Origin of the sequence: Kitasatospora sp. NPDC087271, from assembly GCF_044744605.1 — a bacterium.
Classification (GTDB): Bacteria; Actinomycetota; Actinomycetes; order Streptomycetales; family Streptomycetaceae; genus Kitasatospora.
In genome coordinates, this window is record NZ_JBIUYQ010000025.1 from 56,149 (window position 1) to 103,288 (window position 47,140).

At 72.7% G+C, this 47,140-nt stretch carries 43 protein-coding genes and 1 pseudogene (1 of these 44 cut by a window edge); 25 read left to right on the forward strand and 19 right to left on the reverse strand.

From position 1 onward, the window contains the following. Positions 1-330, reverse strand: the start of a protein-coding gene (locus ACIO9K_RS31220; RefSeq protein WP_400334930.1) for an FtsX-like permease family protein. 2,064 nt of this gene lie to the left of the window's left edge; the window shows 330 of its 2,394 coding nt (coding positions 1-330); it begins with the start codon at positions 328-330; its stop codon lies off the left edge, out of view. A 118-nt stretch (positions 331-448) separates the two neighbouring features. After that, a complete protein-coding gene (locus tag ACIO9K_RS31225) occupies positions 449-1,162 on the reverse strand; it encodes an ABC transporter ATP-binding protein (RefSeq protein WP_363625272.1) in 714 nt (237 codons plus the stop codon). A gap of 233 nt (positions 1,163-1,395) precedes the next feature. On the opposite strand from ACIO9K_RS31225, the gene ACIO9K_RS31230 reads away from it, so the two are divergent. From ACIO9K_RS31230 to ACIO9K_RS31245, 4 genes are all read left to right on the forward strand, one after another. Further along, on the forward strand, positions 1,396-2,847 hold the full coding sequence (locus tag ACIO9K_RS31230; protein ID WP_363625270.1) for a sensor domain-containing protein: 1,452 nt from the start codon (positions 1,396-1,398) through the stop codon (positions 2,845-2,847). After that, positions 2,799-3,446, forward strand: coding sequence for a response regulator transcription factor (locus ACIO9K_RS31235; RefSeq protein ID WP_363625268.1), 648 nt, complete (start codon positions 2,799-2,801; stop codon positions 3,444-3,446). Before ACIO9K_RS31230 ends, ACIO9K_RS31235 begins: the two co-directional genes overlap by 49 nt. A 334-nt stretch (positions 3,447-3,780) precedes the next feature. Then, on the forward strand, positions 3,781-4,812 hold the full coding sequence (locus ACIO9K_RS31240; RefSeq protein ID WP_400334933.1) for an isopenicillin N synthase family dioxygenase: 1,032 nt from the start codon (positions 3,781-3,783) through the stop codon (positions 4,810-4,812). Positions 4,813-5,078: 266 nt separating this feature from the next. Further along, a complete protein-coding gene (locus ACIO9K_RS31245; RefSeq protein ID WP_363625264.1) occupies positions 5,079-5,834 on the forward strand; it encodes a MerR family transcriptional regulator in 756 nt (251 codons plus the stop codon). Between the two features lie 116 nt (positions 5,835-5,950). Here ACIO9K_RS31245 and ACIO9K_RS31250 read toward each other — a convergent pair whose 3' ends face one another. The 4 genes from ACIO9K_RS31250 to ACIO9K_RS31265 are packed head-to-tail and all read right to left on the reverse strand — an operon-like array spanning position 5,951 to position 11,754. After that, entirely contained in the window at positions 5,951-8,143 is a 2,193-nt protein-coding gene (locus ACIO9K_RS31250; RefSeq protein WP_400334935.1) for a 3-hydroxyacyl-CoA dehydrogenase NAD-binding domain-containing protein, read from the reverse strand. Positions 8,144-8,181: 38 nt separating this feature from the next. After that, positions 8,182-9,396: an acetyl-CoA C-acetyltransferase gene (locus ACIO9K_RS31255; RefSeq protein WP_400334937.1), complete on the reverse strand. Its 1,215-nt coding sequence runs from the start codon at positions 9,394-9,396 to the stop codon at positions 8,182-8,184. A 40-nt stretch (positions 9,397-9,436) separates the two neighbouring features. Continuing rightward, positions 9,437-10,579 (reverse strand): acyl-CoA dehydrogenase family protein, encoded by a 1,143-nt coding sequence (locus ACIO9K_RS31260; protein WP_363585678.1) that lies wholly within the window; start codon positions 10,577-10,579, stop codon positions 9,437-9,439. A 2-nt stretch (positions 10,580-10,581) separates the two neighbouring features. After that, positions 10,582-11,754, reverse strand: a complete 1,173-nt coding sequence (locus tag ACIO9K_RS31265) for a CaiB/BaiF CoA transferase family protein (protein WP_400334939.1) — start codon at positions 11,752-11,754, stop codon at positions 10,582-10,584. Between the two features lie 212 nt (positions 11,755-11,966). On the opposite strand from ACIO9K_RS31265, the gene ACIO9K_RS31270 reads away from it, so the two are divergent. The 4 genes from ACIO9K_RS31270 (at position 11,967) to ACIO9K_RS31285 (ending at position 16,377) form a co-directional block, all read left to right on the forward strand. After that, entirely contained in the window at positions 11,967-12,428 is a 462-nt protein-coding gene (locus ACIO9K_RS31270) for a hypothetical protein (protein ID WP_363625258.1), read from the forward strand. Between the two features lie 67 nt (positions 12,429-12,495). After that, positions 12,496-14,646, forward strand: coding sequence for a hypothetical protein (locus tag ACIO9K_RS31275; protein WP_400334941.1), 2,151 nt, complete (start codon positions 12,496-12,498; stop codon positions 14,644-14,646). A gap of 5 nt (positions 14,647-14,651) precedes the next feature. Beyond that, complete coding sequence (locus tag ACIO9K_RS31280) at positions 14,652-15,728, forward strand: hypothetical protein (RefSeq protein ID WP_400334943.1); 1,077 nt, start codon at positions 14,652-14,654, stop codon at positions 15,726-15,728. Between the two features lie 91 nt (positions 15,729-15,819). After that, complete coding sequence (locus ACIO9K_RS31285; protein WP_400334945.1) at positions 15,820-16,377, forward strand: GNAT family N-acetyltransferase; 558 nt, start codon at positions 15,820-15,822, stop codon at positions 16,375-16,377. 87 nt (positions 16,378-16,464) lie between these two features. On the opposite strand, the gene ACIO9K_RS31290 is transcribed toward ACIO9K_RS31285, so the two are convergent. Beyond that, positions 16,465-16,848: a DUF5955 family protein gene (locus tag ACIO9K_RS31290; protein WP_400334947.1), complete on the reverse strand. Its 384-nt coding sequence runs from the start codon at positions 16,846-16,848 to the stop codon at positions 16,465-16,467. A 25-nt stretch (positions 16,849-16,873) separates the two neighbouring features. After that, positions 16,874-18,673: a hypothetical protein gene (locus tag ACIO9K_RS31295; protein WP_400334949.1), complete on the reverse strand. Its 1,800-nt coding sequence runs from the start codon at positions 18,671-18,673 to the stop codon at positions 16,874-16,876. A 291-nt stretch (positions 18,674-18,964) separates the two neighbouring features. Between ACIO9K_RS31295 and ACIO9K_RS31300 the strand changes: the two genes are divergently transcribed. The 3 genes from ACIO9K_RS31300 (at position 18,965) to ACIO9K_RS31310 (ending at position 21,185) form a co-directional block, all read left to right on the forward strand. Next, the gene (locus tag ACIO9K_RS31300) at positions 18,965-20,233 is read left to right on the forward strand and encodes a sensor histidine kinase (RefSeq protein WP_400334951.1); all 1,269 of its coding nucleotides are present in this window, start codon (positions 18,965-18,967) and stop codon (positions 20,231-20,233) included. Beyond that, complete coding sequence (locus tag ACIO9K_RS31305) at positions 20,230-20,358, forward strand: hypothetical protein (protein WP_400334953.1); 129 nt, start codon at positions 20,230-20,232, stop codon at positions 20,356-20,358. Before ACIO9K_RS31300 ends, ACIO9K_RS31305 begins: the two co-directional genes overlap by 4 nt. Positions 20,359-20,537: 179 nt before the next feature. Then, positions 20,538-21,185 carry a Pr6Pr family membrane protein gene (locus ACIO9K_RS31310; protein ID WP_400334955.1) on the forward strand — a complete coding sequence of 216 codons (648 nt, stop codon included), beginning with the start codon at positions 20,538-20,540 and terminating at the stop codon, positions 21,183-21,185. An 86-nt stretch (positions 21,186-21,271) separates the two neighbouring features. Here ACIO9K_RS31310 and ACIO9K_RS31315 read toward each other — a convergent pair whose 3' ends face one another. Beyond that, positions 21,272-21,643: a toxin Doc gene (locus tag ACIO9K_RS31315; RefSeq protein ID WP_400334957.1), complete on the reverse strand. Its 372-nt coding sequence runs from the start codon at positions 21,641-21,643 to the stop codon at positions 21,272-21,274. Between the two features lie 25 nt (positions 21,644-21,668). Beyond that, positions 21,669-21,881: a hypothetical protein gene (locus ACIO9K_RS31320; RefSeq protein WP_063351004.1), complete on the reverse strand. Its 213-nt coding sequence runs from the start codon at positions 21,879-21,881 to the stop codon at positions 21,669-21,671. A gap of 335 nt (positions 21,882-22,216) precedes the next feature. On the opposite strand from ACIO9K_RS31320, the gene ACIO9K_RS31325 reads away from it, so the two are divergent. Next, complete coding sequence (locus ACIO9K_RS31325; protein ID WP_400334959.1) at positions 22,217-23,650, forward strand: S41 family peptidase; 1,434 nt, start codon at positions 22,217-22,219, stop codon at positions 23,648-23,650. 43 nt (positions 23,651-23,693) lie between these two features. Here the strand turns inward: ACIO9K_RS31325 and ACIO9K_RS31330 are convergent, their stop codons facing one another. After that, the gene (locus ACIO9K_RS31330; protein ID WP_363585689.1) at positions 23,694-25,301 is read right to left on the reverse strand and encodes an ABC-F family ATP-binding cassette domain-containing protein; all 1,608 of its coding nucleotides are present in this window, start codon (positions 25,299-25,301) and stop codon (positions 23,694-23,696) included. Positions 25,302-25,829: 528 nt separating this feature from the next. Here ACIO9K_RS31330 and ACIO9K_RS31335 point away from each other — a divergent pair. The 4 genes from ACIO9K_RS31335 to ACIO9K_RS31350 all read left to right on the forward strand — a co-directional run bounded on the left by ACIO9K_RS31335 (position 25,830) and on the right by ACIO9K_RS31350 (position 30,413). After that, positions 25,830-27,062: a trypsin-like serine peptidase gene (locus tag ACIO9K_RS31335; RefSeq protein WP_400334961.1), complete on the forward strand. Its 1,233-nt coding sequence runs from the start codon at positions 25,830-25,832 to the stop codon at positions 27,060-27,062. A 104-nt stretch (positions 27,063-27,166) separates the two neighbouring features. After that, positions 27,167-28,804, forward strand: a complete 1,638-nt coding sequence (locus tag ACIO9K_RS31340) for an ABC-F family ATP-binding cassette domain-containing protein (RefSeq protein ID WP_400334963.1) — start codon at positions 27,167-27,169, stop codon at positions 28,802-28,804. A 173-nt stretch (positions 28,805-28,977) separates the two neighbouring features. Then, positions 28,978-29,652 carry a nitroreductase family protein gene (locus ACIO9K_RS31345; RefSeq protein WP_400334965.1) on the forward strand — a complete coding sequence of 225 codons (675 nt, stop codon included), beginning with the start codon at positions 28,978-28,980 and terminating at the stop codon, positions 29,650-29,652. Positions 29,653-29,792: 140 nt separating this feature from the next. After that, complete coding sequence (locus tag ACIO9K_RS31350; protein WP_400334967.1) at positions 29,793-30,413, forward strand: GNAT family N-acetyltransferase; 621 nt, start codon at positions 29,793-29,795, stop codon at positions 30,411-30,413. Positions 30,414-30,518: 105 nt separating this feature from the next. Here the strand turns inward: ACIO9K_RS31350 and ACIO9K_RS31355 are convergent, their stop codons facing one another. Then, positions 30,519-31,472: an aldo/keto reductase gene (locus ACIO9K_RS31355; RefSeq protein ID WP_363625232.1), complete on the reverse strand. Its 954-nt coding sequence runs from the start codon at positions 31,470-31,472 to the stop codon at positions 30,519-30,521. 507 nt (positions 31,473-31,979) lie between these two features. Between ACIO9K_RS31355 and ACIO9K_RS31360 the strand changes: the two genes are divergently transcribed. After that, entirely contained in the window at positions 31,980-32,576 is a 597-nt protein-coding gene (locus ACIO9K_RS31360; RefSeq protein WP_363625230.1) for a choice-of-anchor C family protein, read from the forward strand. Positions 32,577-33,188: 612 nt separating this feature from the next. Continuing rightward, positions 33,189-34,706: a carbohydrate binding domain-containing protein gene (locus tag ACIO9K_RS31365; RefSeq protein ID WP_363625228.1), complete on the forward strand. Its 1,518-nt coding sequence runs from the start codon at positions 33,189-33,191 to the stop codon at positions 34,704-34,706. Between the two features lie 102 nt (positions 34,707-34,808). Here ACIO9K_RS31365 and ACIO9K_RS31370 read toward each other — a convergent pair whose 3' ends face one another. Together ACIO9K_RS31370 and ACIO9K_RS31375 are read right to left on the reverse strand one after the other, a co-directional pair. Then, positions 34,809-35,315, reverse strand: coding sequence for a hypothetical protein (locus ACIO9K_RS31370; RefSeq protein WP_400334970.1), 507 nt, complete (start codon positions 35,313-35,315; stop codon positions 34,809-34,811). Positions 35,316-35,429: 114 nt separating this feature from the next. Further along, positions 35,430-36,173, reverse strand: a complete 744-nt coding sequence (locus ACIO9K_RS31375; RefSeq protein ID WP_363625224.1) for an SDR family oxidoreductase — start codon at positions 36,171-36,173, stop codon at positions 35,430-35,432. Between the two features lie 98 nt (positions 36,174-36,271). On the opposite strand from ACIO9K_RS31375, the gene ACIO9K_RS31380 reads away from it, so the two are divergent. Together ACIO9K_RS31380 and ACIO9K_RS31385 are read left to right on the forward strand one after the other, a co-directional pair. After that, complete coding sequence (locus ACIO9K_RS31380) at positions 36,272-36,853, forward strand: TetR/AcrR family transcriptional regulator (protein ID WP_363625222.1); 582 nt, start codon at positions 36,272-36,274, stop codon at positions 36,851-36,853. Between the two features lie 77 nt (positions 36,854-36,930). Beyond that, on the forward strand, positions 36,931-37,128 hold the full coding sequence (locus ACIO9K_RS31385) for a hypothetical protein (protein ID WP_400334972.1): 198 nt from the start codon (positions 36,931-36,933) through the stop codon (positions 37,126-37,128). 94 nt (positions 37,129-37,222) lie between these two features. Here the strand turns inward: ACIO9K_RS31385 and ACIO9K_RS31390 are convergent, their stop codons facing one another. Then, positions 37,223-37,816 carry a TetR/AcrR family transcriptional regulator gene (locus ACIO9K_RS31390; protein WP_363625220.1) on the reverse strand — a complete coding sequence of 198 codons (594 nt, stop codon included), beginning with the start codon at positions 37,814-37,816 and terminating at the stop codon, positions 37,223-37,225. A 164-nt stretch (positions 37,817-37,980) separates the two neighbouring features. Between ACIO9K_RS31390 and ACIO9K_RS31395 the strand changes: the two genes are divergently transcribed. Further along, positions 37,981-39,000: a hypothetical protein gene (locus ACIO9K_RS31395; protein WP_400334975.1), complete on the forward strand. Its 1,020-nt coding sequence runs from the start codon at positions 37,981-37,983 to the stop codon at positions 38,998-39,000. 343 nt (positions 39,001-39,343) lie between these two features. Then, complete coding sequence (locus ACIO9K_RS31400) at positions 39,344-39,733, forward strand: hypothetical protein (protein WP_363619068.1); 390 nt, start codon at positions 39,344-39,346, stop codon at positions 39,731-39,733. On the opposite strand, the pseudogene ACIO9K_RS31405 reads toward ACIO9K_RS31400, so the two are convergent. From ACIO9K_RS31405 to ACIO9K_RS31415, 3 genes and pseudogenes are all read right to left on the reverse strand, one after another. After that, positions 39,693-40,027: pseudogene (locus tag ACIO9K_RS31405) on the reverse strand (IS5/IS1182 family transposase); the annotation flags it as partial. The gene ACIO9K_RS31400 and the pseudogene ACIO9K_RS31405 overlap by 41 nt on opposite strands. A 170-nt stretch (positions 40,028-40,197) precedes the next feature. After that, the gene (locus ACIO9K_RS31410) at positions 40,198-40,692 is read right to left on the reverse strand and encodes a DUF4240 domain-containing protein (RefSeq protein WP_400334977.1); all 495 of its coding nucleotides are present in this window, start codon (positions 40,690-40,692) and stop codon (positions 40,198-40,200) included. Between the two features lie 49 nt (positions 40,693-40,741). Continuing rightward, positions 40,742-41,416 (reverse strand): flavin reductase family protein, encoded by a 675-nt coding sequence (locus ACIO9K_RS31415; protein WP_400334979.1) that lies wholly within the window; start codon positions 41,414-41,416, stop codon positions 40,742-40,744. Positions 41,417-41,664: 248 nt separating this feature from the next. On the opposite strand from ACIO9K_RS31415, the gene ACIO9K_RS31420 reads away from it, so the two are divergent. Next, on the forward strand, positions 41,665-44,625 hold the full coding sequence (locus ACIO9K_RS31420) for a hypothetical protein (RefSeq protein WP_400334981.1): 2,961 nt from the start codon (positions 41,665-41,667) through the stop codon (positions 44,623-44,625). A gap of 125 nt (positions 44,626-44,750) precedes the next feature. Here the strand turns inward: ACIO9K_RS31420 and ACIO9K_RS31425 are convergent, their stop codons facing one another. Then, a complete protein-coding gene (locus ACIO9K_RS31425; RefSeq protein ID WP_400334983.1) occupies positions 44,751-45,305 on the reverse strand; it encodes a TetR/AcrR family transcriptional regulator in 555 nt (184 codons plus the stop codon). 138 nt (positions 45,306-45,443) lie between these two features. Here ACIO9K_RS31425 and ACIO9K_RS31430 point away from each other — a divergent pair, with 138 nt between their 5' ends. Together ACIO9K_RS31430 and ACIO9K_RS31435 are read left to right on the forward strand one after the other, a co-directional pair. Continuing rightward, positions 45,444-46,247: an alpha/beta hydrolase gene (locus ACIO9K_RS31430; protein ID WP_400334985.1), complete on the forward strand. Its 804-nt coding sequence runs from the start codon at positions 45,444-45,446 to the stop codon at positions 46,245-46,247. Positions 46,248-46,558: 311 nt separating this feature from the next. After that, entirely contained in the window at positions 46,559-47,053 is a 495-nt protein-coding gene (locus ACIO9K_RS31435; protein WP_400334987.1) for a hypothetical protein, read from the forward strand. The last annotated feature ends 87 nt before the right edge of the window (positions 47,054-47,140 follow it).

Genomic DNA, 47,140 nt, shown 5'->3' on the forward strand with positions numbered 1-47,140 from the left:
CAGGCTGCCGGCCGGCGGGATCCGCAGCTCGTCACCGGCGCGCGGCTGGACGGTGAGCGCCGGGTAGGGGCCGGCCGAGGCCGTCACGCCGGGGGCGTGCGCGGTCGCGGCGAGTTGGGCGGGGCTCGCCCTGGCCGGGTCGTACAGCGCGTTGAGGTGCGCGCCGCGCTGGTCGGCGAAGGTGCGCTGGTACGGGCCCTGGGAGGCGACCAGCAGGCCCGTGGCGAGGATGCACGCCGTCACGGCCGCCATCGTGGTGAGCACCATGACCAGGGTCTGCACCCGCTTGCGGCCGACCCCGGCGCGAACCACCTTGCCCAGTACGCTCATGCGCCCGCCTCCCTTCGCCCGGCGGGGGCGTTCGCCCGCACGCGCCCTCCCGTGATCCGCTCTCCCCCAGCCTCCGGCCGGGGGCACCCCCGCCACTCGCTCATCGCGCACCGCTCGCTCATCGCGCACCGCCGGGGGCCGGCACGGCCGCGGTGTCCCGGACCAGCCGGCCGTCGAGCAGTTCGATGGTCCGGTCGGCGCAGGCCTCGGCGAGCGCGGTGTCGTGGGTGACCAGCAGGATCGTCTGGCCCTCCGCGTTGAGCCCCCGGAGCAGGTCGCGGACGTCCGCGGCCGAGGCGGTGTCCAGCGCCCCGGTCGGCTCGTCGGCGAGCAGCAGCGGCGGGCGGTTCATCAAGGCCCGCGCCACCGCGACGCGTTGGCGCTCGCCGCCGGAGAGCCGCCCGGGGAAGGCCTTGGCGTGCCGGGCCACCCCGAGCCGCTCCAGCAGCTCGCCGGCCCGGACCCGGGCCCGCTCCCGCCGCATCCCGGCGAGCTGGGCCGGGAGCAGCACGTTGTCCTCGACGTTCAGGTCGTCCAGCAGGTTGAAGAACTGGAACACCATGCCGATCCGCTTCCGCCGGTACTCGGCCAGGGCGGCCTCGCCGAGCTCGTGGACGGCCACGCCGTCCACCTCGACGGCGCCCTCGCTCGGGCGGTCGAGGCCGGCGACCAGGTTCAGCAGGGTGGACTTGCCGCTGCCCGAGCGGCCGAGCACGGCCAGCGCCTCGCCGGCCCGGACCTCCAGGTCGAGCCCGGCCAGCGCGGGGTGGGCGGCGTCGGATCGGTCGTACGTCTTGCTGACGCCGCGGATCCGGATGATCGGCGCGTTCACGAGCCCTCCACGATTCGAGGTCCGGCACCGGAAGTCCGTTCCGGCTGACGGGACATGACGCTACGAATCCGGGGCGGGGCGCGGACAGCCGTCTGGACGGCCTCTCGGGGGTGTATCCAGGTACACCCCGGATTGGGGGCGCAGACCTAGAGCGCCGCACGTCACGGCGCGGCAGACTGACGCCGGATGATCAACCGGGGCCGCGGGGCCACCGACCGGAGGGGAGGCGCGGGATGAGGACGAGCGCAGTGTCCAGGGCCGTCGCGCAGCTGGAGGGTGCCGTCGTGGCCGGCGTGCGGGCGCTCTACATGGTCACGTTGGCCGTCACGGGGCTGATGGCGCTGCTGGCCGGGCCGGTCCTGCTGGCCGCCGCCCTGCTCGGCCCCGACGACACCGAGCCGTTCACCCACGGTCCGGGCGGGCCGCTGATCCTGCTGGTGCCGCTGGCGCCGGTCGCCCTCTGGGCGCTCTGCTGGGCCACCGGGGGCGGCGGCCGGGCGGCCGGGGCCGTCCTGTTCGCGCCGGGCTCGCTCGCGCTGATGGCCACCGACCTCTACGGCGGCGCCCCGCCCGGCGGCCGGTCCGGATCGCTCTGCCTGGGGCCGGCGATGCTGGTGCTCGGCCTGCTCGGCACGCGCTGGATCGCGACGGAGAACCGGCGGATCGTCGGCCGGTGGAGCGGCCGGCCGATCCCGGTGCCGTACCACCGCGTCGACGCCGGGCCGTGGCAGCGGCTGCGCGCCGGCGGCTGGCTGGCCGATCCGGCGACGTGGCGGGACCTCCTCTGGGTGCTCGTCTCCGGCTGCGCCATCCCGATCACCGCCGTGATCGTCGTGCTGACCCCGACCGCCCTCCAGGTGCTCGGCCGGAACGGGCCGTTCCTCCCGCTGGGGCCCGTCTACCTGATGGGGCTCTACATCTCCCCGCTGGCCGCCCTGTGGGCCGCGCCGGTGGTCCTGCGGGTGCACGAGCGGGCCGCCCGCGCCCTGCTCGGCCCGTCCCGACGGAGCGAACTCGCCCGCCAGGTCAGTCATCTGGCCCGGACCAGGGCGGACACCATCGACGCCGGGGCGGCCGAGCTGCGCCGGATCGAGCGGGACCTGCACGACGGGGCGCAGGCCCGGCTGGTCGCCCTGGGCATGCTGCTGACCGTGGCCGAGCAGGTGAAGGACGACCCGAAGGCCCTGCAACCCCTGCTGGTCGAGGCCCGGATGTCCTCGGTCAAGGCCCTGAGCGAGCTGCGCGACCTGGTACGGGGCATCCATCCGCCGGTGCTCGCCGACCGAGGCCTGGCCGACGCGGTCGAGGCGACCGCGCTGGACCTCCCGCTACCGGTCACCTTCACCGGCGGGCTGCCCGGCCGGGCGCCCGCTCCGGTGGAGTCCGCCGTCTACTTCGCGGTGAGCGAGCTGCTGGCCAACGTGGTGAAACACGCCGACGCCTCGCACGTGTGGATCGAGATAGGGCACAGTGACGGGCTGCTGCGGATATCGGTCACCGATGACGGGCGCGGTGGCGCCAACCCGTCGCGGGGGACCGGCCTCAGCGGAACCGAACGCCGACTGGCCGCCTTCGACGGGGTGCTCGCGATCAGCAGCCCATCCGGTGGCCCGACCATTGTGAACCTGGAGATCCCGTGCGCGTTGTCATCGCCGAAGACCTCTTCCTCCTCCGGGACGGCCTGACTCGGCTGCTGGAGGCCAGCGGCATGGAGGTCACCGCGGCGGTCGAGACCGGCGACGAACTGCTCACCGCGGTGGCCGCCGACCGGCCGGACATCGCCGTGGTCGACGTCCGGCTGCCGCCCGGCTTCACCGACGAGGGGCTGCGGGCGGCGCTGGCCGCCCGCCAGGCGCACCCCGGTCTGCCCGTCCTGGTGCTGTCGCAGTTCGTGGAGCAGTTGTACGCGCGCGAGCTGCTGGCCGGCAGCACCGGCGGGATCGGCTACCTGCTGAAGGACCGGGTGCTGGACGGCGCCCAGTTCATCGACGCGGTGCAGCGGGTCTCCCGGGGCGGCACCGTGATGGACCCGGAGGTGATCACCCGGCTGCTCGCCCACAACTCCTCGGCCGGCCCGGTCTCCACCCTCTCCCCGCGCGAGCGGCAGGTGCTGGCGCTGATGGCCGAGGGGCGCTCCAACGCGGCGATCGCCCAGCAGTTGGTGATCACCGAGCGGGCCGTCGCCAAGCACACCGCGTCGATCTTCGTCCGGCTCGACCTCCAGCCCTCCGACGACGACAACCGCCGTGTCCTGGCCGTGCTGGCCTACCTCAACAACGGCTGAGAGGGGCGACACACGAAGGCTTTCCACCCTTGAAGGGCCACTGCCAAGTGAGAGGCAGCCCTCCGCCGCAGGGGGCTCGCCCGCTCCGGTCAAGGTCATCTACGCTGGTGACGTGCTCATCCTTGTTCGCCGTCGCCACGTGGACCTGCTCCGCGTGACAAGCATGTCCTGTCGACGCTCCAGCTGAACCTCGCGCCACCACCCTCAAGGGCAGCCTCCACCCGGCCGCCTCCACCTCCCGGCTCCCGGAGCACCCGCCGCACCAGGCGGCCACTCCGGTCTTCCCCCGGTCGATCACCGGGACCGGCCGGGACGAGACCAGCGGATGTCACACATGTCGCAGCAGTACACCCCCATATCCGACTCCCTCCCGGTGATCGACCTCTCGCTCGCCGACGGCGGCCCGGACGACCGCCGCCGGCTGCACGACGAACTCCGTGCCGCGGCCACCGACGTCGGGTTCTTCCAGCTCGTCGGCCACGGCATCACCCCGGAGGAGACGGCCGCGCTCACCGACGCGATGCGCGCCTTCTTCGCCCTCCCCGAGGCCGACCGGCTCGCCGTGAGCAACCTCAACTCCCCCCACTACCGCGGCTACACCCGCACCGGCGACGAGCGCACCGGCGGCAGCCGGGACTGGCGCGACCAGCTGGACATCGGCGCCGAGCTGCCCCCGCACGTCCCCGGCACCGACGAGCCCCCGTACTGGTGGCTGGAGGGCCCCAACCAGTGGCCCGCTGCGCTCCCCGAGCTGCGCACCGCCGCGCTCGGCTGGATCGACCACCTCAGCGACACCGCCCGCCGACTGCTGCACGAGCTCCTCACCGCGATCGGCGCCCGCCCCGACTTCTACGACGAGGCCTTCGCCGGCCACCCCCACCTGCGGCTCAAGCTGGTCCGCTACCCCGGCACCGCTCCGGACGGCGCCGGCCAGGGCGTCGGCGCCCACAAGGACTACGGCTTCATCACGCTGCTGCTCCAGGACACCGTCGGCGGCCTCCAGGTCGAGCGCCCGGACGGCACCTTCCTGGAGGTCCCGCCGATGCCGGGCGCCTTCGTCGTCAACCTCGGCGAGCTGCTGGAGGTGGCCACCGACGGCTACCTCAAGGCCACCAACCACCGCGTGGTCAGCCCGGTCGGCGCCCGCGAGCGCTTCTCCGTCCCGTTCTTCTACAACCCCCGTCTCGACGCCCACATCGAGCCGCTGGACTTCCCGTTCGCCCGGCACGCCCCCGGCGCCACCGAGGATCCGGACAACCCGCTGTTCGCCGAGTTCGGCCTCAACGAGTGGAAGGGCTACACGAGGGCCCATCCCGAGGTCACCCGCCGCCACCACGCCGACCTGGCCGACACCGCCTCCCGGTAGCCCCACGCCGCGGAGACCGGGACCAGCCGCGCCACAGCGCGGGAGCAGCGCCGGTCAGAGCAGGCTCCGGCCAGAAGCAGCGCCGCCAGAGGCACCAGTACCCCGAGTCCGCCCCCGCCGCTCCCCAGCGGCGGGGGCGGACTCACGTGCGCGGCGGGCCGCCGTCGCCGGTGGAGCAGCCGGTGGAGCAGCCGGTGGACCAGGGGGACGGGCACTGTCACACTGCTGCTGTCACAGTGGAAGTGTGCCAGTGCAGGAGGCGGCAGATGGGGGAGCGCGGGGCCGTGGGAGACGGGGGCGGTGTGCGGCTGACGGTCGACGAACTGGCGGCGCGGGCCGGGGTGACGGTCCGGACGGTGCGGTTCTACGGGACGAAGGGCCTGCTGCCACCACCGGAGTTGGGGCCGCGCCGGGTCGGGCTGTACGGGGCGGCGCACCTGGACCGGCTGGAGCTGATCGAGGAGTTGCAGCGCCAGGGGCTGACGTTGGCCGCGATCGAGCGGTACCTGTCCCGGCTGCCGGAGGACAGCACGCCGCTGGACCTGGCGATCCACCGGGCGCTGGTGGCCTCCTGGACGCCCGAGGCGGCGGAGGAACTGGGCCGGGCGCAGTTGGAGCGGCGGGCCGGGCGGGGGCTGTCGGAGGAACAGGTGCAACGCCTGGTCGCGATGGGGGCGTTGGAGCGGACGGCCGATCCGGAGCTGTTCCGGGTGGATCCGGGCCTGCTGCCGCTGGGGGTGCGGATCCTGGACGTGCCGATCCCGCTGGAGACGCTGCTGGCCGCGCGGGCGGTGGTGCTGGAGCACAGCCGGGCGACGGCCCGGGAGTTGCAGCGGCTGTTCCGGGAGACGGTGTGGCGGCCCTACCGGGAGAGCGAGCCGGCGCCGGACGAGCTGGCCCGGATGAGGGCGCTGACGGACCACATCCAGCCGATGGTGGCGCAGGCACTGGTCACGGCGTTCCAGCGCTCGCTGCGGGAGGAACTCGGCGAGGAACTGCGGGAGGACTCGGCGGGGAGCTGAGCGGGGAGCTGAGCAAGGAACTCGGCGGGGAGCTGGGCAAGGACCTGGGCGGGCAACCGCAGGAGGAGCCGGGTGGGGCCGTCCGGCACCCGGCCCCACCCGCTCAGGCCTGACGGTCAGTCGGTGAAGGTGCGCCCCTCCGCCGCGATCCGCTCCAGCAGCGCCGGCGGCGCGAACCGTTCGCCGTAGGCGGCGGCGAGTTCGCGGGCCCGGGCCGCGAAGCCGGCCGGGCCGCCCTCGTACCCGTTGATGTACTGGAACACGCCGCCCGTCCAGGCCGGGAAGCCGATGCCCAGGATGGAGCCCACGTTGGCGTCGGCGACCGAGGTCAGCACGCCCTCCTCCAGGCAGCGCACCGAGTCCAGCGCCTCGCTGAACAGCATCCGCTCCTTGAGGTCCTCGAAGGGGACGTCCTCGAAGGGGACGTCCGCGGCCGGCTCGCCGAAGTGCTCGCGCAGCCCCGGCCAGAGCCGCCCGCGCTTGCCGTCCTCGCCGTACTCGTAGAAGCCGGCGCCGCCGCTGCGCCCGGGGCGGCCGAACTCGTCGACCATCCGGTCGACCACCGCGTCGGCCGGGTGGGGCGTCCAGCCGCCGCCGGCGGCCTCGACCGCGCGCCGGTACTCGTCGCGGATCTTGCGCGGCAGGGTGAGGGTGAGCTCGTCCATCAGCGAGAGCACCTTGGCCGGGTAGCCGGCCTGGGCGGCGGCCTGCTCGATGCTGGCCGGGGGGACGCCCTCGCCGACCATGGCGACGCCCTCGTTGAGGAACTGGCCGATGACCCGCGAGGTGAAGAAGCCGCGCGAGTCGTTGACCACGATCGGGGTCCGATCGATCTGCCGGACCAGGTCGAAGGCACGGGCGAGGGCCTCGTCGCCGGTCTGCGGGCCGCGGATGATCTCGACCAGGCGCATCTTGTCGACCGGGGAGAAGAAGTGCAGCCCGATGAAGTCCGCGGTGCGCTCGACGCCTTCGGCGAGCAGCCCGATCGGCAGGGTGGAGGTGTTGGAGCAGAGCAGCGCGTCGGGGGCGAGGACACCCTCGACCTCCTGGAACACCTTGTGCTTGAGCTCGGTGTTCTCGAAGACGGCCTCGATCACCGCGTCGCAGCCGGCCAGGTCCGCGGCCTCGGCGGTGGGGGTGATCCGGGCCAGCAGCGCGTCCCGCTTGGCCTCGGTGGATCGGCCGCGGGCGATCGCCTTGTCCAGCAGCCCGGCGGAGTAGGCCTTGCCGCGTTCGGCGGCGGCCATGCTCACGTCCTTGAGCACGACCTCGATGCCGGCCTTGGCGCAGGTGTAGGCGATGCCCGCGCCCATCATCCCGGCGCCGAGCACGGCGACCTTGCGGACGAGTCGCTTCTCGACGCCCTGGGGGCGGCCGGCGCCGGAGTTGACCGCCTGGAGGTCGAAGAACAGCGCCTGGATCATGTTCTTGCTGGTCTGTCCGCAGGCGAGCTCGGTGAAGTAGCGGGCCTCGATCGCCATCGCGGTGTCGATGTCGACCTGGGCGCTCTCCACGGCGGCGGCCAGGATGTTGCGCGGGGCCGGGTAGGGCGCGCCGTTCAGCTGCTTGCGCAGGTTGGCCGGGAAGGCGGGCAGGTTGGCGGCGAACGCCGGGTTCGCCGGGGTGCCGCCGGGGATCTTGTGGCCCTTGACGTCCCAGGGCTGGACGGCGGTCGGGTTGGCCTCGATCCAGGCCCGCGCCCGGGCGGTCAACTCCTCCGGAGTGGCGACGAGTTCGTGGACCAGCCCGTGTTCCAGGGCCTGCGCCGGGCGGTACTGGCGGCCCTCCAGGAGGAACTTCAGCAGGGCGTCGGTGATGCCGAACAGCCGTACCGTGCGGACCACTCCGCCGCCGCCCGGCAGCAGGCCGAGGGTGACCTCGGGCAGGCCGAGCCGGCTGGCGGGGTCGTCCAGGGCGATCCGGTGGTGGCAGGCGAGGGCGATCTCCAGGCCGCCGCCGAGCGCGCTGCCGTTGACGGCGGCGACGACCGGCTTGCCGAGGGTCTCCAGCCTGCGCAGCGCGCGCTTGATCCGCTGGGACTTCTCGAAGACGGCGGCGGCGTCCTCGGGGCGGGCGGCGGAGAGCAGCCGGAGGTCTCCCCCGGCGAAGAAGGTCTTCTTCCCGGAGGTGACGACGACGCCGCGCAGCCCGTCGGCGGCGGCGAGGCCGGCCAGCCGGTCGACGACGGCGTCGAGGTCGGCGGTGAAGGCCTCGTTCATGGTGTTGACGGACTGGGTCGGGTCGTCGAGGACGAGGGTGACCACGCCGTCCTGGTCCTGCTCCCAGCGGATGGTGGTGGTGTCGCTCATGAGTTCAGGGTCTCCGAGGGGATCCGAGGGACAGTGGGTCAGATGCGCTCGACGATGGTGGCGACGCCCATGCCGCCGCCCACGCAGAGGGTGATCAGGCCGTAGCGCAGGTCGCGCCGCTCCAACTCGTCGATCACGGTGCCGAGCAGCATCGCGCCGGTGGCGCCGAGCGGGTGGCCGAGGGCGATCGCGCCGCCGTTGACGTTGACCTGCTCGGGCCGGAAGCCCAGTTCGCGGATGAAGCGCAGGGCGACCGCCGCGAAGGCCTCGTTGATCTCGACCAGGTCGATGTCGGCGGCGGTGAGCCCGGCCTTGGCGAGCGCCTTGCGGGTGGCCGGGGCGGGGCCGGTGAGCATGATGGTGGGCTCGGAGCCGGAGACGGCGGCGGAGACGATCCGGGCGCGCGGGCGCAGCCCGTACCGCTCGCCGATCTCCCGGCTGCCGATGGCGACGAGCGCGGCGCCGTCGACGATGCCGGAGGAGTTGCCGGCGTGGTGGACGTGGTCGATGGCCTCGACCCAGTGGTACTTCTGCAGGGCGACGGCGTCGAAGCCGCCGGCCTCGCCGAGGCCGGCGAAGGAGGGCTTGAGGCCGGCCAGGGTCTCGACGGTGGTGCCGGGGCGGATGAACTCGTCGCGCTCCAGCACGACCAGGCCGTTGCGGTCGCGGACCGGGACCACCGAGCGGTCGAACAGGCCGTCCGCCTGCGCCTTGGCGGCGCGGGCCTGGGATTCGGCGGCGAAGGCGTCCACGTCGGCGCGGGAGAATCCCTCGATGGTGGCGATCAGGTCGGCGCCGATGCCCTGCGGGACGAAGTTGGTCTCGTACGCGGTCATCGGGTCCGCGAACCAGGCGCCACCGTCGGAGGCCATCTTGACCCGGGACATCGACTCGACGCCGCCGGCCAGGATGAGGTCCTCCCAGCCCGAACGGACCTTGGCGGCAGCCAGGTTGACGGCCTCCAAGCCGGAGGCGCAGAAGCGGTTCTCCTGGACGCCGGCCACCGTGTCGGGCAGGCCGGCCGCGATGGCCGCGATCCGGGCGATGTCGGAGCCCTGGTCACCGACCGGGCTGACCACGCCGAGCACGATGTCGTCGATCGCCGCCGGGTCCAACTCCGGGTGCCGGTTGCGCAGTTCGTGGATCAGGCCGACGACGAGGTCGATCGGCTTGGTGCCGTGCAGCGAGCCGGTGGCCTTGCCCCGGCCGCGCGGGGTGCGGATCGCGTCGTAGACGTACGCTTCGGTGGTCACGGTCAAACGCCTTTCGGGGCAGGGGGTTTCGCGGGAGGTCTCAGCCGAGGACGGACCGGCCGACGATCTCCTTCATGATCTCGGTGGTGCCGCCGTAGATGGTCTGGATCCGGCCGTCGGTGAACGCCCGGGCGACCGGGAACTCGCTCATGTACCCGTAACCGCCGTGCAGTTGGAGGCAGCGGTCGGCGGTGCGCTTCTGCAGTTCGGTGGCCCACCACTTGGCCATCGAGGCGTCCACCGGGGTGAGCGCGTAGCGGTTGTGCTCGGTGATGCAGCGGTCGACGAAGGCCCGGGTGACGGCGCACTCGGTGGCGAGTTCGGCGATCTCGAAGCGCACGTGCTGGAGCTTGGCCAGCGGGCGGCCGAAGGCCTCGCGCTGCTTGACGTAGTCGGTGGTGATCTCGACCAGGTACTCGGCGCCGGCGATCGCCGCGGCCGCGATGGTCAGCCGCTCCTGGGCGAGGTTCTGCATCAGGTGCACGAAGCCGCCGTTGAGCTCGCCGAGCAGGTTCGCCTTCGGCACCCGGACGTCCTCGAAGAACAACTCGGCGGTGTCCTGGGCCTTCTGGCCGATCTTGTCCAGGTTGCGGCCGCGCTCGAAGCCGGGCGTGCCGCGCTCGACCACCAGCAGGCTCAGCCCGTGCGCGCCGCCCTCGGGGGTGGTGCGGGCGACCACGACCACCAGGTCGGCGAGGATGCCGTTGGAGATGAAGGTCTTGGCGCCGTTGAGCAGGTAGTGGTCGCCCCGGTCGACGGCCTGGGTGCGGATGCCCTGGAGGTCGGAGCCGGTGCCGGGCTCGGTCATCGCGATCGCGGTGATCAGCTCGCCGCTGCAGAAGCCGGGCAGCCAGCGGCGCTTCTGCTCCTCGGTGGCGAGCGAGGTGAGGTAGGGGCCGATGATGTCGTTGTGCAGGCCGACGGCCAGCCCGGAGGCGCCGGCCCGGGCGAACTCCTCGGCCAGCACGGCGGCGTAGCGGAAGTCCGGGGCGCCCCCGCCGCCGTACTCCTCGGGGACGGCCATCCCGAGCAGGCCCTGGCGGCCGGCCGCCAGCCAGGCGGAGCGGTCGACGATGCCGGCCTTCTCCCAGCGGTCGTAGTGCGGCAGCACCTCCTTGGCGAGGAAGGCCCGCACGGCGGCCCGGAAGTCCTCGTGCTGCTCGGTGAAGATCTCGCGCTGCAACGCTACGCTCCTTGTCCTGCATCGAAGTTGAGGGACGGGACGGCCCAGTCACGGGCCACTTCGGCGGTGTCCGCGCCCGGCCGGGCCGGCGGGCGGCGCAGCGTGCCGGGGGTGGCGGAGAAGCGCGGGGCCGGGGCGGGCTGGGTGACGCCGCCCGCCTCGACATAGGTGCCGCGCGCCAACAGGTGTTCCTCTCTGGCCGCCTGACGCATCGTCAGCACCGGCTCCACGCAGGCGTCGGACCCGGCGAAGACGGCCTCCCACTCGGCCCTGGTCCGGGTGGCGAAGCGGTCGGCGATCAGGGCCCGCAGTTCGGGCCAGCGGGCCAGGTCGTACTGCCCGGGCGCCTGCGGGCCGAGGTCCAGCAGGCGGGCGAACTCGGCGTAGAACTGCGGCTCCAGCGCCCCCACGGCCAGGTGTCCGCCGTCGGCCGCCCGGTAGACCGCGTAGAACGGCGCGCCGCCGTCCAGCAGGTTGGCGCCCCGGCGGTCCTGCCAGTGGCCGGCCGCGAGCAGCCCCCACAGCATGCTGGACAGGTGCGCCGCGCCGTCCACGATCGCGGCGTCGACGACCTGGCCGGCACCGGTGCTCCTGGCGTGGTGCAGCCCGGCGAGCAGGCCGACGACCAGGTAGAGCGAGCCGCCCGCGTAGTCGCCCAGCAGGTTGGCCGGGATGCCGGGCGCCTCCTCGGGCCCGCCCGGCCCCGCGACCAGGCCGAGCACTCCGGCCACCGCCGCGTACCCGAGGTCGTGCCCGGCGCTGGCGGCGCGCGGCCCCTGCTGCCCCCACCCGGTCATCCGCCCGTACACCAGCGCCGGGTTGCGGGCCAGGCAGTCCTGCGGCCCGACCCCGAGCCGCTCCGCGACCCCGGGCCGGTAGCCCTCGATCAGCAGGTCCGCCCGCTCGACCAGGTCCAGCACCAGGCCGGGCCCCGCCGGGGACTTGAGGTCGACCAGCACCGACCGCTTGTTCCGGTTGGTCACGTCGTACGCCGGGTCGATGCCCAGCGGCGACGGATCCGGCCGGTCCACCCGCACCACGTCGGCGCCCAGGTCGGCCAGCAGCATCGCCGCGAACGGCCCCGGCCCGATCCCCGCGAGCTCGACCGCCCGCACCCCCGCCAACGGGCCGGGGCCGGCGGCCGTGGCGCCCGGCGGACTGCTCGTGTCACGCACTGGCTGCAGAACCCTTCTGGGTTTGACAGTAAAGCTGTAACACCCGTGATGATAGGGAAGCGACCCGCCGGTAACAAGACCTCCTCCCCCATCCACCCGCCGTGCGACCGCGAACACGGAGGGTGCGTCAGTGCACTGACGGAGGGCCCCTGTACCGTCGTCATGCCACAGGGGGGATTGACCCCTTCTCGACGAGAAGGAGTTGCACACACATGGTTAGCCCGTACTTCACCACCGGGCCGGTCTCGCCGGCCTCGGCTCCGGCACCCGGCTCGGCCAGGACCGCGCCGTACGCCCCACCCGTCCAGTCCGGTGGCGGCAACGTGCCCGCGCCCGTCCTCGCCCCGGGCCTGGTGACCACCCGGCTGGACGTCCCGCACGAACTCAACGCCTCGGCCGGGATGGCCCGACAGATCGCCACCGACCTCGACAACGCGAACGGCAAGGCCGGGCCCGGCGCACACAGCCTCACCGAGTACGCGAGCACCGCGTCGACCAGGATCCGCGGCTTCTCCTTCGGCGGCGCCCTCACCGGCTGCACCGAGCGCTGGATGCAGCAGTGCAAGGCCCTGCACGACACGCTCGGCAAGGCCGCCGGCAACCTCGACAGGACCCAGCAGTCCTACGGCGCCAACGAAGCCGCGACCGCCGCCGACCTCCGCGCGGGCCGCTAGGCCCCGCTAGGCCCCGCTTGGCCCCGCTTGGCCCTGTTTGGCCCTGTTTGGCCCAGAAGAACAGCAGTTGGAAGACCAGAAGGGGGAACCCGGACACATGGTGTCCTTCAAGGAACTGCACGAGGCCGACTTCTCCGGGATCACCGACGCCGCCGAAGCCTGGGCCGGCGTCGCCAAGGCCCTCACCGCCCTGGACGGCCGGGTCGCCAAGGACCTCACCAGCACCGCGCAGCGGGCCGGTTGGAAGGGCGCGGCGGCCGACGACGCGACCAAGGTCCTCCAGACCGTCGACGGCGACTTCAAGCAGGCCTCGGCCGTCGCCACCGCCCTCGCCGCGATCATGAAGACCGCCGCCGAGGACTTCGCCGCCGCCCGCCGCGACCTCGACACGGCGATCCACGACGCCCAGAGCGACAACATGACCGTCGCCGCGGACGGCCAGGTCAACTGGACCCTGCCGAAGGAGACGAGGAACGACCCCGACGCCGAGAAGCTGGCTCAGACGCTCGCGGCCAAGGCCGAGGCCATCGCGGCCCGGCTGACGAAGGCCGTCGAGAAGGCCGACTCCGCCGACCAGCGGGCCACCGCCGCACTCCAGGGCGACATCGGCACCAGCACCACGGCCTTCAACCCCACGCCCTACGGCGGCGGCCCGGTCGCCGACGCCAACCGGGCCAAGGACCTGATGGCCAAGGCCGGCAGCCTCAGCGATCCGCAGCTGAAGCAGCTGCAGGACATCATGGCCGCCAACGCGGGCAACAAGGACTTCTCCACCACGCTGCTCAACGGCCTCGACTACGGCGGGAAGACCGGCCCGGACGCCCTGCTGGAGTACAGCAAGGTCTACGACGGCCTCGCCCACGGCAACCACAACGCCAAGGGCTACCAGGACGTCTACGGCAACCTGTCGGTGGTGCTCGCCACGGCCACCCATGACGGAGGAATGGGCAAGGCCTGGGAGGACGGCCTGCTGGCCGCCGCCCGCCGCCCGGGAGGCTCGGCGGCGGGGTTCAACGACAACTACCCGGCGCTGACGGCGCTGATGGGGGCGAAGGGGACGTACGACAAGGCGTTCCTGCTCAAGGTCGGCAACGACCTGGTCGACTACGAGCGCACCAGCAAGACCAAGGGCGAGGACCTCTGGGGCCCGAACTGGAACGGCCGGGTCAACCAGTCCGACCCGATGGGCGGTCTGATGAACGCGTTCAGCCGCAACCCCGAGGCGTCGAAGGACTTCTTCGACCCCGGGAAGAGCAAGAACCTGGACTACCTGCTGCACGACCGGAAGTGGCCCTTCCAGGGAAACGAGCAGAACGTTCCCGCCGACTTCACTCCCTCCCGTAGCGCATTCGGCTACGCCCTGGAGGCGGCCACGACCGGTCGGGACCCGCACAGCGACCAACCGGTCGTCCGCCCGCACGACAAGGTCATGTCGCAGATCATGGACGAGACGATGAAGTCGTTCGCCGGCACCGGCCCCGGAGACAAGACGTCCCTTCCGGCCGGACTCCGTCGGCCGATGGCCGACATGATCGCCGACTACGCTGCGGACACGCACGAGATCCTCGGCAAGGACCTGTACGGCGCGTCCCAGCCGGACGGGCTCACCGTCAACCGCGAGCAGCTGCTGCGCCTGATCCGAGGCGCCGTCGAGGACCCGGCGGCATTCGCCGTCATCCAGCACGCCGAGACCCAGGAGATCGCCCGCCGCCTGGACGGGTACGGCCCCGACGCGGTGAAGCCCGATGCGACGGGTGGTGTGAACCACGGACTGGACGCCCTCGTCCACGAGTCCGGCAGGACGCTCGGCGCGCTCGACGCGGTGTACGCCGACTCCGTCGTCGACCACGCGGACTCCGCCAAGTCCGCCCAGGACTGGCAGGCGAAGATGAATTACCACCTGCTCGGCACACCCCTGAACTTGATTCCGGGTGTGGGCGACATCGCGCAGCGCTACGCCGATATCGGGACGGCCACCTACGCCGACGCCGCCAAGGCCAAGATCGACAGCAAGCTCCAGGACAATCTGAGCTCCCACTTCTCGGCAGGACAGCAGCAGCTGAAGGCGATGATCGACTACAAGCTGATCATGTCCGGAGTCGACCATCAGACCATGGACCTCGACGGGGGCGTGCCACAGCAGCTCCAGAGGACCGCGGGATCCGCCTACAACAACGGAATCGACACCACCTATCGCACCGTGTTCGGCAGGGCGTGAGGACTATGGAGACCAAGAGCAAGAGCGGGCGTCCCGACGACGCCGTAGGGCTGGCCGACAAGGTCGACGCGGCACTCAGTCGGCGCGGGTTCACCACGCGCGCCCTGCGGGTGCGGTTGACGGCGGTGCTGTTGGCATTCTCCCTCGCCCTGGCAGGGGCGGCGGGCTTCGTGCTGTACCGGCTGACGAACATCGGCGGGCCCGACAGCGTGTGCGACGGAGCGGCCACAGCGGAGCAGGTGCACGACCTGCTGGGGTCCGGACCGATGAGTGAGAACAAGAAGGGCTACTCGGCGACGAAGAACTCCACCGGGAACAGCTGCTCCGTCACGGTCAGCTCCGGCTTGTTCGAGACCTCCAAGAAGGTCGTGCGGTTCACCATCGTCCTCAACACCGCTGACGGCCCGGGCGCATTGGCCGCGTCGGATGCCCGGCTGTTCTCCGGAGAATCGGTTGGCTCGGTCAGCCCGGGCGCCGCGTGGGCCGTGCTCCCCGAGGCGTGCCAGAAGGGCGTGCGTGCCGAGGTGAGCACCAGCGAGGCGGGCCATGACGAGGCCAGGGCCCGCCTGGCCGTGGCCTTCGCCAACAGTGTGGCCAAGGCCCGCTCGTGCGCGGACCGGACACTTCCGGCACCGAAGAGCCTGTCGGCGAAGGCGGCCCAGACGGAACCGGACTGGGCCAACCTCTGCGGCCTGCCCGGGTTCGCACCCGCGAAGAACCCCGAGGCCCAATGGCCCATGCCGCAGCAGGTCACCACCGCGTCCAACCCGATCTGGTCCTGCACGATCGGCGAGGACCCGAGACACGACAGTCGGTCACAGGAATTCACGATCACCACCGAGCCGCGGGTCACCGCCCTAGCCCAGAAGGACGGCAAGGAGCCGTCCGAGTTCGGGCGAGCCAGCTGGGTCGCCGGCGGGACGCTCGTCGCCACCTGTCAGGGCAGGGACGTCTTCTTCACCGTCGGCGGCGGGTACGAACACAGCCTCGAAAGGCCCTTCCTGTTCCCCGACCAGAAGGACCTGATGCGCCAGTTCCTGACCGCCGGGGGCAAGGCCATCGGGTGTGAGCCGATCCTGTAGCCGGGGCGGGTGGGCGGAAATGGTCGGGCGACTGTCGGGGTAATGGCCTATGGTGCGGTAGACCTATTACGCACGACACGGGGGAAGCGCCATGACCACCACCGGACACGCCACCGGACCCGCCACCGGACCCGCCACCCGCACGATCGTCACCGCCTCCGAGCGGCTGGTCCTCGGCCGGCCCCAGGAGGGGGACGTGGAGGCGGTGTTCGCGATCCACGGGGATCCGGAGACCAACCGCTACAACCCCAACGGGCCCCACCGCGACCGGACGGCGAGCCGGGAGATGCTGGACGGCTTCGTCGCCGACTGGGCGCGGGACGGGGTGGGGTACTGCACCGTGTCCACCCGGGAGGAGCCGGAGGCGGTCATCGGGTTCGCCGGGCTCTACCTGCACACGCTGGACGGCGAGCGGGTGTTCAACCTCTACTACCGCTTCCGGCCGTCCGCCTGGGGCCTGGGCTACGCCGCGGAGGCGGCCCGGGCGGCGATGGCGGAGGCGCTGCCGCGCTTCCCCGGCGTGCCGGTGGTCGCCCTGATCCACCCGGACAACGTGCCGTCCCGCCGGCTCGCCGAGCGGCTCGGGCTGCTGCCGGACCCGGACGGCCGCACCGACGACGAGGGCCGGCTGATCCACCGGACGGCCTGAGCCCAGGGGCCGGGCCGAGGAGCCGGGCGAGCGGGCGAGCGGACGGGCGAGAGGCCAGAGGACGGGCGAGAGGCCAGAGGGCTGGCCTCAGAACCAGGGGGCGGCGGCCGAGGTCAGGGCCCGCAGGCCCTCGGTGAGGGCCGCCGCGGCCCCGAGGGCGCCGGTGAGCGTGAAGACGGCGCGCCTGACTCGGCCGCCGTCCGGCTGCCGGCCCTCAGGGGCGGCAGCCGCCAGCTCGTCGAGCGCCTGCCCGGCCACCTCCGCGGCGGCGGGCGGCAGTTCGTCCGGGGCGAGCGCCCGCAGCCGCTCGCGCAGCGCGTCCGCCGCCGCGAGCAGGGCGCGCAGTTCGGGTGCCTCGCCCGGGGTGGGGGCGGTCTGCTGGTGGGTGTACTCGGCGCGGGCGTGGCTGCCGCTCTGCACGATGCCCGTGACGTTCCCGGTGATGCTGATCCCGTGGCCGTCGTCGTTCACGCTGTTCCCCTGTTCCTGGTGCCGTTCAGTCCTGCCGGGTGCCGCCGACGCGCGGCGCCGGGGTGGTGAGCGTCCGGTACGAGGCGTTGGCCGCGTCCCCGGTCTGCACGACGCCGTGGACGTCGCCGTGCACCTGCACGCCGTTGTTAATCACCACGTGCTGCAACCGCTCCGCCCCGTCCGTCCGGTAGCCGTGGTCCCGCAGGCAGTCGCGGACGGCCGACACGATCCGGGCCCTGACGCACTTCACGTACCGCTGGACGTCCATCTCCTGGAACAGTTGCTGGTACGCGCGCTCCGCTCCCAGCTCCCGGACGGACAGCGTGGGGCCGTGGTCGACCAGCCGGTTCTCCCGGCACATCCGGGCGTAGCGGAGCGCGTTGCGCCCGACGGCGCGCCGGCTGCGCGCGGCGCGGCGCAGCACGCCGACCGAGCCCGCCACCAGAGCGGGCAGCGCCGCGAGGGACGCCGCGCAGAGGCCGAGCCAGTCGCCGAGATCGGCGGGCGGGGCCGCGGTGTCGATCGCGTGGTAGGCCCGCGCGATCGGCGGCAGCACGAAGGCCCTGCTCTCCAGGAACAGCTGCCCGCCCTGGAGTTGGGCCCGCACGAACACGGTGACGACGATCTCCTCGCGCCAGCCCGCGACCCGCACCGCCAGGTAGTGCCGCAGCCGTTCCTCGGCGGCGAGGTCGACGCTCTCCACCCACCAGTGCTCCGGGTCCGGCCCGCCCCCGTTCAGCGCGGCGGCGCAGTGGGCCGCGTACGGGGCGAGGGCGGCGAACGCGGTGCCGGGGCCGTGGCCGCACCAGTCGGCGGCGGGGCCGAGGCGCTTGCCGCTCTTGAACACGAGGTCGTGCACGGCGATCCCGTGCAGGCGGTCGCCCGGGTAGGCGGGTGTGTCGGCGGCGCCGAGGCGGGCGAGTTCGGTGCGCAGCCGGGCGTGGACGGCCGGAACGGTCAACGCCCGTGCGGTGGCCGCCGGTTCCGCCTGGGCCTCGGGCAGCGGGTCGTCGGGCAGCAGGTCGTCGGCGAAGGACCAGTGGTCGATCTCGATCCCGGCGCCGACGAAGGGCGCGTAGTCGCTGTAGACGACGTCGGGGTCGGCCTGCTGCCGCGCGAGCCGCCGGTACAGGTCCTTGCGGAGGGGGTCCTCGGGGGCGGCGGCCCGGCCGGTGCCGAGCTCGTACAGCGTCTGTTCGAGCCGCCGCCGGCCGGCCAGGGACACCGCGAACCAGACGGCCAGCAGGGCGGCGATCCAGTGCCACCCGAGCACCTCGGCCGCGCCGAGCAGGCAGCCGACGGCCAGCCAGTTGCCGGTCCGGCGGCGCCGGGGCCGGTCGGACCGGATCAGCCAGGCCGCCACGAACACCAGGGGGACGGTCAGTTGCAGCAGCCAGAGCCGCAGCAGCACATCGAGCGCGTGCGGCACGTCGGTCTGACCGGACGCCATGAGGGAGACGGCGCCGCACACCGCGAGCACGGGCAGCACGGCCGCGGTCAGCAGGACCAGCACCGCCCGCCCCACCGCCTGCCGCCGCGCCGCGTAGCACTCCTTGAGCACCGCCGCCAGGTCGACCCCGGGGGTCGGCGGCGGTACCCGGTACGGGTGTTCGGCGAGTTCCTCGATCACCGCGTCCCGGAAGGCCGGGTCGAGGTGCGCTCCCGCCCGCAGGTAGGCGGTGGCGTCGCCGCGCGGCGCGCCGGTCTGGGCCTGGATGAGCTGCTGCAGCGGGTCGGGCACCGTCGGGGCGACCGGTGGCAGGGGCGGGTGCGGGTGCGGGTGCGGGTACCGAGGCGGCGGTACCGGTACGGACGGTTCGGCCATGGCGGTGTCCTCTCCCGTCCACCTGCGCGTCTCGTGAGGCGTGTGTCCGGGTCAACGACGCTCCCCCGGCCCGGGAGGAGGGTCGCAGGGCAAGATCCCCCTGGAGGGGGAGGGGGACCGTTCGCCGGGTTGACGCGTCGGCCCGGGGGGCGGCGGGACCGTGGACGGCATGAGGACCAGGGAGGACGCGCGGCGCCGGCCCGGGCTACTGCCGGCCCCGTCGGCGGGCGCGGTGGCGCCGGCCGGACGGGCGGCCGCGGGCCGCGCACCCGCTGACGCAGGGTCATCCGGGTGAACACGGGGGCGGGCGGCCGGATGCGGCGGGCGGCGGGGGCGCTGCTGGGGCGGCGGGCCCGGCTGCGCTGGGTGCACCTGGTGCTGGGCGGCGCGCTGCTGATGCCGTACTGGCTGCTCTCGGTGGTGATGCTCGGGGCGCTCAACCCGGACCAGGGGCAACTGCGCCAGACGCTCCTGCAGCTCACCGCGCTGTTCACCTCCCTGCCGATGGCCGCCGCCACCGCGCTGGTGCCGACCGTACGGGCACTGGAGGGGGCCGCGGCCCGGGCGCTGTGCGCGGCGCAGCGGCCCGAGGAACTGGCCGCTGGGCCGGCCCGCTCGTGGGCGGCGCGCCGACGCACCGCGCTCTGGTACGCGCTGCACCTCTTCTTCGGCGGTGTGGTGGCCGGGATGACGCTCGGCGGGACGCCGTTCGCGGTGGTGCTGCTGCTCTCCTTCACCCGCACCGAGGATCTCGCGAGGTACTGGGAGGGCCGCTTCCCCGGCTGGATGCTCACCGGCCCGGCGCTGGGCCTCGCCCTCCTGCTGCTGATCGTCGCCACCAGCGCCGGCTGCGGCGCCCTGCTGGCCCGCTGGGCGCCGGCCCTGCTCGGCCCGACCCCGGAGGAGCGGCTGGCCGCCGCCGAACGCCGGGCCACCGTGCTCGCCCAGCGCAACCGGCTGGCCCGCGAACTGCACGACTCGGTCGGGCACGCGCTCAGCGCGGTCGGCATCCAGGCCTCGGCAGCCGCCCGGGTGCTGCGCACCGACCCGGACTTCGCCGCCGAGGCAATCCAGGCGATCGAGCGGACCACGCGAGCGGCCGTCGCCGAACTGGACGCCGTGCTCGGACTGTTGCGCGAGGAGGAGGCCGACGCCGACCGGCCCGCCGGGCCGACGCTCGGCGGGCTGGACGACCTGCTGCGCCAACTCGCCCGCACCGGCGTGACGGTGGACGCCGAGCTGGCCCCGGGCCTGGCCCGGCTGCCCGCCGGGGTCTCCCGGGAGGCGTACCGGATCGTGCAGGAGGGCCTGACCAACGTGCTGCGGCACGCCGGGCCCGCGCCGGCCGGACTGCGGGTCGTCCTGGCCGGGGGCCGGTTGGAGATCGAACTCACCAACCCGCTGGGCCCCGCCCGCCCGAGCCGCCCTGGCGGCGGGCGCGGGCTGCGCGGGATCGGGGAGCGCGCGACCGCCCTGCGCGGCGGGAGCACGGCGGGGCCGAGCGAGGACGGGACGACGTGGCGGCTGGCCGTCTGGCTGCCGGGGGGAGGGACACGATGAACGAGGACGACCACGGCGAAAGCGCGCACGGCGAAAGCGCGCACGGCGAGAGCCGCGACGGGGCCCGCGACGGCATCCGCGTGGTGATCGCGGCGTACGAGTCGGGCTTCGTCCTGCCGGGTTGAGCCGAGGGGGCCTCAGGGGCCGACGGGGCCGTTGGAGTCCAGCCGGGCTGCGGAGTCCGGCGGGTCCGGCCCCGAGCAGGACCGTTTCTTCCGTCCCCCCGCTACCTGCGAGTAGAGTGCGGCGTTCCCCCTTAGCCGTCCGATACCTCCCGTATCGCCTGAAACGAACTGGTGGCCGCATGACAGTCCGGACCCGCCCCGCGCTGTGGTGGCGCATGGGCATCGTGCTCTCGGCGGGCCTCGGCCTGACCCTCGGAACCGCGCCGCTGGTGTTCTTCACCGTGCAGAGCAACGTCATCGTGCTCGGCTACTTCATCGGCGCCGTGTACTGGATGCTCAAGCGCGACACCGTGGACGCGCCCGCGCCCCGGCTGCGCGGCGCCGCCACCCTGTACATACTGATCACCGGGCTGGTCTCGCACGTCCTGCTCCAGCACGGCGCCAACCCGCTGCCCGGGCTGGTCAGCGGGCCGGACAAGCTCGCGCACTGGTCGTCGTTCTTCCTGCACTACGTGACGCCGGTGATGGTGATCGCCGACTGGCTGGTGCTGAAGCCGCGCAACGCGGCGGCCTGGAAGGACATCTCGCTCTGGCTGGCCTTCCCGCTCGGCTACGCGGCGATCGTGCTCGCCCGGAACGCGCTGTTCGACGACTACCCGACGCCCTACCCCTACTTCTTCTTCGACCCCACCACCAAGGGCTACGGCTACGTCTGGGGCCAGATAGCCCTGCTGACGGTCGAGTTCGTGGTGCTGGCCGCCGCCGTGGTCGGCCTGGACCGGCTGGGCACGCTGGTCGCGGGCAAGCTGAGGTCCGCCAAGTCCTGAATGCCCGGGCGCAGTTGGCGCCCTTCCCGGGGTCGCCCTCTCCCGGGGGCTCCCTTCCCGGGTGACCGTCCGCGCGGCGGCCGGCCTCAGATCCGCCAGGAGCGGATCCGGTCGGCCGCCGCGAACACGTCCGCCCCGCCCGCCGCGATGTCGCGGGCCAGCTCGACCAGCGCCCCGTACGGCGGGTCGATGCCCTCCTTGGCCGCGTGCATGTACGCGGCCGTCGTCATGCAGGCGTACAGGTTGTTGCGCACCGGCAAGGGGCGCAGCAGCACGATGGTGTGCATCAGGGTGGCCGCGCACCAGGCGGCGTCGGCGTCGTGGCCGAGTTGCGCGGTGTTCACCCGGTGCCGGGCGACGGCGGCCTGGAGCGCGGAGTAGTCCCGCACGCTGAGGTCCTCCGGCGAGGCCAGCTCCTGCACGTCGAGCAGCCAGCGCAGGTCGACGTGGAGCGGCATCATCCCCGCACCCCCGCCGCGCCGTTCACGCCGCCGGCGCGTCCTCCGGGAACGCGGCGTCGAACTCCGCCCGGTGCGACTTCCAGAACGCCACCGCGTGGTCCACGAACACCCGCCGCTGCTGCTCCCGCACGCTCAGGTCGTGGATGTACGCCTTGATGCTCTTGCCGTCCGCGGCGGCGGCCTCGCGGATCGCGGCGAGCTCGTGCTCCGTGTACTCGATGTTGAGCGCAGGCATGGCGCCGATGGTACTGGAGCGCACCGGAGTTGGGACCACCGACGGAGGATTTTCACCCACCGTCAAAAGGGTTTGCTGTCGATACCCCCACGGAGTGGTTTCGGCGGAGCCGCGGGTAGCCCCGAAGTCGGGCGGGGGTCGGGCGCGCGGGATGACGCCGGGGCGGTGGGGGCCGCCGTAGCGTCGGGGGCAAGGCGGCGGAGCGGTTCCGCGGGGGAGGCCGGGCGGTTCGGCGGAGGCCGGAGATGACGCGCAGGGCAGTGGGCAGGGCCGCAGCGAGCAGGACGACGCCGAGCCGGGCGACGCCGAGCCGGGCGACGGCGAGCGGGGCGGCAGTGGGCAGAGCGGCGGTCGGCAGGGCGGTGGCCGCCACGGCGGTGGCGCTCGCGACGACGGTCACGGTGGCGGCGCCGGGGGTGGCCGCGACGCGGGCCGACGGCCAGGACAGGCGGGGCAGGTCCCTCCAGGGGGTCTGGCAGATGGACGGGTACGGCCTGGTGGCCGTGGTCTCCGGGAGCAGCCTGGCCACCTATGACGTGACGACGCACAGCTGCGTGCCGGGGTGGATCACCGGGACGCAGGACGGCGCCCCCGGCCGGGACGGCACCGTCCGGTACGTCCTGGGCGACAACGCCCTCACCCTCACCCCGCAGCCGGGCGGGCGCCGGGCGATCGACGTCGAGGAGGGCGGGACGGGCACCAAGACGCTGCGTCGCCTGGACGCGCTTCCGGCGCTGTGCACCCGGCCCTCCCCCAACGACCCGCTCGCGGTCTTCGACCGGTTCTGGGAGACCTTCGAGGAGAACTACCCCTTCTTCGCCGCCAAGGGGATCGACTGGCACGCGGCCCGCGACGAGCAGCGCGCGAAGATCACTCCGGCGACCACCACCGACCAGCTCCAGCAGATCTTCATCGACCTGCTGACCCCGCTCAAGGACGCGCACACCAGTCTGGCCCGGGTGACCGGCACCGGCCCGACCGGCGTCTACTCCGGCCGGCGCGACGGCTCGCTGAAGTCGACGCCCGCCCTGCGGGACGCGGCCCGCAAGGCCGTCGACGCACAACTGACCGGCCCCGAACAGGAGTTCGGCGTCAACGCGCAGGGGGTGAGTCGGCTGGGCGTGGGCCGGCTCCCGGACGGCGTCGGCTACCTGCGGGTGAGCGGCTTCGACGGTTACGCGACCGGCGGATTCGCCGCCCAGGCCAAGGAGCTCGACCGGGCCCTGGGCGCCCTGCTCGCCGACCCCGACCGGCTCAACGGCCTGGTGATCGACGTCCGGCTGAACGGCGGCGGCTCGGACGCGCTCGGGCAGCAGATCGCCGCCCGGCTCACCGAACGCCCGTACGTCGCCTACCGCAAGGTGGCCCGCGACGACCCGGCCGACCCCACGAAGTTCACCCGGCCACAGCCGGTCGTGGTGCGGCCCGCGCGCACCGAGCACTTCACCGGCCCCGTCGCCCTGCTCACCTCCTCGCTGTCGATCAGCGCCGCCGAGACCTTCACCCAGACCCTGATGGGCCGCTCCCCGCACGTCGTCCGGATCGGCGAGAGCACCCAGGGCGTCTTCTCCGACGTGCTGGTCAAGACCCTCTCGCCGGACTTCATGGTGGTACTGCCGAACGAGAAGTACCTCACGCCCGACGGCAGCACCTTCGACGGCCCCGGCATCCCGCCGGACATCCGCACACCGGTGTTCACCGATGAGGAGTTGGCCGGGCTCAAGGACTCCGCCCTGAGCACGGCCCGCCGCGTCCTCGCCGAGCAGTAGCGGCCGCGTCGCGGGCGAGGCCGCCCGCGACGTACCGGTCCCCCTACATCGGATCCACCCCCCGCAGTTCGCCGTCCAGCTCCAGCCACCGGGTGAGGCCCAGGCCGCGCAGGAACGGCACGTCGTGGCTGGCCACGATCAGCGCGCCCTGGTAGGCGGCGAGCGCCTGGGTGAGCTGGCGGACGCTGGCGAGGTCCAGATTGTTGGTCGGCTCGTCGAGCAGCAGCAGCTGCGGCGGCGGGTCGGCCAGCAGCAGCGCGGCCAGGGTGGCCCGGAACCGCTCGCCGCCGGAGAGGGTGGCGGCGGGCTGGTCGGCCCGGCCGCCGCGGAACAGGAAGCGGGCCAGCCGGGCACGGATCGCGTTGTCCCCGGCGGCGGGGGCGAACAGCTTGACGTTCTCCGCCACGGTCAGCTTGTCGTCCAGCAGGTCGAGCCGCTGCGGCAGGTGGCGCAACGGCACCGGCGTGCTGACCTCGCCCTCCAGCGGGGCGAGTTCGCCCGCGATGGTGCGCAGCAGGGTGGTCTTGCCGGAGCCGTTGCGGCCGACCAGGGCGATCCGCTCGGGGCCGCGCAGGTCGAGGTCGGCGGTGGTGCCGTAGGGCAGCCGGACCTTCTGCAGGGTGAGCACGGTGCGCCCGACCGGGACGGCCGTGCGCGGCAGGTCGATCCGGATCTCGGCGTCGTCGCGCACCGCCTCCTCGGCGGCGGTGAGCCGCTGCCGGGCCTCCTCCAGCCGCTCGGTGTGCATGCCCTGGAGCCGCCCGGCCGTCTCCTGGCCCTGACGTTTGAGCTTGCCCGCGAAGATGTGCGGGTCGTTGCGGGTGACCGAGCGCTTCTTGCCGTAGCTGGCGCTGCGGTCCAGCCGGGTGCGGGCCTCGGTCAAGTCCCGTTTCTGGCGCTCGACGTCGGCCTCGGCGTTGCGCAACAGCCGCTCGGCGGTCTCCTGCTGGGCGGCGAGGGTGCGCTCGTACTCGGCGAAGTTGCCGCCGTACCAGGTGACCGCGCCGTCCCGCAGGTCGGCGATCTGGTCGACGTGCTGGAGCAGTTCGCGGTCGTGGCTGACGATCAGCATGACGCCGTGCCAGCCGGCGACCGTCTCGTAGAGCCGCTCCCGGGCCGTCCGGTCCAGGTTGTTGGTGGGCTCGTCGAGCAGCAGGACGTCGGGGCGGCGCAGCAGCAGGGCGGCGAGGCGCAGCAGGACGGCCTCGCCGCCGGAGAGCTCCCCGGTGGTGCGGTCGAGGCCGAGGCGGTGCAGGCCGAGCCGGTCGAGGGTGGCGCGGGCGCGCTCCTCGACGTCCCAGTCGTCGCCGACGGCGTCGAAGTGGCGCTGGTCGGAGTCCCCGGACTCGATGGCGTGCAGGGCCTCACGGGTGGCCCGGATGCCGAGCGCCTCGTCCACCCGCACGGTGGTGTCCAGCGTCAACCCCTGCGGCAGGTAGCCGAGTTCGCCGTCGACCCGGACGGTGCCGCCGGTCGGGGTCAGCTCGCCGGCGATCAGCCGCAACAGGGTGGACTTGCCGGCGCCGTTGAGCCCGATCAGGCCCGTGCGGCCGGGGCCGACGGCGAGGTGGAAGCCGTCCAGGACGGGCTTGCCGTCGGGCCACTCGAAGGTGAGATCGGTGCAGAGGACGGCGGTGGTGGGTTGTGCCATGGAGGGCCTCCCGGGTGGTTGCCGAAGGGAACGATGAGCAACACGGGGAGACACCGCGGGTGCGGGCCGGTACGGCCGGGGGAGGGCGGGGCGGATCCGGATCAGCCGGATCGGGCTCGCCACGGGGCCGTGACTGAGGTCGCACACTCGCACACCGCGCGGCGAAGGGCCTGCGCGGCGGGGGCGGTGTCTCGGGACCTCAGTAGAGCAACGGCCTTCTCCTTGTCTGGCGGGTGACTCCGTCCACGCTACGCACGGCGCCGGACCCGGGCAACCGAATTTCGGCGCGCCGGGAAGCACCCCTGGACACGCGTCGGGAAGCGGCTCGCCCGACCGGATTCCGGGCGCCCGGAGGAGGGCGGGTGCCGGTCCGGTGCCGATCCGGTGACGGCCCCGCCCCAGTCCGGGGGTGTGCGTAAGAGGCCTTTATCCGCATGGCAGACTCCTCCCCTGCCACGCCTGCGGCTCCCCGGAGCCGTACCCGAGGAAGGGGTCGCGTGGCGGTTATTCACAGGGGGATTTGAACTCATGTCACCGATGTACCGGCCGAACCGTGCCGTCCTGGGCGCCTCCGTCGCCGCGCTGACCGTGCTGGCCGCGACCGCGTGCGGCCCGGACAACAGCGACCCGGTCACGGCCCGGACCACGGCTCCGACGGTCGCGGCCGGCGCCACCGGCAAGCCGGGCGCGGCGCCGATCAAGCTGCCGACCGCCGAAGAGCTGAAGACCTGGAAGTTCGAGGACTGGGACAAGTGGGCCCAGCAGAACGTGATCACTCCGGCGGTCAAGGGCTACTGGACCCTGCAGCGGATCCTGAACGCCAAGCCCAAGCCGATGCCGCAGCCGCAGCCCGACCCGGCGCTGCCGCCCGCCCAGCCGACCGGCGCGGCCCCGGCCCAGCCGACCTCGAAGCCGGCCGCCCCGGCCCCGGCGCAGCCCACCACCGCCCAGCCCCCGAGCACCGGCGACGCGCTGCCCACCGTCATCGAGGCCAAGCCGACCCAGCACCCGTTCGCGAAGAACCTGCACGTCAACGGCAAGCTCTTCTTCAAGGACGGGAACGAGGACTACGTGTGCTCCGGCACCGTCGTCTCCGACCCGGCCAACCCCGGCAAGAGCAACCTGGTCTGGACCGCCAGCCACTGCCTGAACGGCGGCAAGGGCGGCACGTACTACACCAACATCTCCTTCGCCCCGGCCTACAACAGCAACGGCCTGCTGAGCGGCGGCAAGCAGGCCAACGAGACCGACGCCGAGCCGTACGGCGAGTGGGGCGCGACCGCCGGCATGGTCTCGCCGCAGTGGTCGGCCGAGGCCGACCCGGAGCACGGCGGCCCGTGGAGCCAGTACGACTTCGGGATCATCAAGGTCGCCAACCCGAGCGGCGACGGCAAGTCGCTGGAGGAGACCGTCGGCGGCTCCGTGCCGATCTGGTTCAACGCCCCGCGTGAGCAGCTCAGCAGCGTCAGCGCCTACGGCTACCCGGCCGGCAAGCCGTTCGACGGCGTCGAGCTGGACCACTGCGACAGCGGGAAGCCGGTGAAGAAGACCGGCGACCCGAGCCGCCCGGCGATGCTGATGATCGGCTGCAACATGACCGGCGGCAGCAGCGGCGGCGGCTGGGTCGCCGCCAAGGACGGCAAGCCGGCCCTGGTCAGCGACACCTCGATCGGCAACGGCGCCAGCACCTGGGAGGCCGGCCCGTACCTGGACGACGTGGCGGCCCGGATGTTCGACTACTTCTCGAAGAAGTCCAAGTGACCTCCTGACCGGCCCGCGCGGCCGGTCCCCGGGGTCGCGGCAGCCGCGCCGCGGCCCCGGGCTTTTCCGCCACCCGGCCCGCTCCTCCTACAATCGGGCTCATCATGAGCGCCACACTCGTAGTCAAGGACCTCGCCGCCGGTCACGGCGAACGCACCCTCTTCTCCGGCCTGGACCTGGTCGTCGCCCCCGGTGACGTGATCGGCCTGGTCGGCGTGAACGGCGCCGGCAAGTCGACGCTGCTGCGGCTGCTGGCCGGGCTGGACACCCCCGAGGGCGGTTCGCTGCGGCTCAGCCCGGCGAGCGCCAACATCGGCCACCTGCCGCAGGAGCCGGAGCGGCGCGAGGGCGAGTCGGTGCGCGACTTCCTGGCCCGCCGCACCGGCGTGGCGGCCGCGCAGACCGCGCTGGACGAGGCCACCGAGGGCCTGGTCGAGGGACGCCCGGGCGCCGACGACGCGTACGCGGCTAGCCTGGACCGCTGGCTGGAGCTGGGCGGCGCCGACCTGGAGGAGCGCGCCGAGGAGGTCGCCGACTCGCTCGGCCTGAAGGTCTCGCTCGACCTGCCGATGACGGCGCTGTCCGGCGGCCAGGCCGCCCGGGCCGGCCTCGCCTCGCTGCTGCTCTCCCGCTACGACGTCTTCCTGCTGGACGAGCCCACCAACGACCTCGACCTCGACGGCCTGGAGCGGCTGGAGGCCTTCGTCAAGGGCCTGCGCGCGGGCACCGTGCTGATCAGCCACGACCGCGAGTTCCTGGCCCGCACCGTCACCAAGGTGCTGGAGCTGGACCTGCACCAGCAGCAGGTCAACTTGTACGGCGGCGGCTACGAGGCGTACCTGGAGGAGCGCGCGGTGGCCCGCCGGCACGCCCGCGAGGAGTACGACGAGTACGCCGACACCAAGGCCGGGCTGGAGGCCCGGGCCCGGATGCAGCGCGGCTGGATGGAGCACGGCGTGCGCAACGCCCGCCGCAAGTCCTCCGACAACGACAAGATCGGAAAGGCGCAGCGCGCCGAGTCGACCGAGAAGCAGGCCTCCAAGGCCCGGCAGACCCAGCGGATGATCGAGCGGCTGGACGTGGTCGAGGAGCCGCGCAAGGAGTGGGAGCTGCGGATGGAGATCGCCACCGCCCCGCGCTCCGGCTCGGTGGTCGCCACCCTGCGCGCGGCCGTCGCCCGCCGCGGCGACTTCGCCTTCGGCCCGGTGGACCTCCAGATCGACTGGGCGGACCGGGTCGCCATCACCGGCGCCAACGGCGCGGGCAAGTCGACGCTGCTGGCCGCCCTGCTCGGCCGGCTCGAACTCGACGGCGGCAGCGCCTCGTTGGGCTCCGGCGTGGTGGTCGGCGAGGTGGACCAGGCGCGCGGGCTGTTCCTCGGCGGCGAGCCGCTGGCGGACGCCTTCGCCGCCGCCGTCCCGGAGTTCACGCCGGAGGAGGTGCGCACCCTGCTGGCCAAGTTCGGCCTCAAGGCGGTGCACGTGAAGCGCCCGGCCGGCACCCTCTCCCCCGGCGAGCGCACCAGGGCCGCGCTGGCGCTGCTCCAGGCGCGCGGGGTCAACCTGCTGGTGCTGGACGAGCCCACCAACCACCTGGACCTGCCCGCGATCGAGCAGTTGGAGGCGGCGCTCGGCTCGTACACCGGGACCCTGCTGCTGGTCACCCACGACCGGCGGATGCTGGACACCGTCACGGTGAACCGGCGGATCGAGGTCCGGGACGGGCGGGTGCACGAGCTGTAGTCCCATCCGGCAGGGCGGCCCCGCCGGGCGGCCCTGCCGGATGGACCCGCCGGATGGCCCTGCCGGATGGCCCTGCCGGATGGCCCTGCCGAATGGACCCGCCGGATGGACCTGATCTGCGGATTGGTCTCGACCTCTTCCCGGCGCGGCCGTCATGTGCTGTGCTGTCGGCCATGGTTGACAGTGCAGTGGCAGGGACGCCCTACCCGACCGTCCCCCTCACCCCGATGACGGTGCCGGCCCACGAGGCCGAGGCCCGCAGCAGGTCCTTCCACGACGTGATGGCGCAGCGCCGGACCGTCCGCGACTACGCGACCCGCCCGATCCCGGACGGGGTCGTCGAGTGGGCGATCCGGACCGCCAACACCGCGCCCAGCGGTGCGCACATCCAGCCCTGGCGGTTCGTGGTGATCACCGACCCGGAGCGCAAGCGGCGGCTGCGCGAGGCCGCCGAGGCCGAGGAGCGCGAGTTCTACGCGCACCGGGCGTCGGAGGAGTGGCTGGCCGCGCTGGCGCCGATCGGCACCGACTGGCGCAAGCCGTTCCTGGAGGACGCGCCGGCGGTGATCGTGGTGTTCGAAGTGCACAAGGGGCCCGATTCGCCGCGGCCTTACTACACCAAGGAGTCGGTGGGGATCGCGGTCGGGCTGCTGCTGGCCTCGCTGCACCAGGCCGGGCTGGCGACGCTGACCCACACGCCGAGCCCGATGAAGTTCCTCAACGAGGTCTGCGAGCGCCCGCTGGAGGAGCGCGCCGCGTACGTCATCCCGGTCGGCTACCCGGCCGAGGGGGCGCGGGTGCCGGATCTGCGGCGCAAGGAGCTGGACGAGGTGCTGATCCGGCTCTGACCGCCGGGCGTGTGCGCGCCCCGGTGCGCCGGGGGTGCGGCCGGGCGCGCCGGGGTGTGGCGGGGACCGGTGAGAGGCCTGGTGGGAGGCCGTCTGGAATTCATTGGTGACAGGTCCCGGCCAAGGACATAATCGCGGCCATGAGCCACCCGCAGTCACGGTCCTGCAAGTACCCGCCCGCCCCGCTCCACGTGCCCGCTCCCACCGCCGTCACCGCCGGGCGGCCGCCCGAGGAACTGCGGCTGCCCGGCGGGATCTCGCTGCTGCGCCGCCGCAGCACGCACGCGGTGGCGCTCAACAAGGCCGTCCGCGCCAACCTGGACCACCTGCGGCCCTGGATGGAGTGGGCGGCCGAGCCCCCCACCCGGGCGCAGACCGCCGAGCTGGCCCGGGCCGGCTCCCTCGCCTGGGAGGCCGGCACCGACTTCATGTACCTGGTCGGCCTGGACGCCGAACCCGGCGGCGTGGTCGGCGCCCTCGGCCTGCACGGCCGGATCGGCCCCGGCGCACTGGAGATCGGCTACTGGGTCGCCGCCCGGCACGCCGGCCGCGGCATCGCCACCACCACGGCCGGGGCGCTGACCGAGGCCGCCCTGGCGCTGCCCGGCATCGCGCGGGTGGAGATCCACTGCGACGAGGCGAACGGCGCCAGCGCGGCCGTCCCGCGCAAGCTCGGCTACCGGCTCGACCGGGTCGCCGAGGCCGCCGTCCGGGCTCCCGCCGAGACCGGGCGGCAGCTGATCTGGGTCCGGGAGGCCTGACGGCGTTCCGAGGCGGGGCCGGCGACCCGGGCGGCCCGTGCCGCTCGGCACCGCTCGGCACCGCTCGCCGCTCAGCACCCCTCGCCGTTGAGTACCGCTGGCCGCTCAGTACCGCTCGCCGGTCGGAGTCGGCAGCGCGTCCAGGTCGGCCAGGTCCGCAGCCGAGAGCACGACCTCGGCCGCGCCCGCGTTGTCCACCAGGTAGCGCGGCGTCTTGGTACCCGGGATCGGGAAGACGTACCGGCCCTGCGCCAGCACCCAGGCCAGCGCGACCTGCGCGGGCGTCGCGCCGATCCGCTCGGCGACCTCCTTGACCCTGCCGACCAGTGCCAGGTTCTCCTTCAGCGCGTCCTGCTGGAAGCGCGGCAGCCGGCGGCGGAAGTCGTCGGCGGGCAGTTCGTCGAAGGAGGCGATGCTGCCGGTCAGGAAGCCCCGGCCGAGCGGCGAGAACGGCAGGAAGGCGATGCCCTGCTCCTCGGTGTACGGCAGCACCTCGGCCAGCACGTCCCGGGTCCAGAGCGAGAGCTCGGACTGCACGGACGCCACCGGGTGCACCGACTGGGCCCGCTTGATCTCCTCGACGGTCACCTCGGAGAGCCCGATCCGGCGGGCCTTGCCGGCCGCGACGGTCTCGGCGAGGGCGCCCCAGGTCTCCTCGATCGGGACGGCCGGGTCGACCCGGTGCAGCTGGTAGAGGTCGACGTGGTCGGTGCCGAGGCGGCGCAGGCTGTCGTCGATCGAGCGGCGCACGTGCTCGGGGCTGCCGTCGCGGGCCGACTGGCCGGACCCGCCCGGGACGATGCCGACCTTGGTGGCGAGGAAGGCGCGTTCCCGGTACGGGCCGGCCAGCGCGGCGCCGACCACCTCCTCGTTGGTGTAGGGGCCGTACATGTCGGCGGTGTCGATCAGGGTGACACCGAGGTCCAGCGCCTGCCGGATCACCCGGACGGAGTTCTCGTCGTCCCGGTTCCGCACGTCGTAGGCCCAGGTCATCCCCATGCAGCCGAGGCCGATGACGCCGGTCTCCGGGCCGTTGGTACCGAACGTGGCGTTGCGCATGACGGTGCTCCGATCGTGGTGGTGTGCTTGGCCGCTCGCGGGGTGCTGCGGTGGATCAACGCGTCCAGCTTTCACCTTGGAGTGCACTCAAGGTCAAGCCCGTCCGGACGCGCCTCGGATCCGCCTCGGATCCGCCTCGGATCCACTTCCGATCCGCCGACCGCCAGAGGGGCCGTTGATCGTATGAGCGGCCCTCGGCTCACCCGGGGGTGGGATGCGCCCGAGGCGCAGGCGGAGCGCGTGCGACGGACTTCACCACCATGCGCGCGGACACGACCATCCGAACCGTGCGTTCGCACCACGGCCCGCCGCCGTGCGGGCGCAGGCCGGCCGCCCGGCCGGCACCAGGTGATCACCCGTCAAACCGGCGCGTGGGAGCCCGTCGGCGGAACCTCCGCACCACCGGGCGCCATCCGCCCGGTCTTGGCAGGGCTCACGGCGACGGCGGACCCTCTGGGCACAGCCGATCATCGGCTCATCCAGTCGTATCCCGTTGGGGAGGAACCCATGACGTTCTCGCGCACCCGCCTCGCCGCCGTCGCCGTGATCGTGGCCGCCGCCACCGCCGTGACCGTCCCGGCGCAGGCCGCCGGCGGCCACCGCGCCCTCAGCCGCTTCGACGACGGAAGCTTCGAGTCGCCCAAGGCCCCGGCGAACAGCTTCGCCGAGTTCGGCGCCGGACAGACCATCGGCCCGTGGACGGTCACCACCGGCAGCGTCGACCTGATCGGCGCCGGGTTCTGGCAGGCCGCCGAGGGCGACCAGTCGGTGGACCTCAACGGCGCCACCACCGGCGCCGTCGCCCAGTCCTTCACCACCGTCCCGGGCGCCACCTACTCCGTGACGTACGCGCTGGCCGGCAACACGTCGGCCGCACCGACCGTGAAGACCGGCCGGGTGCTCGTCGACGGCCAGGACTTCCAGGACTTCTCCTTCGACATCACCGGCAAGACGCCGACCAACATGGGTTACGTGGGGCGCCAGTTCAGCTTCGTCGCGCGGAACGCCTCCACCACGCTGACCTTCGCCAGCACCAACGCGGGCGCGGCCGGCCCGGTCGTGGACGACGTCCAGGTCAAGGAGTGCAAGCCGTGCTGCGGGTGATCCGCTGAACCGCCAGCCCGCCCGCCGGTTCGAGACCAGCGGGCGGGCCTTCTCCTCCTTGCCGACCGTTGTTTCCCCCTCGCTTAAAGTGCTTCACCCCGCACGGCGAACCCTGACAGGGTCAGTTACCGGAAGAGCTACGCCGAAGCCGAATGGGACGCTCAGGGTTCGCTGACCCGGACCATCGGCGCGGGCGCCATCACGGCAAGTGCCATCAGCGGCAAGTGCCATCAGCGGCAACGGAATCGTGGGCGGGACGGCGTTCGTCGGGTCGACTCCGGGGCCCGGCCTTCACCGCCGTCGCTTTCGCGGCCGCCTCCTGCCGGGAGCCGAAAATCCTCCTGCCAGGGCGCCGGAGGTCAACAGGGGTGCCGTCCGAGGGCGCGGATCGGTGTTCCAGGAGCGGGATCCCGGAGCCTTAAACCGTTCCTAAAACCTTCCCACAGCGGGCTTCCGATGCCCCGGAAGTGCTTGACGTGCACAGCTGGTCTAGTCCAGTTTGATGCTCAGCACCGCGCTCCTCCCCCGCACCGGACCAGCCCCCATGCTGCCGCCCGCCCCGCGTATCCCCCTTCGCGGCGCGGGCGGCCCCACGTCCCGAGAGGCACCCCCATGCCCAGCGCGCCCCAGCCCGCCCCCACGCACCGCCGCCCCGCCGGTCGCACCAAGCTGCTGAGCCTCGCCGCCGCCACCGCGCTCGCCGCCGGCGGCCTCGCCACGCTCGCCGGGAACGCCGGCGCCGCCGACGGCAACCTGCTGGCCAACCCCGGTCTGGAGAGCGGCACGCTCAGCCCGTGGAGCTGTTCCGGCGGGACCGGCAGCGTCGTCAACTCCGGTGCGCACAGCGGCAGCTACGCTTTGAAGGGGGCGGTCGGCGCGAGCGACACCGCACAGTGCGGCCAGACCGTCACCGTCCAGCCCAACACCACGTACAACCTCAGCGCCTGGGTGCAGGGCCAGTACGTCTACCTGGGCGCCACCGGCAGCGGCGTCACCGACCCGGCCATCTGGACGCCGGGCGGCGCCAACTGGCAGCAGCTGTCCACCAGTTTCACCACCGGCCCGGCCACCACCAGCGTCACCGTCTACCTGCACGGCTGGTACGGGCAGGGCGCCTACCTCGCCGACGACATCACGCTCACCGGCCCCGGCGGCGGCAACCCCACCACCCCGCCGCCCACTTCGGGCACCCCGACCGGCGGCCCCACCGGCACGCCCACCGGCGGCCCGAGCACCCCGCCGCCGAACGTCGCCGTCCCCGTCGCGCCCTACATCGACATGGGCGCCTGGCCCACCCCGTCCATGCCCGACATGGCCAAGTCCGGCAACCTCAAGGCCTACACCATGGGCTTCGTCACCGGCGTCGGCTGCAAGGCCAGCTGGTTCAACGCCTACGACCCGCGCACCGGCTGGGCCAAGGACCAGATCGACGCGCTGCGCGCGGCCGGCGGCGACGTCAAGCTCTCCTTCGGCGGCGCCAGCGGCACCGAACTCGCCGCCGCCTGCACCACCGTGGACTCGCTGTTCGCCGAGTACGACGCCGTGGTCAACGCCTACAACCTGCGCTACGTCGACTTCGACATCGAGGGCGCGGCCATCGCCGACACCGCCTCCAACGACCGCCGCTCCGCCGCGCTCGCCAAGCTCCAGCAGGCCCACCCCGGCCTCAAGGTCTCCTTCACCCTGCCCGTCCTGCCCGAGGGCCTGACCGCCGAAGGCGTCGCCATCGTCAAGTCCGCCCGCGACGCCGGGGTCGCCGTCGACCTGGTGAACATCATGGCGATGGACTACTACCGGACCGGCACCGACTACGGCAACGCCGCCGTGCAGGCCGCCCAAGCCCTGTTCGGCCAGCTCAAGGCGCTCTACCCGGCGAAGACCGACGCCCAGCTGTGGGCCATGGTCGGCGTCACCCCGATGATCGGCGAGAACGACGACCACCAGATCTACAACCAGGCCGCCGCCCAGCAGTTGGTGACCTTCGCCCGGCAGAACCACCTCGGCCTGCTGGCCTTCTGGGACGCCACCCGCGACGCCAACGCCTGCACCGGCGGCTCGCTCTCCAAGTGCACCAACATCGCGCAGCAGCCGTACGAGTTCGCGAAGATCTTCGCCCAGTACGCGGGCTGACCGCGCCACCCGGGCCGACCCCCGCCTCGGCAGGGGTCGGCCCGGTGCCGAGGGCGTTCCTCAAGGGCCGCCAGGAGGCGAAGCGGTGACGGTGGCCGCGGCTCAGGTGTCGTAGCAGCCGTCCCACGGGGCGTGGAAGCCGAGGCCGTCGGGGTAGAGCTCGGCCCAGACCCCGCCCTCGCCGTCCTCGCCCTCTTCTTCCTCCTCCCCGTCCGTCTCGTCCTCCTCGTCCGTCTCGATGACCAGCCCGAACAGGGACCCCTCGACCCGGACGGCGAACGGCGCGATGGCGATGTCCCCGTACGCGCGGCCGGGGAGGGCGTCGAGCCAGTCGGCGAGGAGTGCGCGGGCGGCCTCGACGGCCGCCTTCTCGCCGTCCGCCGTCGTGCCGGTCGAGTGGATGCGCGAGTCGAGGTGCTGGCCGGCGTCGTCGAAGCGGTGGAGCACCGCGAACCAGCGCTTCTGCGCCTGCCAGTTCCCGACGTCGGTCCCGACCTCCGGGAAGGCCGCCGTGACGGAGGCGAGGAACTGGCCGCCCTCGCACCGGCCGATGGTGCGGGTGCGGTAGTCGGGCTCGTACCGGATGGGGATCAGGTCGGGAACGCTCATGACCGAACCGTACGGCTGAGCTGTGACAACCCCCGGCCCGTAGCCGGCTCCGGCCCGCAGCAGTGCCCGGCCCGGAGCCGGCTGCGGGCCGGGCCCGGTCGGCCGACGGTTCGTTCAGCGCCCGGTGGGCAGGTTGGCCCCGCCCGTGCAGTCGAACACCACGCCCGTCACGAAGGTGTTGGCGGCCAGCAGGTGGATCGCCTGCGCGACGTCCTCGGCCCGGCCGACGCGGCCGACCGGGGTGGTGGCGGCGAGGCCGTCGAACAGCGCCGTCCGCTGCTCGGCCGGGACGCGGTCCCACCACGGGGTGTCGATGACGCCGGGCGAGACGGCGTTGATCCGCAGCGGGGCGAGTTCGACGGCCAGCGGCGGGACCATCGCCTCCAGCGCGCCGTTGATGGCGGCGAGTCCGGCGGTGCCGGGGAACGCGGCGCGGGCGGAGGCGGCGGTGATCAGCGTGACGGATCCGTCCGACCGCAGATGCGGCAGCGCCGCCTGGAGGACGCGGACCTGCGGCCAGAACTTGGCGTCGAACCCGGTGGCGAGGTCGGCCAGGTCGAGCTGGGCGAACGGACCGCTGCCGGCCGCGCCGCTGACCGCGACGACCAGGTGGTCGACGGTGCCGGACTGGGCGAAGAAGGCCGCGACGGCCTCGGGGTCGGCCGCGTCCAGCTGGTGGCCGGTGGTCCTGCCGCCGATCCGGGCGACGGCGGCGTCCAGCCGGTCCCGGCCGCGGCCGGTGATCACGACCTCGGCGCCGTCCGCGGCGAAGGCGGTGGCCGCGGCCTCGCCGATGCCCGAGCTGCCGCCCATCACGACGACGCGCTGTCCGGTGAAGAGGTTTGACGTGGTGCTCATGGTGGCGTGTCCTTCATATTGTCGAGACCGCTAGTTCCGTCAATAATGTTATCGAGACTGTTAGTCTTGTCAAGCGGGGGAAGAGGAAAGGGAACACGATGACCGAAGCCCGCCCGCACACCGGACGCCGCCGCAACGAGGCCGCCCACCAGGCGATCCTCGACGCGGCCCTGCACCTGCTCGCCGAGTCCGACGGCACCCCCGTCACCATCGACGCCATCGCCCGCAGCGCCGGCGTCGGCAAGCAGACCGTCTACCGCTGGTGGCCCTCCAAGGGTGCCGTCCTGCTCGACGCCCTCACCGACCGGGCCGACCAGGACGTCCCCGGCCCCGACACCGGCACCCTGCGCACCGACCTCCACGCCTTCATCGCCACCACCTTCGACGGCTCCCAGCGCGACACCACCGCCCCCGCCCTGCGCACCCTCGTCCGCGAAGCCGCCCGCGACCCCCACCTCGCCGACCTCATGCAGACCTTCACCGCCACCCGCCGCACCGCCCTGCGCGACCTCCTCGCCCGCGGCCGCGAACGCGGCGAACTCGCCGACGACACCGACCTCGACCTGATCGTCGACCAGGTCTACGGCGTCTTCTGGTACCGCTTCCTCCTCGGCCACGCCCCCCTCGACGCCACCGTCGCCGACCGGCTCACCAACTCCCTGGTCGCCGGGAACAGTTAGGCCCCGCTAGGCGGATCCTGCCGGACACGGACCCGAGGGCGTACCCGGGCAGCCCGGAGGGGCGGACCCTCGAAAAGGTGACGAAGGCGTTCGGGCTGGACCTGCCCGCGCGCGACCTTCAGGGCGTCGGGTTCCACGGATCGGCGAAGCACCCCGGGGAGGTCCTGAACCTGAGCTTCCGGGCACCGAAGGACTGCCTGGACCGCTTCCTCGCCGACCCGGGGCAGACCGAGCGGACGGTGTACCTGGAGGCCCGCCACCTCGGCGGTTCCTGAACCCGGAGGCCCGCGCCCGCCCTCGACCCGCCCTCGACCCGACCTCAGCCCGACCGACGAGTCCCGCTGGGCGCCGCTCCAGGGCTGTGTCCGTTCAGACGTCCGACGGCCCGCGGCGCCGGATCAGCGGCAGGTAGACCTCGTCCACGATCTCGACCAGGACGTCGTCGGGCGCGGTCGGCACGCCCCGCACCACGAACTCGTTGCGCAGCAGCACCACCGCCACCGTGGCGACCCTGGGGTGGAGCGCCTCGGGGGCCGCTTCGCCGCGGGCGACCGCGCGCCCCAGGACGGTGAGCCAGGGGGCGGCCGCGGCCTCGCCGGACTGGTCCTGGAGCTGCGCCAGGAACTCCGCCGCGCCACCGGCGGCGGCCAGGAGTTCGCGCAGGATCGCGCCGAGCGGGGAGCTCCAGTGCCGGTTCGCCTGGCGGAGCAACTCCAGGGCGTCCCCACGTAGTTCACCGGTGTCGGGGGGCACGGCGGCGGTGGCCAACTGCTTGTAGGCGGCGATGCCGAGGGCCAGGCGGTTGGGCCAGCGGCGGTAGAGGGCGTTCTTGTTGGTGCCGGCGCGGGCGGCGACCTTGTCCATGGTCAGCCCGGCGAATCCGGACTCGGTGAGCTCCGCCACCGCCGCCCGGAGGATCGCCTCCTCCAGCGCCGCCCCGCGCCGCCGTGTCTGCCCGGCCATGGCCCTCGTCCCGTCCGATCCAGTCCGGCCCCGTCGCCGGTACCGCCGTCGATACCGCCCCCTACCCTCCCATCCTTCTTGTCCTCTCCGGCCCGCGCCAACTAGGGTACTGGCCGTACCGTATTTGCCTGCTCCCCGCCCCACCCCCAGGAAGGCAGGACACCGTGCGCGCCAAAGGCATCAGCTACGACACCGGATTCGTCAGGAACGGGTCGTACTCCCGCAGCCGGTTCGACCCGAAGGAGGTCGAACGCGAACTGCGCATCATCCGCGACGACCTGCACTGCAACGCGGTCCGCATCATGGGCGGCGACCCCGACCGGATCGAACTCGCCGCCGGACTCGCCGCCGACCTCGGACTGGAGGTCTGGTACTCCCCGTACCCGCTGGAACTCGCCACCGACGAACTGCTGGCCCTGTTCGCCGACTGCGCCGAGCGCGCGGAACGGCTGCGGCGGCGCGGGGCCGAGGTGGTGTTCGTCACCGGGGCCGAACTCAGCCTGATGAACCCGGGGTTCCTGCCCGGCGACACCACGGACGAACGCATCGCCCTGCTCAGCCGACCCGAGCTCGTCCGCGAACACCTCGGACCGGTCAGCGGCCGGGTCAACACGTTCCTCGACCAGGCCGTGGCCACCGTCCGCGAACACTTCGGCGGACGCGTCACCTACGCCGCCGTACCACTGGAGCGCGTCGACTGGACGCCCTTCGACCTCGTCTCCCTCGACCTCTACCGCTCCGCCGAGACCGCCGACCGGTTCGCCGACGGCGTCCACGACCTGGCCGCGCAGGGAAAGCCCGTCGCCATCACCGAGTTCGGCTCCGCCTGCTACCGCGGCGCGGGCGACCGGGGCGCGCTCGGCCTGGACATCGTCGAGTACGACGCCGAGGGCCCCGTCCGCCTGAAGGCCGCGTACGAGCGCGACGAGGCCGGCCAGGCCGCCTACCTGCGCGAACTGCTGGAGGCCTTCGCCGTCGGCGGCATCGACGCCACCTTCGTCTTCACCTTCGCCCTCTACGACCACGTGCACCGCCCCGACGCGGACCCCCGCGACGACCTCGACCTCGCCAGCTACGGCATCGTCAAGGTCTACGAGGACCGCCCCGGGACCACCTACCCCGACCTCCCCTGGGACCCCAAGGCCGCCTTCACCACCCTCGCCACCTACCACCACACCCACTGACCAGGCCCCGCCCGCGGGAAAATATGCAGACCGGTCGACCGATCCCCACCCTCGCGCGCCGCCCACCCACCCCGCCTCGCGCAGGAAGTCGGCCTGGCCGACTTCCTGCGCAGCGCTCCAGGCGGGCTGGGGCTAGGAATATGACGGTCGGTCTACATAATTCCCTGAGGCGGAAACGGCGCCGGGCATGGGGAGTCTCGGGCGGGGCGGCGTGTGACGTCCAGCGGGCGGGGGCGAGGGCCTGTCCGATGGGTCGTGTGAGCTGGTCAGGGCCGCGATCTAGTGTTTGCAGTTGAACGAAGGGGGTCGCTTGTCACGCAATACAGCCGAAGCAGAGGCGGGGATGAAGGGGATCACGTTTCCTGCCTGGCACGGAGAGCACTACGTGACGCTGGCTGAGCTACTGGTCCGCCTGGGCAGCTTCGGCCTGGGCCTGAAGTGGCGCGTCGAGTTCGACGCAATCGTCGATCCTCGTTGCGTCGAGATGGAGAGACGGTCTGCCGACGGCGGCATGGACACGTTGACGCTGTTGTCGCTGACGACCCCCTTCCTCCAACTGATCGACGCCGAAGCACTTGGGTTCGCCGGGGACGGGGTGGTGATCGCCCTGACCGAAGTAGACAGCTCGTTGTGGGACGTCAGGGCTGTCGACGAGCGCGTACTCAGCGAACTTCGCCGCCACTATCCGGGTGCACGGGAATCATCTGCGGCGCCCCCCACTGGCCGGGCGTGATCACAAATCCGAGCGGGCGACACCCGCCCTCCCCAGCAAGGTGAATCTTGCAGGTGAGACCGCCTCGCGAGCACTTAGGGCCTCATCAGAACGGTGACGTGCCGGTCTCCTTCCACTGACCCGGAACCCTCGGGGAGGGGTGAGGCGCCAGCCGCCGTGCCGATGAGCGCGGCAAGTCGTGGAATCGACGCTGACCATGCCCCAGTCGATTCGGCTCTCGGCATCGGCGTCAGCCAGGACGGCCCGCAGAATTCTCTCCCCCGTGCCGTCCGCCGACCATCTTCGATGACGGTCGGTCTGCATATTCGGCTCGCGGCAGGCGCGAGCCCCCCTGCGCGCAGGAAGTCGGCCGGGCCGACTTCCTGCGCAACGCCCCAGGCGGGCTGGGGCTAGGAATATGACGGTCGGTCTACATAATTCCCTGAGGCGGAAACGGCGCCGGGCATGGGGAGGCGGGCGGGGGGCTAGTCGGCGAAGCGGGCTGACAGGTGGGGGAGGAGGGTGGGGAGGTCTTCGTCCTCCCAGGGTTCGCCGGTCGGGGGGCCGGCGGTGATGCCGTTGTCGGGGAGGTCGTTGCCGGTGAGTTGGCGGTATGCATGGGTGGCCGCGTAGGCGAGGTCTTCGGCCTCCAGTTCCTCCTGGTCGGGGGTGAGGAGTTCGGCGAGGCTGTCCGGGTCGGCGAGGGCCTGTTCGAAGAGGGTGCGGCCGGCGCCCATCAGCCAGTCGCGGAAGTAGTCGAAGCCGTCGTCGCTGCATCCGTCGTTGATGAGGTAGCCCGCGCCCCAGAGCAGCCAGGTGCAGGAGCGGGCCTTCTGCTGCGCGTAGTGCCGGTCGAAGTCGGCGATCTGGTCGGGCGTCAGGCCGGCGAGGTGTTCGGTGAGCGCGTCGGCGTGCTCGCTCTCGTCGGCGGCTTCGGCGCGGGTGTCGTCGATGATCTGCCAGAAGGTGTCGAGGTCCATGCCCGTCACCCTGACAGCTGGGGCTGACAGGCAGGACGGCAGAACGGCTTCAACGGGGCGTCTGGGTGCGGAAGCTGTGGCCGAGCTCGGGGCCGAGTCCGTAGTAGTGGCGGAAGTTGTAGATCAGCGGGCTCCACCGGGCCGGGTCGACGTGCTGGGAGCCGGGGACGACGATGCCCGGATCGGCGTGGACCTTGAGCACGTGGGCTTCGACGATGAGGAACCCGCCGGAGGCGTCGGGCTGGATCCGGGCGGCACGGGCCTCCAGTTGCAGGGGGCATTCGGCGACCCGGGGCGGCCGGACGAGTTCGGAGGGCTCGGCCCGCAGGCCTGCGGCCGCGAACTTGTCCCGCTCGAACCGGAAGGTGTCCTGCTTGTTCGCGGGTACGGGGGTGCACCCGGTGAGCGGCGCGAGTCGTTCGACCGCCGGCCACTGGGTCGGCTCGGGCAGGTTGATCACCAGCTCGGGTCGGCTGCGGAGGTTGTGCGCGGTCTGCGCCTCGACCCCCATGCCGAGGACGATCACCTGGCCGAGGGCCCAGGCCGAGGACATCGGCGCGAGGTTGGCGGTGCCGTCCTCGTTCTCCGTGGAGAGCAGGACGACGGGCGTGCCGAAGTAGAGGATGCTCGGCGCGATGACCACGTGGTCCGCGCCCACCGAGCCATCGGTGGGCGCGTCGGTGCGCGCGTCGGTGCGTGTGCTGTCAGGCGTCATGGTGTTCACGGGAATCGACGGTAGGTCGGGGATTCTTCGGCGCGGGCCGAAGAATCCCGGCAGCCGGGGCGCTACGCGAGGGGCCGCGATGCGGCCAGGTGGCCGACATCCGGCGGACGCAGCCAGTTCGGGCACGGATGGCGGGCCGGGCCAACCCATGTCAAGTTACTCAAAGTGTTCACAAAAACACTTCTTGTTATCAAAATTCTGTGGCGTGGGGCCCTGTGGTGATCACGCCCGACTGGAACGGAGACGGTATGGCAGGGATCAGACGCGGCCGGTCGCGCGGCAAGCTCGCCGCGGCGATCGGGCTGGCGGTCATCGGCATGACGGCGGGTTGGGGAGGCGGTTCGGCGCTGGCCTCCCCGGCACGGGACGCATCGTTCGTCAGGGCTGAGGCCGCCTCGCCGGCGGACGGTGCGGACGGGAGGTCCGGGACACGGGCGCTGACCTGTCCGCCGGTACCGATCTGGGGGAACTCCGGCGGCGGCAACGACCACCTCTTCGAGTACAGCCCGACCGGTACGCAGCTGGCGAGTGTGCCGCTGGTGCGGGACTACGGGGACATCGCGTGGAGTGCGGACGGCACCACGTTGTACGGGGTGAGCTGGAACACCCTGCCGCCGGTGCTGTACACGATCAACGCGGCCACCGGTGCGGAGACGGCGTCGGTGACGATCACCGGTCCGGCCGCGAACTTTCCCGGGTACGCCACCAACGCGCTGGGCGCGCGTCCGGACGGCAGCCTGCTGCTCGGGTCGTTCTACTCGAACCAGATCTGGACGCTCAACCCGACCACCGGGGTGAGCGCGCTGCTCCCCGTCTCGTTCCCGGCCGGGCTGGTCTCCTCGGGTGACTTCCTGACCCTGCCCGACGGCGACGTCATCGGGGCCGCGTTCGATCCGGGCACGCTGCACCCCACCGACTTCTTCCGCATCCACCCGGACAACACGATCACCGAGATCGGCAACGTGCCGGGCTCCGTCTACGGCCTGGCCCAGTCAGGCGGCCAGGTCTACGCGTTCCGCGCCAGCGGCACCATCGAGACCCTGAACTCGATCCCGGCCGGCCCCTCGACCGCGGAGATCCCCACCACGACGGTTGTGAACACCGGGGTCCCCTTCTTCGGCGCCTCCGCCACCCAGGACAGCGGGAACTGCAACCTGCCGGCCGGCACCTCCTACACCGTCGCGAAGTCGGTCTCCCCCACCGGCCCGGTGAACCAGGGCGACACCCTGACCTACACCGAGACCGTCACCAACACCGGCACCAACCCCGCCACCTACGCGGGTTTCAGTGACGACCTCTCCGCCGTACTGACGGACGGCACGCTGGTGCCCGGATCCGTCACCGCGAGCTCCGGAACGGCCGCCGTCACCGGGAACACCCTGACCTGGTCGGGCACGCTGACGGCGCCGCCCGCCGCCGGCTCCACCGCGACCGTGACGTACCAGGTCACGGTCAACAACCCGGACACCGGCAACTTCGCGCTAACCAACAACGTCGCGCCGACCATCGCCGGCGGCACCTGCGCGACCGCGACGGGCTGCACCACCACCGTGCTGGTCAACGTCCCCGCCCCCACGATCACCAAGTCCGCGGCCGAGGCCTCGTTCGTCGCGGGGCAGACCATCCACTACACCTACGCCGTCACCAACAACGCCCCGGTGCCGCTGACGAACGTCGCGGTCACCGACACGGGCCCCGGCACCCCGACGGTCACCTGCCCGCCCGGCCCGCTCGCGGCCGGCGCCACGGAGAACTGCACCGCCACCTACACCGCGACCGCCGCCGACGCGACGACGGGCACGATCACCGACACGGCGAACCTCACCGCCACCGTCGGCACCCAGACGGTGACCGGGACGAGCAACCAGGTCGTCGTGCCGCTGCGGGCGCTGACCATCACCAAGTCCGCCGTCCAGCCGAACTTCCAGGCCCCGGGCGAGACCCTCAACTACACGTACACCGTCACCAACACCGGCCAGATCGCACTGACCAACGTGACGGTGACCGACCTGACGCCCGGCGTCACCGTCTCCGGCTGCGGAACCAACCAGCTCGCGCCCGGCCAGTCCACCACCTGCCAGGCCACCTACGTCACGACGGCGGCGGACGTCGCCGCCCAGAACGTGCCCGACCAGGGCCAGGTCACCGCCACCGACACCAGCGGCCAGACCGTCACCACGACCAGCAACAAGGTGAACACCCCGCTGGTCGCGATCACGGTGGTGAAGAAGGCCACCGAGGCTCAGTACACCGCCGCCGGGCAGACCATCCACTACACCTACACGGTCACCAACACCGGCGCGCAGCCGCTGACCAACATCGGCGTGGTCGACAACGGCCCCGGCACGCCGACCGTCACCTGCCCCGCCGGCCCGCTCGCACCGGGCGCCTCGGAGAACTGCACCGCGACCTACGTCACCACCGACGCCGACGTCGCCGCGGGCAAGGTCGTCGACACCGCGCAGGTGACCGGGACCGCTCCAGGAGGCCGTACCGTCACCTCGACCAGCAACAAGGTGACCGTGCCCTACGCCGGCCTGAAGATCGTCAAGGCCGTCCAGGAGACCTCGTTCTCCGCCGCGGGCCAGGCCCTGCACTACACCTTCACCGTCACCAACACCGGTGACACGACGCTCAGTTCGCTCGCCGTGACGGACTCCGGTCCGGGCACGCCGGCCGTCTCCTGCCCGGTGACCACCCTGGCCCCGGGCGCGTCCACGACCTGCACCGCGACGTACTCCACCGCCGAGAGCGACGTGCAGGCCGGGAAGATCACCGACACCGCGACCGTCACCGGCACCACCCCCGACGGCACCCCGGTGACGGCGACCAGCAACACCGTGACGATCGTGGCCTGCACTCCCTGCGAGGACCAGGACCACGGCGGCTGCGACGGCCACAACTCCGGCGGCCACGGCGGCTGGGGCGACCACCACCCCGGGCCCGGCCAGTGGGACAACCACCCCGACGGCACCGCCCCCGGTGACACGTCGGCCGCCGAACACCCCGCCGGCACCCACCCCGCGCCCGTTCCCCCGCGCGACACCGCCGTGCAGGCACCCGCCGTGCAGGAACCCGCCCTGATGCTCGCGAGCGCCGGAGCCCCGGTGGCCACGGTCGGCCTCGGCGGCGGCGCGCTGCTGGGCCTCGGCTGGCTCATCGCCGCCTTCGCCTCGGCCCGCCTGCGCCAGGACCGCTCGGGAGGGTGACCACCCTCCACCACCCGGGCCGGCCCCGGCTCCGGCGACGCGCGCAACGCACACGGCACGCACGCCGGGCGTAGCGGCCGGGAGGGCAGAGTGCGCCACCACCGGTGGCGCACTCTGCCTGCTTCCTAGCCGAGGACGGCGTCCACGGCGGCCGTCAGCGCCTCGCGCACCGCCGCGGGGGCGGTGAAGCGGCTCTGGTTCATCGCGCCGTGCCGCAGGATCAGCAGGGTGTCGGCCGCCCGGTCGGGGTCGGGGTGGCCGGCGGCGGCGAGCAGGCCGGTCAGCAGGGCGCGGAACCAGTCCATGTGCTCCTGGATCGCGCGGCTGACCGGGTGGTCGGGGTCGGGGTAGTCAGCGGCGGCGTTGATGAACGGGCAGCCTCGGAAGCCGGGTGCGCAGAACTCGTCGGAGATGCCCGCGAACAGGGCCGTCACGGCCTCGCGCGGAGGAAGGTCCGCCACTGTGGCGGCGGCCGCACGGAAGAGGCGGTCGTGCTCGTGGACGTAGGCGAGCACGACGTCGTCCTTGGACGGGAAGTGCCGGTAGAACGTCGCGTTGGCGACCGCCGACTCGCGGATCAGCTGGTCGATGCCCACCCCGCGCACGCCCTGCGCGTAGAAGAGCCGCATCGCCGCGGCCAGGATGCGAGTGCGCGGTGGCGCGGAATCTCTCGTCGTCATGGCTTGACGCTAGCAGAAGGATCGTTCTACCTTGGAGGAGCAGAGAGAACGCTCTTTCTACTTCTTGGATCGAACGACCGCGCCCCGACCGGCCACCGATCCGATCCCCAGCCCTCACGCACCAGGAGAGACCCCGCCATGCCCAGCAACCGCACCCCGGTCATGTTCATCCACGGCCTCTGGCTGCACTCCACGAGCTGGCAGGGCTGGGCCGACCGGTTCCGCGACGCCGGCTACGAACCGATCCTCCCCGAATGGCCCGGCGTCCCCGCCACCGTCGCCCAGGCCCGCAGGAACCCCGACCCCCAGGGCGGAATCGGCCTCGCCGAGATCTCCGCCCACCACGCCCGCATCATCCGCGACCTCGACACCCCGCCCGTCCTCGTCGGCCACTCCGTCGGCGGCTTCATCGCCCAACACCTCCTCGGCCAGAACCTCGCCCAGGCCGCCGTCGCGATCTGCCCCGGCCAGATCAAGGGCGTCAAGGCCGTCGGCCCCGCCCAGGCCAAGTCCGCCTTCGCCTTCCTGCGCAACCCCGGCAACACCAAGCGCGCCGTCTCGCTCAACCCCGCCCAGTTCCGCTACGCGTTCGCCAACGCCGTCTCCCAGCAGGAATCCGACCAGCTCTTCGACGAATGGACCATCCCCAGCCCCGCCCGCCCCCTCTTCCAGCTCGCCCTGAGCAACTTCGCCCCGCACTCCCCCGCCAAGGTCGACACCCACAACCAGAACCGCGGACCGCTCCTCCTCCTGTCCGGCAAGCAAGACCACACCGTGCCCGACGTCCTCACCCGCTCCACCCACAAGCAGTACCGCAAGTCCCCCGCCGTCACCGACTACCACCGCTTCGACGACCGCGGCCACTCCCTCACCGTCGACCACGGCTGGACCGAACTCGCCGACCACACCCTCACCTGGCTCGACCAGCACCACATCGGCTGAACGGGCGGCACCGCCCCCGGCGCCATCCGCCGGTGGCGGTCAGGAATCGGCGCCCTCGTTCACGGGCTCCGTCTCAGCCTCGACCTCGGTCTCAGCCTCGGTCTCGATCTCAGCCCCGGTCTCGATCTCGAACGGAGCCCGCCCGGTGCCGGGCGGCCAGCGATGGCCGGCCTCATGCAGCTGCTGCAGAGTGATCGGCCGGACAGTTCCAGGTCGTACGTGGTCAGGTCGGGGCCGGCCGGGCGGGATCGGCCGACCGCCTCGCGGTTATGGTGTGGTGGGTCCACGGAGGCCATGGACAGGAGGGCCTCATGACGGTCGGGCATCGGTGGCCGGTGGACGAGACTCCCTGGCCCGAGCAGGCCACGCTGGCCTACGGCGAGCTGGTGGAACTGGCGACGCCGCACCCGCCCCTTCCGGAACTGGGCCGGCTCGGGCCGGAGATCGCGGGCACCCGCGGGGTGATCGTCGCGTGTGTCGTCGAGCAGGACGAGCGCGATGACCACGTCGGACCTCTCTACACGGTGGAGACCGAGGACGGCAGCCCCTGGCGGCTACGGCCGGAGTTCCTGGCCTCCCGAGGAGGACTCCACCCCGGCATGCCTCCGCGCTACCGCAGCGACCTGCCCGAAGGAACCCGCGTCCGGATCCGCACGGAGTCGGACACGCCGGGCGCGACGACGGACGCTGTCGGGGAGGTCACCGGGATCTGGTGGACGACGTCCCTGGAGCCGCCGAAGGGCTACGTCGTGCAGGTCGGCGAGGAATCCCACTGCGTGGCCCCACAGCAGACCGAAGTCCTCTAGTCCCGTACTTCGCGGGTCGTTGATTCGTATGGTGTGACCGGTCCGGGAGTGTCCCGGACCGGTCGTGTGGCGTTGATCCGGATGTGT

Excerpts from the sequence above, each read along its gene's own strand:
- ACIO9K_RS31230 (WP_363625270.1), top strand. The coding sequence starts at position 1,396 with ATGAGGACGAGCGCAGTGTCCAGGGCCGTCGCGCAGCTGGAGGGTGCC.
- ACIO9K_RS31310 (WP_400334955.1), top strand. The coding sequence starts at position 20,538 with ATGACAGTCCGGACCCGCCCCGCGCTGTGGTGGCGCATGGGCATCGTG.
- ACIO9K_RS31250 (WP_400334935.1), bottom strand. The coding sequence starts at position 8,143 with ATGAGCGACACCACCACCATCCGCTGGGAGCAGGACCAGGACGGCGTG.
- ACIO9K_RS31335 (WP_400334961.1), top strand. The coding sequence starts at position 25,830 with ATGTCACCGATGTACCGGCCGAACCGTGCCGTCCTGGGCGCCTCCGTC.
- ACIO9K_RS31375 (WP_363625224.1), bottom strand. The coding sequence starts at position 36,173 with ATGAGCACCACGTCAAACCTCTTCACCGGACAGCGCGTCGTCGTGATG.
- ACIO9K_RS31360 (WP_363625230.1), top strand. The coding sequence starts at position 31,980 with ATGACGTTCTCGCGCACCCGCCTCGCCGCCGTCGCCGTGATCGTGGCC.
- ACIO9K_RS31340 (WP_400334963.1), top strand. The coding sequence starts at position 27,167 with ATGAGCGCCACACTCGTAGTCAAGGACCTCGCCGCCGGTCACGGCGAA.
- ACIO9K_RS31425 (WP_400334983.1), bottom strand. The coding sequence starts at position 45,305 with ATGACGACGAGAGATTCCGCGCCACCGCGCACTCGCATCCTGGCCGCG.
- ACIO9K_RS31400 (WP_363619068.1), top strand. The coding sequence starts at position 39,344 with ATGAAGGGGATCACGTTTCCTGCCTGGCACGGAGAGCACTACGTGACG.
- ACIO9K_RS31280 (WP_400334943.1), top strand. The coding sequence starts at position 14,652 with ATGGAGACCAAGAGCAAGAGCGGGCGTCCCGACGACGCCGTAGGGCTG.
- ACIO9K_RS31420 (WP_400334981.1), top strand. The coding sequence starts at position 41,665 with ATGGCAGGGATCAGACGCGGCCGGTCGCGCGGCAAGCTCGCCGCGGCG.
- ACIO9K_RS31350 (WP_400334967.1), top strand. The coding sequence starts at position 29,793 with ATGAGCCACCCGCAGTCACGGTCCTGCAAGTACCCGCCCGCCCCGCTC.
- ACIO9K_RS31365 (WP_363625228.1), top strand. The coding sequence starts at position 33,189 with ATGCCCAGCGCGCCCCAGCCCGCCCCCACGCACCGCCGCCCCGCCGGT.
- ACIO9K_RS31430 (WP_400334985.1), top strand. The coding sequence starts at position 45,444 with ATGCCCAGCAACCGCACCCCGGTCATGTTCATCCACGGCCTCTGGCTG.
- ACIO9K_RS31285 (WP_400334945.1), top strand. The coding sequence starts at position 15,820 with ATGACCACCACCGGACACGCCACCGGACCCGCCACCGGACCCGCCACC.
- ACIO9K_RS31320 (WP_063351004.1), bottom strand. The coding sequence starts at position 21,881 with ATGCCTGCGCTCAACATCGAGTACACGGAGCACGAGCTCGCCGCGATC.
- ACIO9K_RS31295 (WP_400334949.1), bottom strand. The coding sequence starts at position 18,673 with ATGGCCGAACCGTCCGTACCGGTACCGCCGCCTCGGTACCCGCACCCG.
- ACIO9K_RS31245 (WP_363625264.1), top strand. The coding sequence starts at position 5,079 with ATGGGGGAGCGCGGGGCCGTGGGAGACGGGGGCGGTGTGCGGCTGACG.
- ACIO9K_RS31330 (WP_363585689.1), bottom strand. The coding sequence starts at position 25,301 with ATGGCACAACCCACCACCGCCGTCCTCTGCACCGATCTCACCTTCGAG.
- ACIO9K_RS31305 (WP_400334953.1), top strand. The coding sequence starts at position 20,230 with ATGAACGAGGACGACCACGGCGAAAGCGCGCACGGCGAAAGCGCGCAC.
- ACIO9K_RS31240 (WP_400334933.1), top strand. The coding sequence starts at position 3,781 with ATGTCGCAGCAGTACACCCCCATATCCGACTCCCTCCCGGTGATCGAC.
- ACIO9K_RS31390 (WP_363625220.1), bottom strand. The coding sequence starts at position 37,816 with ATGGCCGGGCAGACACGGCGGCGCGGGGCGGCGCTGGAGGAGGCGATC.
- ACIO9K_RS31355 (WP_363625232.1), bottom strand. The coding sequence starts at position 31,472 with ATGCGCAACGCCACGTTCGGTACCAACGGCCCGGAGACCGGCGTCATC.
- ACIO9K_RS31435 (WP_400334987.1), top strand. The coding sequence starts at position 46,559 with ATGACGGTCGGGCATCGGTGGCCGGTGGACGAGACTCCCTGGCCCGAG.
- ACIO9K_RS31410 (WP_400334977.1), bottom strand. The coding sequence starts at position 40,692 with ATGGACCTCGACACCTTCTGGCAGATCATCGACGACACCCGCGCCGAA.
- ACIO9K_RS31345 (WP_400334965.1), top strand. The coding sequence starts at position 28,978 with ATGGTTGACAGTGCAGTGGCAGGGACGCCCTACCCGACCGTCCCCCTC.
- ACIO9K_RS31315 (WP_400334957.1), bottom strand. The coding sequence starts at position 21,643 with ATGCCGCTCCACGTCGACCTGCGCTGGCTGCTCGACGTGCAGGAGCTG.
- ACIO9K_RS31270 (WP_363625258.1), top strand. The coding sequence starts at position 11,967 with ATGGTTAGCCCGTACTTCACCACCGGGCCGGTCTCGCCGGCCTCGGCT.
- ACIO9K_RS31380 (WP_363625222.1), top strand. The coding sequence starts at position 36,272 with ATGACCGAAGCCCGCCCGCACACCGGACGCCGCCGCAACGAGGCCGCC.
- ACIO9K_RS31370 (WP_400334970.1), bottom strand. The coding sequence starts at position 35,315 with ATGAGCGTTCCCGACCTGATCCCCATCCGGTACGAGCCCGACTACCGC.